This is a genomic window from Geobacillus sp. WSUCF-018B (genome assembly GCF_002809985.1).
GTDB classification, from domain to species: Bacteria; Bacillota; Bacilli; order Bacillales; family Anoxybacillaceae; genus Geobacillus; species Geobacillus thermophilus.
The window spans coordinates 492-44061 of the sequence record NZ_PIJF01000022.1 but is presented as its reverse complement, the minus strand read 5'-3'; the positions used below and the strand labels follow the sequence as shown (position 1 = coordinate 44061).

The following is a 43570-nucleotide window of genomic DNA, read 5'->3' as shown; positions in this document are numbered from 1 at the left end:
TTCCTCTCGATTGGAAATCCGGGATGGCCGCTGCTTTGTTTGAGTATGCCCAAATTTATGGAAGGCGTATGTATAATTTTGGATAATCAACACTCGTGAATATAACTATGTGTTATAATATGATAAACATCTGTTTTGGGGGGAAGATTGTGAAAGTATCTTTGGGGTTACTAATATTTTGGTGTCTTCTTTCAGGGTTAATTTTATATGTAATAATTGAAACAGCAGTTAGAAGAGCTATAGATAGCTCTAGATTAACTGAAAAAATAGATAAAATTTTAAATGAAAAGAACAAAAGAGATTAAAGTTCTGATTGATAATTCCCTACGTATCTGTACTTGAGCAAATTTACTAACATAAAACCCGTGGTGCTATATAAATCAAACTTGGTTTTTCAACTAATTAATATTACATTACGACAACGATAATCATTCACCTATATACCCGTGGTGCTGGTTGAGCGTTAGAACTCAACTAGCCCTAGTGTGACCAGCGAATAGGCTAACAATATGCCGTCGAGCGCTACTTCAAATCCGATCATGGAATTCGCTCGAATCTCTGTGATCCGGTATTGGTCAACCAGAACCGAGAACACCGTCTCGATCACTTTGCGTTTTTGTTGGATCCACTTCTCCCATGCCTCGGACGGGCGATGTTTCTGGTTTTTTCGAGACGGAGTCCAAAGCGCCATTTGGTATTCTTCGTACAGCCTTTTTTGCAAGTCACGGCTAATGAACCCTTTGTCCCCGAGGTTATAGGGATGAGGAATTTGGGTCATCACGCTTTCGGCTGCGATTCGATCGTGGCAGGATGCTTCCGTCACCACATATCCCATTGGCAAACCTTGATCGGTCACTTGAAGGTGCAGTTTCAACCCGTAGTACCATTGCTTTTTTGAAGCGCAATACCCGATGTCGGCGATCCCTTGAAACCGTTTGACACGATGCATTCTCGCAGCATGGCACAACGGGAGCGGCAAGCTATCGACCACGGCATAGGCATGATGTTGGCCGCGTTTCGCCAGTTCATGGCGGATCCATTTCATCGCCCAGCGCAGCGCCCGGCAACGGCGATTGTATCGGGAACGTTCGAGAAACTGCCCGTTTGTGAACAAATTTCCGGTGACAAAGCAATGCCATGCACGTTCGGAAGAGAAGCCAAGCAGCTTTCCTAAAAGATGAATAGCAATGATCACCGTATCTTCTTGTTTCACCAAATGACGATTGCGACGTTGAAGATAGAATTGAATTTGTGACAGCTGGGCAGAAACAAAAAAGAAAATGACTGCATATTGTTTTTGAATCTTTGCTTGATCTGTAGTAAAATGAAAGTGCTCTTGCATGGGGATTCTCCTTTCGAATGTTGGATAACACTTTCATTCTACAGGAGATCCACAAGCAAGGGCTATTTTTATGCTTACTCGATTTTATCTAGCACCACGGGTTTTTGATGAACTCCTGTCATATAAAGGATGTCCGGTTGGGCGCAAAGAAGGAAAACCAATGCACGTTGACGAATATGTCAATGCTATAGTAGTAGTATAAAGTTTTTTGATGATAGAAAAAAGGAGGATGTAAGGGATTTTGTCGAAAAATATTTTTTGGACACCCCTGAGAGGCCGAAAAGCCTTGATAGATCAACATTTCTAGAGGGAGGAGAATGGATTGTCGTTAAGCGTTTATATCATTCGCACGATGTTCGTTGTCATTCCCGGCACGGCGGCGATCGGCCTTGCGATATGCCTGGCCAATGGCATTCGCGGGGCGGCATTTTGGTGGACGCTTGTTGCTACGGTGCTGTTTGGCGCGATGCTCGGCTTCGTTTCGGCAACGCTCAACTATCGACGGTTTGTTGCCCCGATTGCCGTTATTAACGAACATTTAGGCAAGATGACAGGCGGAGATTTGACGGTGCGCATACCGCTTGATCGCGTGCAGCAGCTGCGGCCGATTGCGGCGTCGTTAAACGATATGGCAGACGCTTGGCAAAGTGTGATGGGGCAAATCCAACATCATGCCGAAGAAGTAGCGCAATATTCTCAGCAGCTTGCCGCTGTCGCTGAGCAGACGACGAAAGCGACAGAGCAAATTGCGACAACGATGGAAACGCTTGCGGCAAGTGCGGAGGAGCAGGCCGATGCTGTCCGCACCACCGCCGCGTCCGTGCATGATATTTCCCAAACATTGAGCGACGTCGCTTGCCATACGAAAGAAGTGGCGCACCGGGCTGAGAAAACATCGGCGAAAGCAGAGGACGGCAAGCAGTCCATCGGACAAATGTCCGAGCAAATGCAGTTCATTTACGACCACGTTCAAGCGCTTGGCCAGGTCGTTCAAAGGCTCGGGGAGCGCTCGAATGAGATTGGACAGATTACGGAAGCGATCACCGGCATTGCGTCGCAGACGAATTTGTTGGCGCTCAATGCCGCGATCGAAGCAGCGCGCGCCGGCGAGCAAGGGAAAGGGTTTGCGGTTGTCGCGGATGAAGTGCGCAAGCTAGCAGAACAATCAGCGCGCTCCGCGCAACAAATTTCCGAGCTGATCGGTTACATTCAAGAAGAAACGAAGCGGGCAGTTTCGTCTGCCGAACAGGTGATCTCCGAAGTAGCGAAAGGATTGAACGTTGCGGCGGCATGCGGCCAATCATTTGCCCATATCCGCGAGGAGGTCGGCCAAGTGAGTCAACAAATTGGACAAGTCTCATCCGCCATCGAGCAAATGACGGAGCATGCTCGTCAAGTGAACGACGCACTCCAACAGATGACCAATATTGTCGAACAGTCAGCGTCTGGTGCGGCCAACGTATCGGCAGCGACCCAGGAACAAATGGCTTCCGTCGAGGAAATCGCCTCTTCGTCGACATCGCTCGGTCAGATGGCGGACGAGATGCGGGCAATGCTGAAGAAATTTTCTGTGTGAGTGAGGAAAAGGACGCTTTCTTCGAGAAAGAGGGGCTTTCAAACGACGTGTGGGAGTCAACGTTTGGAATAAAATGGTTTGCATCTTTGCCAATTGCCTGATAAAATAAAAAAGTCAGTCATCATTGTTATACGCTCATCTGCTAGGGGAGTCCGGGAGCCGGGCTGAGAAAAGAACGCGATGAAGTTCTTTGACCCTTTGAACCTGATCTGGGTCATGCCAGCGTAGGGAAGCAGGCAGCGGGAACAGATGGACGCACAGGCTGTTCATTTGGCCTTTTTGCCTTGATCGGGTTCCGTTCGTTTTGCGGAACCCGTTTTTGCGTAAATATCCCCCGTCTTTGCCTCTCTTTTGCTGGTGCGGCTGCAGGTCTCAACCACCATTTCAAAGGAGGAAAGCCGCATGGAAAACATCCGCTCGTTCATGTCATTTCCAGCTAGCCGCAAGGTGTACATTGAAGGATCGCGCAAGGATGTGCGCGTGCCGATGAGAGAGATCGTGTTGTCGCCGACGAAAACGCCGCAAGGAACGGTGGAAAACGAGCCGGTGCGCGTCTATGACACAACCGGTCCATACACCGATCCTCATTTTGAGCCGGACGTCGAAAAAGGATTGCCGCCTCTTCGACGCAACTGGATTGTTGAGCGCGGCGATGTCGAAGAAGTGAAGCCATCAGCGACCGCCGGCGTCCGCCCGCTGCCGTTCGTGCGCCGTCCATTGAGGGCAAAGCCCGGAAAAACAGTGACACAAATGCATTACGCCAAACGGGGAATCATCACACCAGAGATGGAGTTCGTCGCCATCCGTGAACGAATCGACCCCGAAATCGTTCGCCAGGAAGTAGCGGCCGGACGGGCGATCATTCCGGCGAACATTAATCACCCCGAGAGTGAGCCGATGATCATCGGCCGTCGTTTCCATGTGAAAATTAATGCCAATATCGGCAACTCGGCCGTTTCATCCTCGATTGAAGATGAAGTGGAAAAGCTGCTTTGGGCGGTGCGTTGGGGCGCCGATACGGTCATGGATTTGTCGACCGGCAAACACATTCATGAAACGCGCGAGTACATCATCCGCAATTCGCCGGTCCCCGTGGGAACGGTGCCGATTTATCAGGCGCTCGAAAAGGTAGGAGGGGTGCCGGAGAAGCTGACATGGGACGTGTACCGCGAGACGCTCATCGAGCAGGCGGAGCAAGGAGTCGACTACATGACGATCCACGCCGGTGTGCGGCTTCATTACATTCCGCTCACCGCCAACCGGACGACCGGCATCGTCTCGCGCGGCGGCTCGATCATCGCCCAATGGTGTTTGGCCCATCATGAAGAAAACTTTTTGTATACGCATTTTGAAGAAATCTGCGAGATTTTGAAACAATACGATGTCGCGATCTCCCTTGGCGACGGCTTGCGCCCCGGCTCCATCGCCGATGCGAACGATGAGGCGCAGTTTGCGGAACTGGAAACGCTTGGCGAGCTGACGAAAATCGCCTGGAAGCATGATGTGCAGGTGATGATCGAAGGGCCGGGGCACATTCCGATGCATAAAATTCGCGAAAATGTCGAGCGGGAACAGGAAATTTGTCATGGAGCGCCGTTTTATACGTTAGGGCCGCTTGTCACCGACATCGCGCCCGGGTATGACCATATTACGTCAGCGATTGGCGCCGCCATCATTGGCGCTTATGGAACGGCGATGCTTTGTTACGTAACGCCCAAAGAACATTTAGGGCTGCCGAATAAAGAGGACGTACGCGCCGGGGTCGTGGCCTATAAAATCGCCGCCCATGCGGCTGATCTGGCAAAAGGGCATCCAGCCGCTCAGCAGCGTGACGACGCGCTCTCGAAAGCGCGCTTTGAATTTCGTTGGAACGATCAGTTCAATTTATCCCTCGATCCGGAACGGGCCCGCGAGTATCATGATGAAACATTGCCGGCTGAGGCGGCGAAAACGGCCCATTTTTGTTCGATGTGCGGGCCGAAATTTTGTTCCATGAACATTTCACATGAACTGCAACGGAAAATCAAAGAGGAGGGGATGAAAGAAAAAGCGCAACAATTTATTCGGCAAGGGTCGTCGCTGTATCAATGACAAGAAGCGGGCTGCGATGCTCGGCATGGTGGAGAGGATATGGAAGTTCGATCAACGGAAAAAGCATGAGCTGGAAAACGCTCGGTGCTGATCGAAGCAGCGGAGGGGGGCGAACGTTCATCGCCCCTCTTGTTTGTTCTGCAAATTGGTGCGGTTCCTTATTATTTTAAAAATATATAATTTTTAAAAAATATATTTACAAATCGTTTCAGATGGATTATGATAATGGCATAAGGTGCAAATTTTGAATCATAGAATGATCATGAGGGGAAAACTGCGCAGTCTATCGCGGCGCCTTCGCCGGCGCTTCGCTTCCATAGACAGCGGCCAGTTGCGTCATCGAACCGTGGATGATGCCGGCCGCTTTTTTTTATGGCGAAAGGGCCGGGTTTCAGAAGGTGGATCGCGTTTTTCTAGCAGCTTAGTGAAAAAAAATAACCCCTTCTCCTGCATCGACCGCTTTTCGAGAAAAAAGATTTTGATGATGTCTTGATGTGCGCAAGCCATTGGTATGATAGGCTGCTTCTGGAACGTGAGACGGGCATGAGGGGGATGGGCGTGCGCATAAACTGAAACGAAGGGCCATGAGGAGGGATGGGATTGAACACATTTTCCGATATTGTGCAGACGATGCCGCCATATTTGTTCTCCCGATTTCAAAAGAAAAAAGAAGAACTGCTAAAGCTCGGGGTCGATGTCATTGATTTAGGGATCGGCGCCCCCGATTTGCCGCCCCCTTCCTTTATCATCGAAGCGTTGAAAGAAGCGCTCGATGCGCCAGAACACTATACGTATTCGCCGTATGGCGGCTGTAGGGAGTATCGGGAAGCGGTCGCGCGTTTTTATGAACGGGAATATGGCGTCAAGCTCGATCCGGAGACCGAGGTGTTGGCGTTAATCGGCTCGAAAGAAGGAATCGTCCATTTGCTGCAAGCCGTTCTCAATCCCGGCGAGCTCGCCTTAGTGCCTGATCCAGGCTATCCTGTCTACCGGACGGCCGTCCATTTTGCCCGCGGCCAGAGCCGATCGCTGCCGCTCGATGCGCAACATGGTTATATTCCTCGGTTTGATGCGCTTCCCTCGTCCGTTTATGACCAAGCGAAAATCATGTTTCTCAATTATCCGAGCAATCCGACGGCCGCCGCTGTCGATTTGGATGTATTGGCCGAAGCCGTTTCACTTGCCCGTCGGCACCGGATGTTCATTGCTCATGATGCGGCCTACTCGTTCGTGACGTTTGCCGGTTTTCAAGCGCCGAGCATTTTGCAGGTGGACGGGGCAAAGGAAGTGGCGGTGGAATTTGGATCGTTGTCCAAAAGCTATAACATGGCCGGCTGCCGCATCGGATACGTGGTCGGAAACCGGGACATGATTCGAGCGCTTTCGGTGATCAAGAGCAACACGGATACGTGCCAGTTTATTCCGATCCAGAAGGCGGCGGTGGCCGCTTTGATGAACGGACAGACGTTTATTCGAGAAAATAGCCGCATTTATGAACAACGCATGAATAGGATGGTCGAGAAACTCCGAGAACTGGGCATCGACGTGCAGCGGCCGAAAGCGACCTTTTTCTTGTGGATCCCGGTCTATGACGGATACTCATCCGAACGATTTGCCGCCAAACTGCTCGAAGAAGCGGGAGTCATCGTCACACCGGGAACAGCGTTTGGACCCGCAGGGGAAGGATATGTCCGCGTATCGCTGTCAGCGCCGCTCGAGCGTCTAGAGCAAGCCGTTGAACGATGGAAGCAAGTGGATTGGGAGGAATCGGCGCGATGAAGAGAACGATGCGTCACATCACGGTGGCTCAAGCCATCGTCGAATGTTTCAAACAGGAACAAATCCGTTATGTGTTTGGTGTGCCGGGGGAAAGTTATTTGCCCCTCCTTGATGCCATCTATGATGAGCCATCCATCGAGTTCATCTCCGCCCGCCATGAAGGGGGTGCTTCCTTTATGGCGGAAGGGTATGCGAAAGCGTCGCAAAAGTGCGGCGTCGTGCTGGCTACAAGGGCGGTTGGCGGAGCGAATTTGGCGATTGGCGTCCATACCGCCAGGCAAGATTCCACTCCGATGGTCGTGTTTTTGGGGCAAGTGAACAGCCGCTTCCTAGGGCGTGAAGGATTTCAGGAAGTCGATATGGAAGCGTTTTTTCGTCCGATCGCCAAATGGGCGGTCGAAATTCGCGAAGCCGAGCGGGTGCCAGAGCTGGTGCAAAGGGCGTTTCGCACCGCGAAAACAGGGCGGCCCGGCCCCGTCGTCGTTTCACTGCCAGAAGATGTCTTTTCCAAAACGATAGCGGAAGCAGTGATAGCCGAGACCGATGTGCCGAAGCCGGCCCCAAGGCAAGAAGATATACAGCACATTGAAGAGATTCTGAAGCGCGCCAAACGGCCGCTCGTGATTGCTGGCGGCGGCGTCAAATGGTCGGGAGCGGAGCAGTTGCTGCGCTTATGGGCGGAAAAGTATGCACTTCCGGTCATGGCGGCGTTCCGGAGGCATGATGTGTTTCCCCACAACCATCCGTGCTATGTCGGACACCTAGGCCTAGGGACGCCGAAAGAGGTCATGGAAACGGCTGAGCAGGCCGATGTGGTGATGGCGTTGGGGACGCGGCTGTCGGAAGTGACGACGCAAGATTACCGTTTGCTATCTCCAACGCAGACGCTGATTCACATCGATATTGACAGCGATGGATTCGGAAAAGTGTATGCACCGGATCTCGCGGTTTGGGCTGACTGTCAGGAAGTGCTGTCCCGTTTGCTCGATCTCGCGGTGCGGCCGTCTTGGCAAGAATGGGCGGCTGAACGGAGGAAACGGTACGAACAAACAGCCAGGCTGCCGGTGGAACATCGCAATCTCTATGAAGCTGTGATGGCAAGTTTGGCGCGCCATTTGCCAAAAAATGCGGTCATTACGAACGATGCGGGGAATTTCGCCGGTTGGCTCCATGCTTTTTTCCCGTTTGGGGATGGGCACACGTACATCGGCCCGACGTCAGGAGCGATGGGATATGGCATGCCGGCTGCCATTGGCGCGAAACTGGCCTTTCCCGACCGGACCGTCGTTTCTTTATCCGGGGATGGCGGCTTTATGATGACGGTGCAGGAGTTGGAAACGGCCGCTCGATACGATATTCCGATCATTAGCATTGTGTTTAACAATCATATGTACGGCACCATCCGCATGCATCAAGAATTGCAGTTTCCGGGGCGGGTCATCGGCACCGATTTAGGCCGCGTGTCGTTTGCCCGTTTGGCAGAATGCTTGAACAGCTGCGGATTCCAAGTGCAGACGGAACAACAGTTCACGGAAGCGCTTCTGTTGGCGCTTGAAGCCAAGAAGCCGACGGTGATTGAAGTGTTGACCGATCCGAACCACATTTCGGTGGCGGCAACGATCCAAGACTTGCGGGCCAAGAGGAAGTCCTGACGATCATCGCTCGGCGTTCAATGTATAAATTATCTCAATAAATCATCTAGAAAAATGGGGGGAGTATACAGTGAAAATCCAAAACTATATCAATGGAGAATGGAAGGAGCCAAGCACCGGGCAATTTGCGCCGGTGATCAATCCGGCGACGGGGGAAACGATTGCCGAGGTGGCGATGTCCGGGCCAAACGATATCGATGAAGCGGTTCAGGCAGCCAAAGAAGCGCAAAAACAGTGGGCCCTCGTGCCGGCGCCGAAACGCGCGGAAATCTTGTATAAAGTTGGGATGCTGCTAAAGGAGCGGAAAGAACAGTTGGCCCGGCTGTTGACGATGGAAATGGGCAAGGTGATCGAGGAAGCGCGCGGCGAAGTGCAGGAAGGCATTGATATGGCGTTTTACATGGCGGGGGAAGGGCGGCGGTTGTTCGGCGATACGACGCCGTCTGAACTGAAAGACAAGTTTGCGATGAGCGTCCGCGTGCCGGTGGGGGTTGTCGGCATCATCACTCCTTGGAACTTTCCGATTGCCATCGCAACGTGGAAGTCGTTCCCCGCGATTGTGGCCGGCAATGCGGTCGTATGGAAGCCCGCGCCCGAGACACCGATCATGGCGCAGGAATTAGCTCGCATTTTTGAAGAAGCGGGCTTGCCTCCGGGAGTGTTTCATGTGGTCCACGGTGACGGACCGACAGTCGGCAATGCGCTCGTCGAGCATCCGGATGTCAAGGTCATCTCATTTACCGGATCGAATGAAGTCGGGCGGATGATTGCGGAAAAATGCGGACGGCTGTTGAAAAAGGTGTCGCTTGAAATGGGAGGAAAAAACGCCGTCATTGTGATGGATGATGCGGATTTGACATTGGCGGTTGACGGCATCATCTGGAGTGCGTTCGGCACATCAGGCCAGCGGTGCACGGCGTGCAGCCGGGTCATCGTCCATGAGCGGGTGAAACAGGAGCTTGAGCGGCGTCTGCTTGAAGCCGTGAAAACATTGAAAATCGGCAACGGGTTGGATGAAACGGTCAAAGTCGGACCCGTCATCCATGAAGAGGCGCTGCAAAAAATCGACCGCTACGTGCGCATTGGTGTAGAAGAAGGGGCGAAATTGCTGATTGGCGGTCATCGACTGCGCGAGGGCGACTATGCGCGCGGCTTTTATTACGCGCCGACGATTTTCACCGATGTCACGCCGAATATGCGCATCGCCCGCGAAGAAATTTTCGGCCCGGTTGTATCGATCATGTCCGTCCGCAGTTTGGACGAAGCGATCGCCGTCAACAACAGCGTCGATTATGGGCTGTCAAGCGCCATTTTCACCCGCGATGTCAACAATGTATTCCGAGCGATGCGCGATTTGGACACCGGCATCGTGTATGTCAACGCCGGCACGACAGGGGCGGAAATTCATTTGCCGTTTGGCGGCACGAAAGGGACGGGCAACGGCCACCGCGACTCCGGCGTCGCTGCGCTTGACGTCTTCACCGAATGGCGGAGCATTTATGTCGATTTCAGCGGCAAGCTGCAACGGGCGCAAATCGATACCGATGATTGAATCGGGCTGTCGCTTGCAACATGGCCGGCAAAAGAGAAGCGAAGATCAACGTGGAACCTATATCGTGAATCGAAGCGGCGGCCGCGGCAACGATGTGAAAAAAGCGGCTGTCATGTAAGCGTATGGCAAACAATCGGTGACAGAGGGGGAGAGAACGATGAAAGTGCTCGTGCTTGGAGCGGGGCTGATGGGCAAAGAAGCGGCGCGCGATTTAGTACAAAGCCAAGATGTTGAGGCGGTGACGCTGGCGGATGTCGATTTGGCTAAAGTGGAGCAGACGGTGCGGCAGCTTCATTCCGAAAAGCTTGCCGCTGTGCGGGTGGATGCCGGCGATCCGCAACAACTGGCAGCGGCCATGCAAGGGCATGATGTCGTCGTCAATGCCTTGTTTTACCGCTTCAATGAAACGGTGGCGAAAACAGCTATTGCAGCTGGCGTCCATTCTGTCGATTTAGGCGGCCATATCGGCCATATCACCGACCGGGTGCTTGAGCTGCATGAACAAGCCCAAGCCGCTGGGGTGACGATCATTCCGGATCTTGGCGTCGCGCCGGGGATGATCAACATTTTATCCGGCTATGGGGCGAGTCAACTCGATGAGGTGGAATCCATCTTGCTGTATGTTGGCGGCATCCCCGTCCGCCCTGAGCCGCCGCTCGAGTACAACCATGTGTTTTCGCTCGAGGGGCTGCTTGACCATTACACCGATCCGTCTCTCATTATCCGCGACGGCCAAAAGCAGGAAGTGCCGTCGCTTTCGGAAGTCGAGCCGATTTATTTCGACCGGTTCGGGCCGCTTGAAGCGTTTCACACCTCAGGCGGGACGTCGACGCTCTCGCGCTCGTTTCCGAACTTGAAGCGGCTCGAGTACAAAACGATCCGCTACCGCGGCCATGCAGAAAAATTTAAGCTGCTCGTCGATTTGAACTTGACGCGCCACGATGTGGAAGTGGAGGTCAATGGATGCAAAGTCAAACCGCGCGATGTGCTGCTTTCCGTCCTGAAGCCGCTGCTTGATTTGAAAGGGAAAGATGATGTGGTGTTGCTTCGGGTCATCGTCGGCGGCCGAAAAGGCGGGAAGGAAACGGTATTGGAATACGAGACCGTCACGTTTAATGACCGCGAAAATAAGGTGACGGCGATGGCGCGCACGACGGCCTACACCATTTCCGCTGTCGCCCAGCTCATCGGCCGCGGGGTGATCACAAAGCGCGGCGTCTATCCGCCGGAGCAAGCCGTGCCAGGAGAGGTGTATATTGAGGAAATGAAAAGGCGCGGGGTCGTGATTAGCGAGAAACAAACGATTCGCCCTTGCTAAAAGGAGAGGGAGCGAATGAACAGGCAGCCGATGGGAAGCCGCGCGAAACCCGAACAGGCTGCCGATAAAGAAGCGCCCGTTTTCAGGTGAAAACGGGCGCTGATCCATGCCAGCCAGCGGGTCTTCCAGCTTGCGTCAAGTTGTGCTGTTTTGGCCTTGTCGTTGGTCAGACTGTTTTCGTCGCCGACGGTTCGTGTTTGTGCCAGACGAGAAAGAGAAAAGCGACAAGCTCGATCCGCGCCCGGATGCCGCTCGATGAGTGCGTGGGCGTTCATAATGAATCCAGGAGTGCAATAGCCGCACTGAAAGGCGAAGTGGCGGACGAAGGCGTGCTGGATGGGGGCATCATCAAGCCCTTCGATCGTGGTGATTTCTTTGCCGACCGTTTCGATAGCCAGCATCATGCATGATTTGATCGGCGTGCCGTCGACTAAGACGGTGCAGGCGCCGCAGTCGCCGTTCAAACAGCCTGGCTTGGCTCCGGTCAGCCCCAGCCCATCGCGCAAAACAAACAGCAGCGTTTCGGCTTGGCGAGTGACGATCGATCTTCGTTCTCTATTAACGTGCAGCACAAGCTCCCGCTTTGTCGTTTCCTCCATGTCCGCATGCTCACCTCCTGTTTAGACGGTTTCTCCGTCTCCGAGCTCACGAAGCATATCTTCAAGCAGCTGGGCGGCGATGATTTGCGCAAGCACTGTTTTCGTGCCCGTGCCGATTTCGACGACGCCGGAGATGACGTTGACGCTGCCGTCGGAGTTGAACGTTAAGATGACGCCCGAGCTAGCATCTGTGTCGATCGTCGATGTTTTCCAGCCGCCGCTGATGCCTTTGGCCCGTACGGTATAGGCGTCAAGCTCAACGCACTGCCATTCGTCCCAGCGCATCAGCTCGCGCAGGCGGTCAAGGCAGGCTGGCATGTTGCCGACGTTGCTTTTCGTGAGCCGCACTTGTGTGGGCGTCGTGTGGCCCGGGCGAATGGCGTTTTTGCGCCGCACCTCCCATGGGTCAAGTTGAAGCGTCTTCGCCAACTCATCAATGGCCCGTTCGACGGCAAATGCCTGCTCGCAATGGCCAAAACTGCGAAACGGTGTCGCGTACGGGCGATTCGTATAGACGCACAAAGAATCACAAAAGACGTTTTCGACATGGTATGGGCCGGTGCAATCGACGGCTGCGGCGCGGCTGACATCGATCGCCTTGTCGGAATAAGCCCCGCCGTCAAATAGAAATAAGATTTCCATGGCCTTGAACAAGCCCTCTTTTGTCGCGCCGATTTTGACGGTTGCCTCCAACCCGATATGAACGGGGGAGGTGACCATGTCGCATTCCCGGTTGTTCCAGACGCTCACTTTTCGGCCGCCGACCGCTTTGGAGGCAAGGTAGGCAAGCAACTCAAGCTGGACGGGCGCTTTTCCTCCGTAGGCGCCGCCGACAAGCGGCGTATGGACGATGACTTTGCCGGTTTCTTCGCCAAAGTACGTATGGAGCAGTTTTTTGATCATAAACGGCGACTGCGAAGAGGCAGAGATATGGATCATGCCGTCCGGCCAAATTTCTGCCGTGGCGCAGCGTGTTTCCATCGCGATATGATCGGAAGGGGCGAACGATACGCTTGTTTCGACGATGACGTCGCTTTCCGCAAACCCTTGTTCAATGTTGCCTTTTCGGATTTTCGTCCGGTGGGCGACGTTTGTCCCTGGCTCAGGATGAGTCGTTTTGTTTTTTTCATAGCGGTCGAGATGTTCATGCAATAATGGAGCGCCTTCTTTCAACGCCTCGCGCGGCGAGCCGACGGCTGGAAGCGGTTCGTAAACGACGCGGACGAGGCGGGCCGCTTGTTCGGCTTGCGCGAGCGTATCGGCTACGACGACGGCGACGACTTCGCCATAGTAGCGCACTTTGTCGACGGCGATCGGCGGACGATCGCGCATGTCTTCACCGGTAAGCGGCAGCCCCTCGCCGGTCACAACAGCATGGACGCCGTGGACGGCGAGCGCGCGGCGTGCATCCAGCGAGAGGATGCGCGCATGGGCGTATGGGCTTGTCACCAAGGCAGCGTGAAGCATTCCTTGTTCTTTGAAATCGTTCGTATACTTCGCCCGGCCGGTCACTTTATCCCACGCTTCTTTGCGGATGATGCTTTTACCGATGGCCATGGGGGCGTCCCTCCTTTTCTTCTCGATAGATGGTGGCGCGTTCATAATCGTCTTTTGTGTCGATGTCAATACCGGTTGACGCATCACCTTCGTACAAAAGGCCATGCCAGTGGGGATCGCGAAAGAGCGTGCGCCCACCGGCATCGCCGTCCAGCGCCAAGAGAGCGGGAAACATTGGGCTTCCAAAAATAACTGGGGGCATCGGCACACCGGAGCAGGAGAAGGCGGCGTAATCGGGACGATGGCGTCGATAAAGGCCGGCCAGCGCATTGATCGTGTCGGATGTGACGAACGGCTGGTCGGCCAATAAGACAGCAGCGGCGTCCGCTCTTTCCTCCATCGCTCGGCGCAACCCGCAGGCCAGCGAATGAGCCAGGCCGCGGTGACAGGCGGCGCAACGGACAAGGCGGCATTTGCCTAGCAGCGCGTCAGGAAGCCAGGCGAGCGTATCGGACGGGGGGATGACGACGATGACAGGCGCTAGACAGGAACGAAGCGCCGCTTTCAGGCCGGCGGTGCCAAGCGTCCCATCCCCCCCATGGCAGGGCGCGTTTATCGGCCCCCATCCGCCGGCTTTGTCCGGCCGCTAAATAAATGGCGGCGATCGTGATGTCCTTCATTGGGCAGCCTCCGCTCCATGCCTGCGCAACACGCTGATCAGCTCGGCGGTGATGCTGATGGCGATTTCATGTGGGCTGCGCGCGCCGATGGACAGCCCAACCGGCGAACGGACAAACGGCGGGGCGGAGCCGGAAGGAAAGAGGCGGTCGGTGCGCCGCCGCGGGCCGAGCACGCCAAGGTAGGCGAGCGGTTTGTCAGCCAGCAGCGAGACGAGTTCGCGGTCGCGTTCAAATTGGTGGGTCATCACGATGACAAAATCGCGTTCATTCAAATGGAGCATTGGCACCGTTTCATGCGGAAAGCCAACCACCCATTCATCAGCGTCGGACACATGGGATGGATGGCAAAACGCTGGACGCCAATCGCTTACGGTGACGGAGAACCCGGCGGCTTTGGCGGCTGAGACGAGCGGCGGGGCGTCCGGACCGGCGCCGAATACGACAAGGCGAGGTTTTGGCCAAAAGTGCTGAACGTAAAATGTTTCCCCGTCCACTTCGTACAAACCGCTTCGCCCTTGATAAAACGGCGTTTTGTGAAGCCATTCGCGCCATTCCCGATGCGGCGTCCGACGGCAACCGCCGAATTGTTCGCCTGTTTCGCTTTGGAAAAACGGCCGCTCGTCTGGATACATGATGCTTCGGACCATCAGTACATGTTCGCCGCGGTCAAGGCAACGCTTGAGCGCCAGCCAATCGAGTTTTGCGTCGCTTGTGACCGGCTCGAGCCAAATGTGGACGAGGCCGTTGCAGCCGGCGCCCTGCCCCCACGACCAATCATCCTCAGTCCGCAAGTCAAACGAAACAGCGGCTGCCTGGCGGTTCGCCAATACCTCACGCGCGTAAGCTGCCGCTGCTTCTTCCAGGCAGCCGCCGCTCAGCAGCCCGACTGTTTCTCCGTTGGCGCCAATCCACATGCACGTCCCTTCTTTTTGGTAGGCTGAGCCTTCCACACTGATGATGATGGCTAACACACCGTCGACCGGCGCGGCGGCGATCGCCTCGAGCACAGCATGGTAACTCTCCATGGCTCATCCTCCTTTCGCATTGCGCCAAAGGCGGCCGAGCTGTTGAAAGCGCGGTGGGATGATGCATCAACTTTCGCAATGGCCGTAAGCGGCGGCAGCGGATGCGGCATCGGTTCGCCCCCTTTCAAAAAAGGCTCTGCTATCGTTATATTTCTGTAACAAATGCCCATGACTGAAAAACAAAAGAAGCCAGCCGTCATCGGCTAGCTTCCTTGTTGTTGATCTGTTTTTCCTTTTCCGAGCCGTCCGGCCCGCTTTGCCGCCTCCCGCAGCAAATACTCGATCTGGGCGTTGACGCTGCGAAACTCGTCCTGCGCCCATTGTTCGAGCGCGGCATATAATTCATGGTCAATGCGCAGGGGAAATTGTTTTTTCTTTGTCATCGCACTCCACAACCGTTAATATAGACTGCCGGTATTGATCACCGGCTGGGTGGCGCGCTCGGAGACGATCGCGACCATTAAGTTGTTCACCATTGCGGCTTTTCGTTCATCATCTAACTCTAAAATGTTTTCTTTGTCAAGTTGTTCAATCGCCATTTGCGCCATCGAGACAGCGCCTTCGACGATTTTTTTCCGGGCGGCCAAAATGGCGGCTGCTTGTTGACGCTGCAACATGGCGCTCGCAATTTCCGGGGAGTACGCCAAGTGAGTGAGGCGCGCTTCCATCACCTCGACTCCGGCGACACGCAATCGCTCCTGCAGCTCAGCGGCGAGAACATCGGAAATAATATCGGCGTTGCCGCGCAACGTAATCTCGTTGTCGTCTTCAAACGTGTCGTATGGATATTTCGTTGCGACATGGCGGATGGCCGCTTCGCTTTGAATCTCAACAAATTGTTCATAATCATCAACGTCAAACACCGCCTTGGCTGAATCGATGACGCGAAAGACGACGACGGCGGCGATTTCAATTGGATTGCCTTGAACATCGTTCACTTTTAGCTTCTTGCTCGTGAAGTTGCGCACGCGCAGCGATACTTTCTTGCGAACGGTGAGCGGCACGGTGAAAAACAGCCCGCTGTCGCGAATCGTGCCAAAGTAGCGGCCGAAAAAAATGATCACTTTTGCTTGATTCGGCTGAACGATCGTGATGCCAGTCGCCAAGAAGGCGGCAAGGGCGAAGCAGAAAACGGCCAATAAGAGCTGCGCTTGAATGAGGCTGACAAAACCAGCCAGAACGAAAAGGGCGACGCATCCGATGCCGATAAATCCATCTATGCGCCATGCTTCTTGTTCTCTCATCCCTATCCCCCTTATAATGTCGATTTGATATTTATATGATATCATATAATCAAAAAAATGGAAAGCTGAAGATGAGAAGGTGGAGTGGTTGATGGCTCGCCGCGAAGCACATGTTTCCCCTAATTTTTCATCCAGAGGCATCAACGGCGATCATTCATCCTGTTACTGTTTTAATGAACTAAAAAATGGAAATTCATCATTGACATCGCTTTCATTGTCATCATACAATAGAAAAAAAGACCAATAGGTGTGTAGAAGCAATGGAACCAAGACAAGCGCGCATCGGCCGGCAGGCGTTGCTGCTGGCGATGCTGGATGAGGGGGAGGAAGGCCCGGTCTTGAGCCAGCTTGAGGCGCTTTCGTGGCGCTATTGCCAAGGGCGGGTCGGGGCGATGGAGCCGCAAAAAATCGTCGCGGCGATTGAGACGGCGGCAAAGCGGCATGGAGTGGTGGACGGCGGCTTGTACCGCGAGATGCACGCCTTATACCATGCGATTTTAGAGGCGGTGCATGGCGTGACGAGGGGGCAGGTAGAGCTGGGAGATTTGTTGAGAACCGCTGGCCTTCGTTTCGCCGTCGTGCGCGGCATGCCGTATGAACAGCCGAACGAAGGGGAATGGCTCGCCGTTGCCTTGTACGGGACGATCGGCGCCCCGGTGCGCGGGCTTGAGCACGAGGCGGCGGGGCTTGGAATCAATCATATATAAGCACGCTCCATGCCTAGAGCGATGAGTCATGAGGAGGCGAACACTGCCATATGGCAGGCCGCCTCCTTTTTTGTTTGCCCAGGCGTTCGATTGAGAAAACAAACGAAGGGAGATGGAATGATGATCGTATTGACCGGGCATACATTGACGATCGATGAGGTAAGACGTGTTGTCTATGAACGGGAGCGGGTGGCGGCCGATGAGGAAAGCATGAGGGCTGTCGAGAAAAGCCGCGCGGCAGTGGAACAAGCGATCTCCAATGGACGGACGATCTATGGCGTGAATACGGGTTTTGGCAAACTCGCCGATGTGCGCATTGAAGGAAGCGACCTTGAACAGCTGCAAATCAATCTTCTTCGCTCGCACGCTTGTGCCGTCGGCGAGCCATTTGCCGAAGATGTCGTGAGGGCGATGCTTCTTTTGCGGGCGAATGCGTTGTTGAAAGGGTATTCCGGCGTGCGTCCGGCGGTCATTGAGCAGTTGCTCGCATTTTTGAACACCGGCATCCATCCGATCGTGCCGCAGCAAGGTTCCCTCGGCGCCAGCGGCGATTTAGCGCCGCTCGCCCATTTGGCGCTGGCGCTTGCCGGCGAGGGAGAGACGATGTACCAAGGGCGGCGGATGCCTGCCGCCCAAGCGCTTTCACAAGCGGAGATTTCACCGCTTTCCCTTCAGGAAAAAGAAGGGCTGGCGCTTATTAACGGCACGCAGGTGATGACAGCCGTCGGAGCCCTTGCTTACTTAGAGGCGGAACAACTGGCGTATGACAGTGAATGGATCGCGGCGCTGACGATTGAGGCGCTTTATGGCATTGTGGACGCGTTTGACGCCCGCATCCATGCAGCCCGCGGGTTTCAGGAGCAGGCGGAGGTGGCGGAACGGCTGCGCCGCTATTTAGCGGGCAGCCAACTCACAACAAGGCAAGGGGAGCGGCGCGTGCAAGACGCGTATTCGATCCGCTGCCTCCCGCAAGTGCACGGAGCGTCGCTTAGGGCGCTTCGTTATGTGAAGGAAACGCTTGAAATCGAAATGAACGCTGCTACGGACAATCCGCTTATTTTTGCGGACGGGACGGTGCTCTCTGGCGGCAACTTTCATGGCCAACCCGTTGCGATCGCCATGGATTTGTTGAAAATCGCGGTGGCGGAGCTGGCCAACATCAGCGAACGCCGCATCGAACGGCTTGTCAATCCGCAGCTTAGCGAAGGCTTGCCGCCATTTTTAAGCCCACAGCCCGGCTTGCAGTCTGGGGCAATGATTATGCAATATGTCGCCGCTTCGCTCGTGTCGGAAAACAAGACGCTCGCCCACCCAGCCAGCGTCGATTCGATTCCGTCTTCAGCGAACCAAGAGGATCACGTCAGCATGGGAACGACCGCCGCCCGCCATGCGTACATGATCGTGCAAAACGCTCGAAAAGTGTTGGCGATTGAGCTCATTTGCGCTTTGCAGGCTGTCGAAGCGCGCGGCATCGAGCGAATGGCCCCGTCAACGAGGCAGTTTTACCATAAGGCGCGCCGCATTGTTTCCTCCATTACAGCTGACCGCGTCTTTTCTGATGACATTGAAGCGGTGGCTAAGTGGCTTGAGGAAAGAGCCAAACATGGCGTTGTTTGCCAGGAAGTGCGGGTGTAAAAGAGAAATGGTGGGGAATGAGGAGGGGAAGTGAAGTGGACAAATGGGAAAGAGCTTCGATCTCGCCAAAGGATAGGTGTTTGGAAGGAGATGGCCAAAGAACGGTGAGGAGATCGTAGAACGCTCAATAGGATCAGAGTGAAACGAGCATGGATTCGTGCTCTGTCTCAGGAAAGATAAGGAAGACGCATTCGTGAAAGCTGGCTTCCTTTTTTTAGAGACGACTTCATGGGCCTTGGACCGTCCATTCACGTCTCTTTAGAAAACGGAAGACGAATGTTGGCTAAGCGCAGCCAAAAAGGTTGGTGAAAGATGACCGATTTCGCCAAACCCACTGCTTTCGGCTGAAAGAGAAGTCCGTTTGAGAAGAGAGTCCGTTTTCTGCGACTTTTCACGAGATGGACTCGGGAAGCTTCTGCTTTCAGTGTCAGAGTAGGCAGCGGGATCATCGCCCATTGTGTATCATCTCATCCGAGATTTTCGGTTGATTTCCAGTGAGGCAGTGGATGGGTTGATAGTTGTCCCCCACTGAAATTTGCAGTATGATGAAGAAGAAAAGCAAAGGGGAGAGGGGGGCTTTTGTTGACTATTTCTGCCGCGGCGCTGTTGGCGTTGTGGAAGATTATTGCAATTGATATCATTTTGTCGGGGGATAATGCGGTCGTCATTGCGATGGCGACGCGCCGGCTGCCGAATGACCAGCGGAACAAAGCGATCGTATGGGGAACGGCGGGGGCGGTGCTGCTCCGCATTTTGTTTGCGGCGGTCATCGTCTTTTTGCTCAACATCCCGTTCGTTCACTTTGTGGGCGGTTTGCTGCTTGTCTGGATCGCCTATAAAGTGCTTGTTGAGCGGGAGGAGGAGGCCAAAGTGCAAGCGGCAGACCGGTTGCTGAAAGCCATCATGACGATCATCATCGCCGATGCGGTCATGAGCTTGGACAATGTCGTCGCCGTCGCCGGGGCGGCGGAAGGGCATCTAGGCATGCTAGCGCTTGGGGTCGCCATCAGCATCCCGATCATGATTTTCGGCTCCAAAGCGATCGTCCATGTGATGGAAAAACATCGTTGGATCGCATACGTCGGCTCGGGCATTTTGGCGTGGACGGCCGGAAAGATGATGGCAGGGGATGAAGGGGTATTGCATTGGTTTCACCTTTCTTACGGCCCGTTCGTCTACGCGGTGGCCGCTGGCGTGACGATTTTGGTCGTGTCTGCCGGCTACATCACGAATAAAAGAGCCGAGCGTGAAGAAGGGACGTTGATTTGAGCGGTTGGAGGTGGTGTGATGCCATGAACATCCGACGCATTCTCGTGACGGGAAGGCTTTATGCCGAGCTTGCCGCCCTTCTTCCGGACAAGCGGCCCGATAAAGCGTTTCGCTTTGTGGCGGAGGAAGAACTGACGGACGATGATTTCGTCTGGGCGGATGCGTACGTCGGCTTTCGGCCGGCCGGGCCGTTTTCGCTTGCCAACTTGCGCTGGGTGCATTCGCTTGGCGCGGGCGTTGACGCGTTTTTATGGAAGCGGGAATGGAAGAAGGACGTGCTGCTGACGCGGACGGTCGGCTCGTTCGGCGAGCAGATCGCCGAATATTGTCTCAGCTACTTGCTGCGCGACGCCCAATGCCATGACGTTTATGCATGGCATCAAGAGCAGCGGCAGTGGAAGCCGTTCGCACCGAAGCGGCTTGGCGAACAGCGGGTTGTCATTTATGGCACGGGCGAAATCGGCCGGCGCATCGCGGAAACGCTTCGTTTATTTGAGGTTTCCCCGATCGGCGTCTCGCGAAGCGGCCGAGACACGCCGCCGTTTTCGGCTGTTTACCGCCATGAAGAGGCGGGGGAAGCGCTTGCCTGCGCTGATTGGGTGATCGCGGCCCTTCCGCTCACCGAGGAAACGCATCATCTCTTTGACGAGACGTTTTTTGCCTGCCTGCACAATGCAGGCTTTATCAATGTCGGCCGCGGCGCGACGGTCGAGGAGACGGCGCTTGTCGGCGCGCTCGAAAATCGAAACGTCCGCCTCGCGGTGCTTGATGTGTTTGAAGAAGAGCCGCTTCCGCCGCACTCGCCGCTTTGGGTTCATCCGAACGTCATCATCACTCCGCATATCGCGGCGCTCACGTCAGCCGAAGACGCCGCCCAAAGCATTTTAGACACGCTCCGTTGCATCGAAACCGGCGAACCGCTTGCCAATGCGGTCGATGTCAGCCGGCAATATTGAAGGAAAAAAGGTGCCCCATGATATCAAGAAGGGGCACCGTTTCGTTTTGGTCAACGGTCGGTGACGACGATATACGCCGCTTTCATCGGCCCGTGGACGCCGACGACCAAGTTCATTTCAATGTCGGCCGAGTTGCTCGGGCCGGTGATGAAGTTGATGCACGACGGGACGAGCCCGCCTTTTTCGATTTGCTCGTGAATGACCGCCGCCGCTTGCGTCATGCGCGGCACGACCGTGCTTTTCGGGACGATGGCGATATATGTTTTCGGCAAAAAGTGAATGGCCCGCCCTTGTTCATTGCGCGAAAACAACACGACTGTCCCTGATTCCGCGAGCGTGATGTCGCTGAAGACGATGCCGACGTTCGCCTGCTCGGCGGCGTCAATGTTTTGGCGTCCAAGCGCCGGATTCCAAATATGGACGGTCGTTTGTTCCGCGGGCCATTCGTCGCGAAGCAAGGCGGACAGCCCGTACTCGGCAAAGCGCGGGTCATCCGGCACGATGACCGGACCGCCGCCATAGGCGGCCACTTGCCGCCTCAGCGCGCCGGCAAGTTCGGCGCTTGTCGTCTCGATGTAATCGGTATGGATCAATCCGCATTGTTTTTGCAGCACGTTCAGCAAGTCGTCTTGGCTATAGCCGGCAAACACCGTCCATTGCGGCGCATAATCCCATTGCGGCCGGGAGACGCCGGACAGGCGCGGGCTTCTCCCAAGGCGCTCGGCGATGGTTTGCAAAAACGCATCGCGGTTTTGAATGGTGCCACGCGTCATGATGGATTCCCTCCTTTTTGGCGTGTTTGGAACCAGTCACGGAACCGTTCTTTGCTCGGCGCCGGAAATTCGCGGCTTTCCGTCCATGCTTTCAGCGGCCCGGGTCCTTTTGTGACGCGCCCGTCCTCTACAAACGGAGCGAAGGCGCTCGGTGCGAATTTCGTGCCGAAGCGGTAGAGCGACGATGAGGCTGTCCCGAGGCGGAACGCTTTCATCGCCAGTTTTTCTGCGACCGGCGCTTTTCCTTCCCGCTCGACGATGATTTGGCGATGCTTGATGAGCAGCTCGTGAAGCGGGATTTTCACCGGGCACGCCTCGGTACAGGCGGCGCACAGCGAGGAGGCGTACGGAAGCTCCTTGTAGTCGTCGTAGCCGCCCAACAGCGGCGACAATACCGCGCCGATCGGGCCGGAGTAAATGGAACCGTACGAATGGCCGCCGATATGGCGGTAGACCGGGCAGACGTTGATGCAAGCCGCGCAGCGGATGCACTGCAGCACCGGTTGAAACTCCGTGCCTAAAATTGATGAACGCCCGTTGTCGACGATGACGAGATGGAATTCTTCAGGACCGTCGACGTCGCCTTCATCGCGCGGACCGGTGAGAACGGTGATGTAGCTCGTCAGTTTTTGCCCGACAGAGCTTCGTGTGAGCATGCTCACCAGCACTTCCATCTCCTCAAACGTCGGCACGATCCGCTCCATCCCCATGACGGTAATTTGCGTTTTCGGCAATGCGGTCACCAAATCGGCGTTACCTTCGTTCGTAACGAGCGTAATCGATCCCGATTCAGCGATGGCGAAATTGCAGCCGGTGATGCCGATGTCAGCCGTCAAATAGTCGCGCCGCAGCATTTCACGGGCGTGGCGCGCAAGCTCAACGGGGTCGGACGATTTCGTATAGCCCAGCTTCCGTTGAAAGACATCGCGGATTTGCTCTTTGTTTTTATGGAGCGCCGGACCGACGATATGCGACGGCGGGTCATGGTCGTCAATCTGCAAAATGTACTCACCGAGGTCGGTTTCGACCACTTGACAGCCGATGGCCTCAAGCACCGGATTTAAGTTGATTTCTTCTGTCACCATTGATTTCGATTTGACGATTTTTTTCGCTTGCTTTTCCAAAGCGACGCGGCGGATGTAGTCGTTCGCCTCTTCGGCTGTTTGGGCGAAAAAGACGTGGCCGCCCCGTTTGGCAACGTTTTCACTGAGTTGCATTAAATAAAAGTCCAAGTTTTCGAGCGTATGCTTGCGGATTTGTTCAGCAAGCGACCGCCACTCTTCCCAATGGCCGAGCTCTTCGATGACGCCAAGCCGCCGCACATAGCCGCGGTCTTGCATGCCGGCGACCGCCCCGCGCATAAAATCGTTGTGCAAGTTTTCTTCGACCCGCTTCCAAAACGGACCGTTTTCAATTTTCATCGGCATGTCCGGGATCCTCCTCTCTTACTTTCGTTGATTGAGCACTTCGGCGATATGCATGACGCGAATCGGCTTGCCGAGCCGCTCGATGCGCCCGCCGATGTTCATTAAACAGCCGCAGTCGGCGCCGATTAAATAGTCGGCGTCCACTTCTTCGATATGCGCGATTTTTTCATCGACCATTTGTTCGGAAATCGGCCCCATTTTGACGGAAAATGTGCCGCCAAACCCGCAGCACTGGTGGGCGTTCGGCAGCGGAACGAGCTCAAGCCCTTTGACGTTTTTCAATAGGCAAAGCGGCGCTTCTTTGACGCCAAGAAGGCGGGTCATATGGCAAGACGTATGGTACGTCGCCCGTCCGTGGAGCGAGGCGCCGACATCTTCGACTTTTAGGACATCAACGAGAAATTGCGTCAATTCGTACGTTTTCGCCGCAAGCTGTTTCGCTTCCTCTTCCCATTCCGGGTCGCCGTGGAAAAGGTGTGGATATTCTTTTACCATCGCCGCGCACGAGCCGGATGGGGTGACGACGTAATCAGCGTGGGCGAACGCGCGCATCATCTGTTTCATGGCTTCTTTCGCCTCTTTGACGTAACCGCTGTTATACGCCGGCTGGCCGCAGCATGTTTGCGCTTCTGGAAAATCTACTTCGCAGCCGAGCCGCTCGAGCAGTTCGACGGTCGCCTTGCCGGCGTTCGTATAAAAAAGATCGATGAGGCAAGTGACGAACAAGGACACTTTCATTCGTTTCCCTCCTGTTTTTTGAGGATTCAGTGAACTGGTCATCTGATGACTATATGTCTATTATAAACCATTTTTTCAGATTCGTAGCTCTTTTTTGCAAAAAACGCACTCAGTTTGGCTGCTGAGTGCGAACGTAGCGGCGCAACACGTTTTCGACGTTTGTCAAATGGTCGAGCATGCGCGCCCGGGCGGCGTCTGGATTTTGTTTGCGAATGGCTTCAAAAATGGCCTGGTGTTCCGCAAGCAGTTTTTCGGTCGTCGTGTGTTTCGAAAACAGCCAAATGCGGCGCGTTTCCCGCATCGTTTCAACGATCATCCCGGAAACGCTGTTCATGATGCTTGTGAGCATCGGATTTTGCGATGCTTCGGCGATGGCCATATGAAACGCCCAATCGGCTTTTTCGCCAAGCTCATCGCTGCCGATGCCTTCTTTCATTTGTCGGAGCGCTTCCGCCATGGCTTCAAGATCGCGCTCTGTCCGTTTGGCAGCAGCGAGCGAGGCGGCGCCTGCTTCGAGCAGTTTGCGCACCTCAAGCAAGTGCCAAATATCTTCTTTGTTCATTAAGACGGCGATCGAAAGCGGAAATGTCATCATCGTCGGATCGAACTCACGCACGTACGTCCCTTCGCCTTGCTTCAATTCAATCAGCCCCATCGCTTTTAACGCGGTGAGCGCTTCGCGGATGGCGGCCCGCCCGACTTGGAACTGCTCGGCGAGCTGCTGGACGGAATCGAGCTTATCACCGGGCTTCAACTCGCCGTTTTTGATCATATCAAAAATCGCTTCGGCCACTTCTTCGTAAATTTTTTTCGTTTTGATCCGTTTAAATGCCAATGGATCCACCTCAATACGATAAAGTAGATTTCCGATTGTAGGGGAAATCTCCTGCAATGTCTATTATGATACAGCATCATGGGAAGAGACAAGCGCTTTTTGCAGCTGGGGAGAGGAAGCAGTGAAAGGAACAAACGGTTTGCTCAAGCTTGTCAATGCCATCGGAGCCCATTTGACGTTTATGCCGCCTGTGCCGGGGCTCAATAACCAAATTTTGAACCCAAGCGGTCAGCCGATTGCGGCGGTGTATAAGCTTGAGCTGCTCGGCACGGCTGGGACGGCGATTTTGTTGGCGGCGGTCGTCACCAAGTTCATCATCGGCATCTCGTGGAAAGATTGGGGACGCACGTTTGTAGAAACGCTTAACGAGCTGAAATATCCGATTGTGACGATCGCTTCGGTCGTCGGCTTTGCCTACATCGCCAACTCGTCAGGCATGAGCACGACGCTTGGGATGGCGTTAGCCAAAACAGGCCCGTTGTTCCCGTTCTTCTCGCCGATTTTAGGCTGGCTCGGCGTGTTTATCACCGGTTCGGATACGTCGTCGAACTTATTGTTTGGCAATTTGCAAAAAGTGACGGCAACATCGATCGGCATGGATCCGGTGCTGGCGTTGGCGGCCAACTCATCGGGCGGCGTCGTCGGGAAAATGATGTCGCCGCAGTCGATCGCGGTCGCCTGCGCGGCCGTCGGCTTGACCGGCAAAGAGTCCGACTTGTTCCGCTTTACGGTCAAACATAGCATATTCTTAATTATCTTGATTGGTATTCTCGTGTACCTGCAATCGACGGTATTATCGTGGATGATTCCGTAACGGCAGCGAAGGGGGACGAGGCTTGGCCTGGATGGAAACAGACGCCAAGACCGGCCCCTTTTCCACTGTCGGCGAATGCAAATGGATGTGGAAAGGGTGAGACCATTGATTCCAAATGAAGCGAAAAAACGGTTGATTCAAGTCGTGGGAGCTGAAAACTACGATGACACGAAAACGGGGCGGCTCGTCTATTCGTATGATGCGACTCCGCAGTTTCAGTCGCTCCCCGATGCAGTCATTGCGCCGCGAAATACGAAAGAGGTCGCGGAAATTGCGAAAATTTGCAACGAGTATCGCATCCCGATCGTGCCGCGCGGGTCAGGAACGAACCTTTGCGCCGGCACGTGTCCGGTCGAAGGCGGGATCGTTCTTCTGTTTAACCATATGAACCGCATTTTGGAAATTGATGAGGAAAACTTAACCGCGACCGTTCAGCCGGGAGTGGTGACGCTTGATTTGGCGAAAGCCGTTGAAGAAAAAGGATTGTTTTATCCGCCGGATCCGGGGTCGATGAACATTTCAACGATTGGCGGCAACATCAGCGAAAACTCAGGCGGCTTGCGCGGCCTGAAATACGGGGTGACACGCGACTATGTGCTCGGGTTGGAAGTCGTCCTAGCGAACGGCGATGTCATCCGCACCGGTGGCAAGCTGGCAAAAGATGTAGCTGGCTATGACTTAACCCGTCTGTTTGTCGGATCGGAAGGAACGCTTGGCATTGTCACCGAAGCGACGTTAAAACTTATTCCGATGCCAGAGACGAAGCAGACGATGCTCGCTCTTTATCAAGATTTGGAGGCGGCCGCCCGTTCGGTGTCGAAAATCATCGCCAACAAGATCATTCCAGCGACGCTCGAGTTTTTGGACCAGCCGACATTGGAAGTGGTCGAAGATTTTGCCCGCATCGGCTTGCCGACCGATGTGAAAGCCGTTTTGCTCATTGAGCAGGATGGGCCGAAGGAAGTGGTAGAGCGCGATATGAAAAAGATGGCCGATATTTGCCGGGCCGAGCAGGCGGTGTCCGTTCAACTCGCCCGTTCGGAGGAAGAAGCAGAGGCGCTGCGGACGGCGCGGAGGGCGGCGCTGTCGGCGTTGGCGCGCTTAAAGCCAACGACGATTTTAGAGGACGCAACCGTGCCGCGTTCGGAAATCGCCAAAATGGTCAAAGCAATCAATGAAATTGCCGAGAAGTACCAGTTGAAGATCTGTACGTTCGGCCATGCCGGCGATGGCAACTTGCACCCGACCTGTCCGACCGACGCCCGCAATCGTGAAGAAATGGAGCGGGTGGAACGAGCGTTTGAAGAAATTTTCGCCAAAGCGATTGAATTGGGTGGCACGATTACCGGCGAACACGGCGTCGGGGTGATGAAAGCGCCGTATTTGGAATGGAAGCTCGGTCCGGCCGGCATCGCTGCCATGAAAGCGGTCAAGCAGGCGCTCGACCCGAACAATATTATGAATCCGGGCAAAGTGTTCGCCAAAAGCACGAGAAAACGGGTGGTGGTGACACGATGACAACGAAGATAGAACGAGCGCTCATTCAGAAAGCGTTTCAAGAACGGATGGATGAGGATGAACTGATGAACTGTATGCGCTGTGGCTTTTGCCTGCCATCATGTCCGACGTACATCGAATCGGGGCAGCAAGAAGCCCAGTCGCCGCGCGGACGGATTGCCTTAATGAAGGCGGTCGTCGATGGACTGATTGAGCCGGACGAAGAGGTGGAGCGGGCGCTCAACTTATGTTTAGGCTGCCGGGCATGCGAGTCGGTCTGTCCGTCCGGGGTCCGCTACGGCCATCTGCTGGAAGAGGCGCGCGACATTATCGCCCAGCATAAAAAAATGCCGCTTCCGGTTCGCCTCATCCGTAAGCTTGTGTTTGCCGGACTGTTTCCGCATCAAGAACGGATACGGAAGGCGACGGCGCTTCTCGGTTGGTATCAGCGCTCCGGCTTGCGGACGCTTGCCCGCAAAACGGGGCTGCTTCGCCTGCTTCCGGCCTCGTTCCGGCAAATGGAGCGCGTGCTGCCGGACGTGCCGACGGCAAAAGAGATGAAAAACCGGCCGCATCGTTTGAATCCGGACGGTACGGTGAAAAAACGGGTCGCCTTTTTCGCTGGCTGTTTGATGGATACGATGTTTATGGAAACAAACGATGCGACGCTGCGTCTATTGCAGCTCGCCGGCTGCGAAGTCATCATCCCGCCGTCCCAAGGGTGCTGCGGGGCGCTGCACGGCCATGGCGGGGAAAAAGAGATGGCGAAAGAGTTGGCCAAGCGAAACATTTCCGCTTTTGAGCAGCTTGATGTCGACTGCATTGTGACGAACGCCGGCGGCTGCGGTGCGTTTTTGCTTGAATATGACCACCTGTTAAAGGATGATCCCGAATGGCGCGACCGGGCGGAGGCGTTTGCGGCGAAAATCAAAGACATTTCTGAAGTGTTGGTTGAACTCGGGTTTCACCAACTACCGCTTCGCGTGGCGCCGCAAACGATCACCTACCAAGATTCGTGCCATTTGCGCAACGTCATGAAAACGGCGGCCGCCCCGCGCCGTTTGTTGCGGGCGATTGACGGCGTCGAGTTCCGCGAGATGAACGATGCTGACCGCTGCTGCGGATCGGCCGGCATTTACAACCTTGTGGAACCGGAGATGTCAATGCAAATTTTAGACCACAAAATGGAAATGGCGAAACAAACGAAAGCGACGACGATCGTCACCGCCAACCCGGGGTGTTTGCTACAAATGAAGCTTGGCATTGAACGGGCCGGGCTGTCAGGAAGCGTCCGCGCCGTCCATATTGTGGATTTGCTGCTTGAGGCCGCCGAGGGAGCACAAGCAACGCAAGGGGAGGAGCGCATTCGGCAGACGTCCTAACACCACAGTGGGCGGCCTCTCCGTGCCAGGAATGCCCATAGCTGGTCTAACAAGAACCCCCGCGATGGCGCGGGGGTTTTGAGTTGATTCAATGATCGGGAGTTGGAAATGAGCTACAGCGCTGCATCGAGGCGCTTTGGCATCGCCTGGAGCGCCTTCCCCGTGCCGATGGCGACCGCTTCAGCCGGATTGGGCGCGACATGCACCGGCACGTGCAGTTCCGTGCTCAGCCATTGCTCGATGCCATGCAGCAAGGCGCCTCCGCCGGTGAGCACGATGCCGCGGTCGATGATGTCGCCGCTCAGTTCGGCCGGGCATTCTTCAAGAACAGCGCGAACGGCTTCGGCAATTTGCCAAAGCGATTCTTTGAGGGCGGTTTGCACTTCGGTTGGGTCCAAGGAAACCGCTTTGAGGAAGCCGGTGACAAAATCGCGGCCATGGATCGTTACCGACTGATCCACGATCGTTCCTGGGGCGCTGCCGATTTCGAGTTTGACGTGCTCGGCTGTCTGTTCCCCGATTAACATGTTGTAGCGCTGGCGGACGTATTGCCTAATATCTTCGTCAAGCCGATTGCCGCCGATGCGAAGCGAGCGGCAGGCGACGACGCCGCCAAACGAGATGATCGCCGCTTCCGTTTTGCCGGCCCCTAAATGGACGACGACATTCGCGACCGGCTCGCCGACCGGCAAATCCGCGCCAATGGCGGCTGCGACGGGTTCCTCAATAAAATGAATATGCTTTGCTCCGCAATGTTTGGCGATTTCGTAAAAAGAGCGGCGCTCGACGGAGGTGGCGTGGAATGGGACGCTCATGACGATGTCTGGTTTTTTGAAAGCGAGGCCGAACTGTTTGCCCGACTGTTTGAAGACTTGCTGCAACAGCGCCTTGGCGCGGTCAAAATCAGCGATCACGCCGTTTCGCAATGGATACGTCACTTCAACATGGGGCGGAGTCTTGCCGATCATTTGTTTTGCCTTTTGGCCGATTGCCATGAGCTTGTCCGCCTGGCGGTTATAGGCGACCGTTGCTGGTTCGTCAAACAGAAGCCCTTTCGTCTGGCTGAACAGCCTGACATTCATCGTCCCTAAATCAACGCCCAGCTGTGAGGAAGCGAACAACGGAAACACCTGCCTTTGTCAAAAATCGATGAACGGACAACCAGTCATCATCTATACCATTCGACAAGAGCCGCGGCTTTATGTCCATATTGTCGAAACGGGAGGGGGCAGCCGTTGCGGCTGGGGATCATAAAAAATTTTTTTGTTTTCATGTATAAAAGACGAAAAGGGAGGAAATGAATAATAGCGTAACGTTTCCAGGTATTCCCCCGATCCCCTATGAATATATATTAGGCCCTCCGGTTTCGGAGGGCCGCTTTTTTGGCATAATAAAAACCCCCTGCCTATTAAGCGCGCTTAATATGACAGAGAGCTTTTGCAATGAACCGCTACAGACGCTTGGCTCCGACATATCTTGTTTTCCAATAGCTGCTGTTTAAGCTGTCGATTTTGACACCACGGGAAACGGCATGGATGACTTGATTGTTCCCAATATAGATGGCAACATGGGAGACGCCTTTTGTCTGTTTCGAAGTGTCAAAAAACACCAAATCCCCTGGCTGCAATTTCGATTTATGTACGTATTTTCCTTTTTTATACATTTCTTTGGACGCGCGCGGCAACGTGACGCCGACTTTTTTATGGGTATAGTAAACAAATCCGGAGCAGTCAAATCCTTTTGGCGTTGTGCCGCCATACCGATACGGAGTGCCGACCAGTTTTTTGGCCTCGGCGATCAGCCTCGTCTTGTTGGCGGCTGCGTCAGAACTGGGAGTGCTTACAAAGAAGCAGGAAAAAAGAACGATGAATGCTACAGAAACAAGAGTGAGCCATTTTTTCATTTTCCCGAACCCCCGACAAAATCATTTTCCATTCGACGTTGTTTGATTACAGTATAACAGAGGAAAACAGTCTTGTTTTTTACAGTTGAATTAAATAATGTTACAGTGTGATTACAAATATATATAAGTTGCAATAAAGATTTTCCGATTGTTCGATTCTGTTTTCCTTCATAACAAGTCATTTTGATAGAATGCAGCGGGCGCTCTACTGGATGTAAAACAAAGTTCCAACTTATATATATTTCGTGGCAGCGCCAGCGACTGACTACAATCGGAACGGCCGCATCGACGGCGAAAAGGAACAAGCGGTTCCACCTGGGACAGTTTACCGCCGCCATTTTCCAGAGATCGAAGAGGCGTTCCACGGCCGGTTTGCGATGGAACAGCATCCGACAACGGATGAATGGGGAAGGAGCATTCAAAGAAAAAAAGATGTCATCTTGCCGGCGATCATCCGCCTCGGGCATAATATAGGTGTCAAAGTGTTGGCCGAAGGGGTCGAAACGGAGACCGAAGCGGCCTATTTGCAAGGAAAACGGTGCGATGAGGCGCAAGGCTACTACTTTTCCCCACCGCTTCCGTATGATGAGTTTGTTCGCTTTTTGAAAGAGCAGCATGCGAGGCGGCGGGCGCAGGAGTTGACGTGAAATGGACGGATTTTGGCGCATCGCCGAGGAGAAAATTCGCGAGGCGATGAAAAACGGCGAGTTTGACAACTTGCCCGGCTTCGGCAAACCGCTTGAGATTGAAGACCTTTCCCGCATTCCAGAGGAGCTGCGGCTCGGGTATTTGTTGCTGAAAAACGCCGGCTATGTGAGGGAAGAAGCGGAGTTGCGCAAAGAGCTTTTGACGCTCGAGGACTTGCTTCGTTGCTGCGAGGATGACGAGAAAAAGCAGGAACTTACGAAAAAATGGACGGAAAAACAGCTTCGTTTTTCCGAACTGATGAAAAAACGGCAACCGGCAAACTCGAAGGCGCTGCGCGACTATGGGCGGCGTATTGAAGAGAAATTTCGCTAAACGTTTTTTTTCAACTCACATTTCGCACCTTGAATAAAAATTCAAAATAAACCTGATTTCATCGAATAAAAATTAGTTATTTTACAATATCTGTATAAAAGTTTATTTTTATGCGAATATTTTGGTCATTTTTTGTATATTATGCAAAGGTTGCGAAATATGAGTTTCAACATGAAGGGGAGGACCTCGTTTTTGTAGGTCTTCCCATTTTTTATGCAAGGATATCCAAAAAACGGGGAAAATAGGGGAGGAGTCAATGGTTGGAAAGGAGGCGGCGCGAAGAAGAGCAAAAGCGGATGATGAATCCCAGCTGTCTAGTCGTGGGTGAATGGTGAGTGAAAGGAAAAGGAGTGAACATCGTGAGAAACGTATGGATTGCCTTTTTTGCTTCACTCATGCTGGCGATACCGTCATGGGTGGCTGCCGGCAGCCATAAAGGAGAGGCAGCCGATGTGCATCTGCCGGTCGGCCATATGTGGGAGCACGACAGATTGGATGAGCAAAAGTGGATGGAGATGGTTCAAACGTATACGCCTGAACAGGCAGATGAATGGAAAAAAGTGCTCGACGAGCGGAACGCGTTGCGTCAGCAGTTGAACGATGAGAACGTGAAACAGGCCATTAAAGAAAAGTGCAAAAAGATGAAAAAAGAGCGTGAAGCGGCGCTTGACCGGCTCATCGATCAGCTGGCCAATAAAAAAATCACCAAAGAACAGTTTAAACAAGAGCTGAAACAGTTGCATAAAATGAAACGGTGGATGACGAAAGAAGAAAAACAACAGCTTCATCAGCTTCATGAACAAACGAGGCAAGCGATGGAGAACAATGATCAGGAGGCCATGAAAAAACTGCTCCCGCAATGGCTTGAGCATATGAAAAAGAAAAATGAACGGTTGGCGAAATGGCTTCAAGAAGTGAAACAAGGATGATATAATGAAGAAAAAGGCCGTGTTTGATGCACGGCTTCTTTTTTTACTTTTTGTTGTCAGCCAAGGCAGGCGGTCGGGGAAGATTGCGCCTGTTTGTGCGCAGAAACCGACTCAGTCTGCCTGATGGATGCCGGAATGGAGGGTTGCGCCGTGGGGTATCCGATTGTTCTTCATGTGCGCGGCCGCCGCGCGGTCGTCGTTGGCGGCGGGAAGGTGGCGGCGCGGAAAGTTTACGGTTTGCTCGAAGCAGAAGCGGACGTTGTGGTAATCGCCCCGGAGGCGGTGCCGGACATTGAAGCGCTCGCGGCCAAAGGAGAGATCGTTTGGCGTAAGAAAACGTTCGCTGAAGACGACTTGGCAGGAGCGTTTCTTGTCATTGCGGCGACAAACGACCGGAATGTGAACGAAGCGGTGGCGCAAGCAGCAGCGCCCGGCCAACTCGTAAATGTCGTGGATGACCCGAAACGGTGTGATTTTCACGTTCCCGCTGTCATCCGCCGCGGTCCGCTCACCATTGCCGTGTCGACCGGGGGGGCAAGTCCGGCGCTTGCCCGCCGCATCCGCCGCGAGCTTGAGGAGAAGTATGGTGAAGAGTATGAGCCGTATCTTCAGTTTTTGCAGAAGGCCCGCGATATCATTTTGCGTGAGGTGGCGGACGATGCCGCACGAAAGCGGCTGTTTCGGGCGCTCGCTGCTGAGTCTTTCCGGCAGCGGGGCCGATGGGATGAAGAGTTGGCCCAGCTATTGGTGAACGAAAAAGAACGAAACGGGGAAAGAGGGAAAGAGCCATGAACATTCCGATGTATATTGTCGATGCGTTCACTGACCGGCCGCTTTTTAGTTGTACAACGGAAGTTGATAGCTGGTTCAGCGGCTCGGCGGGGTTTCGGTGAACGCGGAAACAAGGTGTCCTCATCGGGATGGACACCTTGTTCAAGGCGGGTTAGGCAGGTCAATCATCCCAACGGTACGTCCAAAACCGCTCCGTTTTGAGCCAGGCAAGCGCATCGCCGCGTTTGGAGGCTGCCTGCATCAGCCCTTCGGTTTGCGAACGGTGGGCGCGGATGGCGGCCAGCTTCGTCTCGATCACCGGGCTGACATCGCGGATGACGTCTGGCTGGCCAAGATCTTGTTCACAGTTTTTCGCAAACGCCACACAATGGACGGTCGGCCGTTCTTCTTTCGGCCAGCGCGTCAAGGCGCTGATGACTGCAGCGCCGCATGCATCGTGGTCAGGGTGAACGCTGTAGCCGGGGTAAAACGTGATGACGAGCGACGGGTTTGTTTCTGCCACGATGGCGGCAATCCGGTCAGCGAGTTCGTTTTCATCCTCAAATTCGACCGTTTTGTCGCGATACCCGAGCAGGCGCAAATCGCGAATGCCGAGAACGCGGCACGCTTCTTCCAGCTCCTGCTTGCGGATGAGCGGAAGCGTTTCGCGGTTGGCAAACGGGGGCACGCCCATGTTTCGCCCCATTTCCCCAAGGGTCAGGCAGGCGTACGTCACCGGTGTGCCGCTTTGCACATGCTGGGCGATGGTGCCCGAAACGCCAAACGCCTCATCATCCGGGTGGGGAAACACAACAAGTACGTGTCGTTCCTTCATCGCAAGCCCCTCCTTATGCGAACGGCGTGTCGCTCAGCTCAAGAGCGACAGCCAGTTTCCCTTCGTAATCGTGTCCGGCCAACAACAATTGTCCTTCGTTCGTCCATTCCCAATGGGTCAGCCCTTCGGCGTACACCCAGCCGATTTGAAGCTTCAGCCCGACGCGGTACGGACCCGGGCCGGTGATTTTGCCGCGGGTGAAGCGGATGCGGGCGTTGCGGATGTAAGCGCCGGCGGAAAAGAATCGTTCGTTATGATGAGAGGCGTACGCCCCGTTCGTCGTTTCCAAATGGATGTATACGTCGCGATTGGCGAAGCGATCCAACGCCTCTTGAACAGCGGCGGCGTCAATCGGCTGCACGCGGGGTCCCTCCTTTAGCTGTTTTCTATTATTGTACATGACCAAGGCATAGGAACGGAAATATTTCGTCTTTCATTGTATAATGAAGAACGGACACAGCTTGGACTCATCCGCACCTGAGAGGCGTTGAACAACGATTCAGCGAAAGGAAGGGTGAGGAGAAATGGGGTTTCAAGGCAATGGTGTCACGATGCTCAATTTTGACGGCACTTACCGGCCGCAAAAGCGATTGTTCCGCTTTCCGCACGAATGGATCGATCTGTCGGATGTGCCGGAGACGAATTTGTATTGCAGCGGGGAGGCTCTCGCCGAAATCGAACGGCGGCTGCGCCGTCGGCGGATGCGCGGAGCGGTTTTAATCGGGAACGGCAACTTCCATTATGTGAGCTATTTGCTCATAAAGGAGATGAAAGAGCCGTTTACGCTCGTCTTGTTTGACCATCATACCGATGCCGAAGGGGGGAGCGACCGCCTCATTTCATGCGGCTCGTGGGTCGCTTACGCACTCGGACATCCGCAGCTGCAAAAAGTCATCATTGTTGGTCCGTCATGTTCTCCAAGCCATCTTCGTTTATCTCCAAAGATTACAGTTCTTCCTTTCGATGATCACGATGAATGGCCGACGGCGCTTTTGAACGCTATTCCGACCGGGAGCGTCTATATCAGCATTGATAAAGATGCGCTGCGCCGCGAAGACGCCGTGACGAACTGGGATCAGGGGATGATGCCGCTTTCCCGGCTGCTCGCTTGTTTGCGCCTTCTGCTATTCTATAAAAAAGTGCTCGGCGTGGACATATGCGGGGAGTACCCGCAAGCGGCTGTCGATGTATTCCATCCGTTTTGCCGTGAAGCGCAGCAAAAAAATGAGCGTGCGAATACGGCCATTTTGGAGACGTGTTTTCAATATGCGGCGCCGCATTTGCGGCCGGCTTAAGCAGGACGGATGGTGATCCCGCTTTTTCATTGGTGGAAAGAGCGCTTGGCGGCAGACGGACAACGTCTGCGCTGGGAATAGATCCAAGCGGTGCAACAGTCAAATGCCGCTTCCGTACACAATGCGGAACTTAGTTTCGTCAGGGCGGACGGGGCGCGGCTCAACGTGCATGCGGGAAACTTTGGCAAACATCGTGCCGGCTTCAATCGTATCCAAAAACAGTTGGAGCGCGCTTTCATGCCCTTGGGCTTCCATCTCCACCGTCCCGTCATCGTTGTTTTTCACCCAGCCGGTCAGCTGGCGTTTGAGCGCTTCGTGTTGGACGAAATAGCGAAACCCGACGCCTTGCACGCGCCCTTCGACCATGACATGAACCCGTTTCATCATGATGAAGCCCTCCTTCGCTGCGGTCGCTTCGCTTCCATCATACCATGAAAAAAGGAGCTTGTCTGCTCAAGCTCCTTTTTTCGCTGCCGACAGCGCCTGCACCTGTTGTTGAATGAGCGTTACAAGCCGCGGATGATACCCTAAGTACGAGCATAAATGCCACTGTTGATCGGAAACAGGCATCGCTTGCAGCTTCCGTTCGACTGTTTTCATTAAAACGCCGGTAAACAGCAAATACGGCACGATAAAGACGCGCCGGTATATGGATGCCTGCGCCCGCTTGAACCCTTCGTCAAGCGTCGGGCGGATGGCGGCGAGAAAACAAACGTCAACGTGCGGCACGCTCGTTTTTTCTTGCAAGCGCCGGGCGATGGCGGCGATGTCGCGCTTCGTATCCGGGTCGCTGCTGCCTCGGCCAATCAGCAGAACCATTGATTCATGATCAAGCGGCGCCGGCTGCTCGCCGATGCGGTCGATGATGATGTCAATCATTGCATCGTGGACGCCAAACGGCGCTCCGCAGACGATCTCCAAAGACGGATGGCGCTGTTTCGCTGCTTTAAGCGCAGCCGGAATGTCCTGTTTGGCATGTCCGGCGGATAGAAGCAGCAACGGGATGACGATCACACGGGTTGCCCCTTGGGCGGCGCAACGGTCAACGCCGGTCGCAATATCCGGCTCAGCCAGCTCAACGAAGCACAGTTCTTGAATCGGGATGTCGATGGCCGCCTTGCATTGTTCAACGAAGCGGGCTGCTTCTCGGCGCGCAGCCGGAACCCGGCTGCCGTGGCTGACGTACAAAATGGCTTCCATCGCCATTGCCTCACGAGGTGGCGCCGGCGGCTGCCGATGATGACAGCAACCGCTCAAACCATTGAATGTTGGCGCGCAGCCGGACGACATCCCCGATGATGACCATGCTTGGATTTTCGATGCGTTCTTTGGCGGCAATAGCGGCGATTGTCGCCAGCGTGCCGGTGACCGTGCGCTGGATGGGGGTCGTTCCCCACTGAATGATCGCCGTCGGCGTATCCGGCGCCTTGCCGTATTTCATCAGCTGGCCGCAAATGTATGGCAAATTGTGGACGCCCATGTAAATGGCGATCGTATCAATGCCTTTGGCGAGGCTTTCCCACTTAATGTCTTCGCGGGTTCCGTCGCGGCGATGCCCCGTGACAAAGGCGACGCTGGAGCTGAACTCGCGATGGGTGACAGGAATACCGGCGTAAGCGGCCGCCGCGATGGCCGATGTGACGCCAGGGACGATCTCAAACTCGATCCCGTGCTGAACGAGCGCTTCCGCCTCTTCACCGCCGCGCCCGAACACAAACGGATCGCCGCCTTTTAAACGGACAACTGTTTTTCCTTTTTTTGCATGCAGAACGAGTGAACGGTTGATCGTTTCCTGCTGCATAGCATGGTAGCCGGGCAGCTTGCCGCAAAAAATGAGTTCAGCGTCTGGCTTGGCATACGCCAGCAAGTCTTCATTAATGAGGCGGTCGTACAAAATGACGTCGGCTTGTTGAATGCATTTCAACCCTTTGACGGTAATGAGTTCCGGATCGCCGGGGCCGGCCCCGACCAAATATACTTTCCCCATCGTTGTTTCAGCCCTTTCTGTCGTGATCCCGTCAGCTGCCGGCAGCAGCGCAAACGTTCCGTTGACGGGCGTATTGATTAACCATTAAAAACCAGTTGATATCGCTCTATTCCTAGCTTTTCTGCCGTAGTCGGCAAGCAGTTCGCTTGCCGTGCCGACTGGGCATGCGTACAGCATGCCCTCCTCGAACAATGAACGCTTTGCAGGCAAATGACATTTGCCCGCCGGCGTTCTTGTTCGTGGGAAGAGGCAGAAAAGCTTGTGTTCAGCCATATGATTCTGTGTTTTTAAGTAAAGTAATGGATAATCAACACTCGTGTTCCGTTGAATTTCATTGTAAACGGCCTGGCCGTGGCATGAAAACGACTTTGTAAAATCGTCTCCCACTCTTTTTTCGAGTGGGAGACACGGTATCGTTAATGGGTTTCCGATGCGGGGATGAATCCGCGCTCCCGCAAATACGCGAGCACTTGCTCGACACATTCGTCCACCGAATAACGATGCGTTTCGATGGTCAGCTCCGGCGCTTCCGGCGCTTCATACGGAGAATCGATGCCGGTGAATTCGCGGATTTCCCCGCGGCGCGCTTTTTGATACAGCCCTTTCGGATCGCGCTTTTCGCATTCTTCAAGCGGGCAATTGACGTAAATTTCGATAAACTCGTCTTCTTCGACTAAGCGGCGGACGAGCGCCCGGTCTTCGGCAAACGGCGAAATGAATGCCGTTAACACGAACTGGCCGCTGTCGACAAACAGTTTGGCGACTTCGCCGATGCGGCGGATGTTTTCTGTCCGATCGGCGGCGGAAAAGCCGAGGTCTTTATTGAGCCCGTGGCGGATATTGTCGCCATCGAGAACGTAATTTTGAATGCCAAGCTCAAACAGCCGTCTGGAGACGGCGTTCGCCACCGTCGATTTGCCGGAGCCGGACAGCCCCGTGAACCAAAGGACGGCGCTATGATGGCCGTTGCGTTGGCGGCGATCTTCTTTTGTCACCGATGTATGATGCCAAACGATATTCGTGCTCATCTCGCTCCTCCTTTAGCGTGTCGACGGGGTGACCGTTTCGCGTTCTTGCAGCCCTTTGATCAAAACGGCGGCCACTTCCGGACGGCTGAATGTGCTCGGCGGCACTTGGCCGTTGCGCAACATTTCACGGACTTTCGTGCCAGAAAGGACAACGTGATATTGCGCGTCGTGCGGGCATGTTTTCGTCGATGCCATGCCTTCGCATTTCGTGCAATAAAAGCTGTGTTCGAAAAAGAGCGGTGTAATGCCAAGCTCTTCGGCCGTAAAGTTCGAGAAGATTTTTTGCGCATCATACGTGCCGTAATAGTTGCCGACGCCCGCATGGTCGCGGCCGACGATGAAGTGCGTGCAGCCGAAGTTTTTCCGCACCATGGCATGGAAAATCGCTTCGCGCGGACCGGCATAGCGCATCGCAGCTTGGAAGACGCCCAAGAAAACGCGGTCTTTCGGATAATAGTTTTCCAGCAGCACTTGATAGCTTTCCATCCGGATGTCGGCCGGAATATCGTCCGCTTTCGTTTCGCCGACGAGCGGGTTTAAAAACAAGCCGTCCACGATTTCAAGCGCGCATTTTTGAATGTATTCATGGGCGCGGTGAACCGGGTTGCGCGTTTGGAAGCCGACGACGGTATTCCAGCCGAGTTCGGCAAATCGTTTCCGCGTTTCGGCCGGATCGAAATAAAACGGAGCAAACTGGCCTTTGTCGGTCCGTTTGACGAGCGTAACCGCTCCGCCGACGTACACATCTGGTTTTTCAAACAGCTTGCGCACGCCCGGGTGAGCGAGTTCATCGGTTTTATAGACGAGCTTGGCTTCTTTCGTTTTATCCGGGCGGTAAATATCGGCGATTTCAATGACGCCGTAGACGTCGCCGCCATAAACGAGTTTCGCTTTATCGCCGACAGCGAGTTCACTCGCTTTTTCTTCCGTCACCGCCAGCGTGATCGGAATGCTCCAGACAGTGCCATCAGCGAGGCGCATCGTTTCTACGACCGCATCGTAATCGGCTTTCGTTAAAAACCCGGTGAGCGGGCTGTAGGCGCCTGTGCCGATCAGCTCAAGGTCGCTTAGTTCGGCTTTGGACAGCTCGATCGTTTTCGTTGCTTCATCGATTGGGTAATCCGGATTCCAACGGTTGATCAATGTGCCGCCATGCGGAATGCTCAAACTCATGTTCATAACCTCCTAGATTGATAGATGTTCATTAAATGCCGCCGCCATGTTCATGAAGCGAACGCTCTTCTTCGGCGACTGTTTTTTTTAAGCTGATGACGCCAAGCGTCGCCAGGCAGACGCTGAAGATGGCAATCACCGTGTAAACATCGCTGTCAAGCAACAGTTTCACAAGGCTGTACGAAATGACAAGGGAAAATATTGGCGAAACAAACCACACTTTCAACAGTTGCACGACAATCCGCTTTTGCCAAATCGACATCCCGCTTTTCGCCGTGCCGATGCCGATGATCGCCGATGTCGTAATCTGCGTAAGCGGAACAGGCAAACCAAACAGCGACGAAATGATGACGAGCACGGCTCCCGTGCCGGAAATGGCGCTTCCTTCAAACGGGGAGAAGTTTGTAATTTTCTTTCCGTTTGTTTCTAACACGCGATGCCCAAGCAACAGGGCGCCGGCAGCGACAAACAAGCCGCCGAAGATAGTTGCCGGCCCGACCGCCATCAGCCCGGCGCCGACGAGCGGCCCGACGGCATTGGCCACATTGTTCATGCCGGCGGAAAACGCCTCGAGAAAGCCGGTGACAACGAGCAAGGCCATGAATGTTTTTTGCCAGCGCCCTTGTTCAAGCTGCGGATATTTTCGCTTGAGCGCCAAAAACCATTTGCCGACAGCCAGCGTAAACGAAAAGGCGACGATCGGGATCACGATCCATACCGACACGATAAACAGCAGCTTATGAAAGTACAACGCCTGATAGGCGATGCCAACGCCGACGACTGATCCGACGGTGATCTCGCTCGTCGAGAGCGGAATGCCCATGATGTTCGCCGCAAAAAGTGAAATGGCCGCCGCCGTTAAAATGATGACGACGATTTTGACGGTGAGGATCGAAGACGGAATAATGCCCGACCCGATCGTTTTCACTACTTCTCCGCCGCCGAGGCTGCCGAGAAACACGCCGATGCCGCAAAGAAGGAGGGCCATCGACTTTTTCGGAATGGCGCCCGACCCGTACGCGACACCCATCGAGGCGGCCGCGCCGTTCGCCCCGATGTTCATGGCGAAGAAAAAGGACACAATAAAGGCAATGGCAAGGAGCATATCGTTGTTCTCCCCTTATGTGAGATGGAGCCCGCACTCCGTTTTCCCCTGGCCGGCCCAGCGCCCGGAGCGCAAATCGTTCGGATCCGATGCCGGCGCTGTGCACGGGGCGCAGCCGATGCTCGGGTAGCCCCGGTCATGGAGCACGTTGTACGGAAGACCGTGTTTATATACGTAATTCCAAACGTCTTTCCACGTCCAATGAATGAGCGGGCACACTTTAATGGAGCGGAATTTGTCGTCTTTATTGATGTACTCGACATGGCGCCGCGTCGGCGACTGTTCGCGGCGCAAGCCGGAAATCCAGGCGGTGACTCCGGTCAAGACTTCCCGCAGCGGAATGACTTTGCGCAACTCACAGCATTTGTTCGGATCGCGTTTCCATAGTTCATCGCCGAACTGTGCAGCCTGCTCCTCCAGCGTCAAGTGCGGCTGTTTCATCACGATGCGGAGCGACGGGTATTTTTCCTGTACGTTCGCGATCGTGTCGTACGTCTCTTGGAAATGCAGCCCTGTATCCAAAAAGACGATTTCCGCATCCGGCTTGACTTGGGAAATCAAATCAATGAGCACAATCCCTTCAATGCCGAAACTGCACGCATAGACAATGTCATCGCCGTATTCGCGGTACGCCCAAGCAAGGACAGCCAACGCCCCTTTCGTTTCATCATCGGACGGAAAAGACGGTTTTTCGGCCGTTTCCCATTGGTCATATGTGAGCATCGTTTCCCCCTCCTTAAAAACAAAGAAAATCAACATAATTAGTCGGATATTCATCCGGCAACGGGCAGCCTGGCGATAAAAACGCCCCTTCCATTTCGGAAAGAGCGGAAGAACGAGGGACGCCTTATCTTCCAAAATGGATCCCATTTTGCTGGAATTAGCACCTTGCCAAACGCGGCAGGTTGCCGGAGTTCATCGGGCCAGTCCCTCCCCCGCTCTTGATAAGCGTATGTAATTTATATTGATTAAAATTTTAACACAATTGGCGCTAATGTCAATCCTAGTTTTTCGATAGGAATTTTTTTATATACATAGGCAGCTTCGCGATGCTTCCATCCGGTGACGGAAGGAGAGGATTACCGCTTGCGCAGGCTTCCGAGCTCCTCAACAATGGCCTGTATTTCGCTTGGACTGAACGTTTCACGCTTCATGACCATGTCGTAAATGTCTTTCAGTTCGTCATACCATGCCTCGGAAAAATGGGCCGGCTTAATCGCATCAAAATTGAGCACTTTTAATTTTTTCTTCAGCTGTTCAACGATATATTCGACGTTTTCTGCGGACGGTTTCGATAAATCCATGGTTTCGCTCCTTTCGTGGCAGGTTATCATGTATTGTACCACACCGGCGGTGAAAAAGGGGAGAGGCAATATAGTCCGCGCCAGCGTTAGGTGGTAAAATATAGGTGCATGTGCACGAGCTGCTAGAAAGCGGCTATCAAGCGCTTGGATGAAAAGGGAAAACTAATGCCAAGAAGACGGGATGGAAAGGAGTGGCTGCTTCGATGGTCAAAGTGTTGTTTGTTTGCCTCGGCAACATTTGCCGTTCGCCGATGGCGGAAGCGGTATTCCGTCATTTGGTGAACGAACGGGGGCTTGACGGACAGATTGTCGTTGATTCAGCGGGAACGGGCAGCTGGCATGTCGGGGAGCCGCCGCATGAGGGGACAAGGCGGATTTTGAGTGAAAACGACATTGACTATTCCGGCATCCGCGCCCGGCAAGTCGGGCGCCGCGACTTGGAGGAATTTGATTACATCATCGCCATGGACGCCGCCAATTTGAGCGATTTGCGCCGGCTCGCCGGGCCGAATTCGCCGGCGGTGATCGCCCGGCTGCTTGATTTTGTCCCGGATCGGGAAAAAGACGATGTGCCGGATCCGTATTATACCGGGAATTTTGCCGAAGTGTACCGCCTGATTCGTTCCGGCTGCGAGCATTTGCTTGACGCGATCGTCCGCGATCATCGGCTGGCCCCTAGGGAAAGAAAATGATGAAAAAACGGAAAAGGAGGGCGACCCGTGTTGGTGGATATGACGTTCATCCGCGAGTTGGCCCGGCGCTTTACAGAGGATGAAGTTCCGCGGCTGTCGGCGGAATTGGCGTATTACTTTCTGTTGTCGTTGTTTCCGTTTTTATTGTTTTTAATGACGCTGCTGGCTTACTTGCCGATCCCGCACGAAGATGTGCTTATGCTTGTGCGGCAGTATGCGCCGAAAGAAGCGCTTCATCTGATCGAGACGAATGTCCACCGTCTGATGGATGAGCAAAACGGAAAGCTGCTGTCGTTAAGCATTATCGGCGCCATTTGGTCGGCATCGAACGGCATGAGCGCCATTATGCGGGCGTTCAACCGCGCATATGACGTACAAGAGGACCGTCCGTTTTGGGTTGTGCGGGGCCTGTCGATTGTGCTGACGCTCGGGATGATCGCGGTCATTATCGTTATGCTTGTATTGCCGGTATTCGGGCGGATGATCGGGTTGTTTTTGTTTTCCACCCTCGGGTTGTCGCAGCCGTTTTTGACGATATGGAACACATTTCGCTGGGTGACGAGCGTGATCATCTTGTTTGTTGTTTTTACCGCCCTTTATTATTTTGCCCCGAACAAACAGCTGCGTTGCGTCAATGTCGTGCGCGGCGCTTTGTTCGCCACCGCCGGCTGGATTGCGACATCATGGGCGTTTGCCTATTATGTCAACCATTTTGCTGACTATACAGCCATGTACGGAAGTCTCGGCGGGATGATTGTGCTGATGATTTGGTTTTATTTATCGGGCATGATTCTCGTGTTAGGAGGGGAAATGAACGCCATTTTCGATTGTGAACGTGAAGGAAGAAAGCGGCTCCGTTGATGTGCATAAATGCTCCGCAAACCGGATAACGTAACGATGCGGGGGATTTTGATACAGGGGGGATTGCGATGACGAAGCACACGAAAAAAGACGGGGGTACGAAGCAAAAAGGGAAAAACAGGCCGAAACATAAAACGAGCGGCAGCGCCAACGGCCAAAACGGCTATCATTAGAAAGAGGCTGACCCAAAACGCGAATGCGTTTTGGGATCAGCCCCCACTTTTTTGCCTCAAATATAGAAGAATCGCCCTTTTTTCTGGTAGAATAGAGTCACCAAAA

At 54.2% G+C, this 43570-nt stretch carries 40 protein-coding genes, 5 pseudogenes and 2 riboswitches; of the genes and pseudogenes, 21 read left to right on the top strand and 24 right to left on the bottom strand.

What is annotated here, in order from left to right:
* Window positions 1-149 precede the first annotated feature (149 nt).
* Complete coding sequence (locus CV944_RS17285; RefSeq protein WP_155116435.1) at window positions 150-305, top strand: hypothetical protein; 156 nt, start codon at window positions 150-152, stop codon at window positions 303-305.
* 158 nt (window positions 306-463) lie between these two features.
* Here CV944_RS17285 and CV944_RS08560 read toward each other — a convergent pair whose 3' ends face one another.
* Window positions 464-1342, bottom strand: a complete 879-nt coding sequence (locus CV944_RS08560; protein ID WP_100664071.1) for an IS982 family transposase — start codon at window positions 1340-1342, stop codon at window positions 464-466.
* Window positions 1343-1664: 322 nt separating this feature from the next.
* Between CV944_RS08560 and CV944_RS08555 the strand changes: the two genes are divergently transcribed.
* A complete protein-coding gene (locus CV944_RS08555; protein ID WP_063329887.1) occupies window positions 1665-2918 on the top strand; it encodes a methyl-accepting chemotaxis protein in 1254 nt (417 codons plus the stop codon).
* Window positions 2919-3052: 134 nt separating this feature from the next.
* Window positions 3053-3166: riboswitch (TPP riboswitch) on the top strand.
* A gap of 18 nt (window positions 3167-3184) precedes the next feature.
* On the opposite strand, the gene CV944_RS17280 is transcribed toward CV944_RS08555, so the two are convergent.
* On the bottom strand, window positions 3185-3343 hold the full coding sequence (locus tag CV944_RS17280; RefSeq protein WP_155266780.1) for a hypothetical protein: 159 nt from the start codon (window positions 3341-3343) through the stop codon (window positions 3185-3187).
* Here CV944_RS17280 and thiC point away from each other — a divergent pair.
* The 5 genes from thiC (at window position 3321) to CV944_RS08530 (ending at window position 11310) form a co-directional block, all read left to right on the top strand.
* Window positions 3321-5009, top strand: a complete 1689-nt coding sequence (thiC, locus tag CV944_RS08550) for a phosphomethylpyrimidine synthase ThiC (protein WP_100664070.1) — start codon at window positions 3321-3323, stop codon at window positions 5007-5009. The two genes, CV944_RS17280 and thiC, sit on opposite strands and share 23 nt — an antisense overlap.
* A gap of 600 nt (window positions 5010-5609) precedes the next feature.
* The gene (locus CV944_RS08545) at window positions 5610-6788 is read left to right on the top strand and encodes an aminotransferase class I/II-fold pyridoxal phosphate-dependent enzyme (protein WP_145994821.1); all 1179 of its coding nucleotides are present in this window, start codon (window positions 5610-5612) and stop codon (window positions 6786-6788) included.
* Window positions 6785-8440, top strand: coding sequence for a thiamine pyrophosphate-binding protein (locus CV944_RS08540; RefSeq protein WP_100664068.1), 1656 nt, complete (start codon window positions 6785-6787; stop codon window positions 8438-8440). The genes CV944_RS08545 and CV944_RS08540 overlap by 4 nt, the downstream gene beginning before the upstream one ends.
* Before the next feature lie 70 nt (window positions 8441-8510).
* A complete protein-coding gene (locus tag CV944_RS08535) occupies window positions 8511-9992 on the top strand; it encodes an aldehyde dehydrogenase family protein (protein ID WP_100659719.1) in 1482 nt (493 codons plus the stop codon).
* Window positions 9993-10149: 157 nt separating this feature from the next.
* Entirely contained in the window at window positions 10150-11310 is a 1161-nt protein-coding gene (locus tag CV944_RS08530) for a saccharopine dehydrogenase family protein (RefSeq protein WP_033009544.1), read from the top strand.
* A gap of 227 nt (window positions 11311-11537) precedes the next feature.
* Here CV944_RS08530 and CV944_RS08525 read toward each other — a convergent pair.
* The 6 genes and pseudogenes from CV944_RS08525 to CV944_RS08500 form a co-directional block, all read right to left on the bottom strand.
* Window positions 11538-11909, bottom strand: a pseudogene (locus CV944_RS08525) ((2Fe-2S)-binding protein); the annotation flags it as partial.
* Window positions 11910-11963: 54 nt separating this feature from the next.
* A pseudogene (locus CV944_RS08520) lies at window positions 11964-13466 on the bottom strand (xanthine dehydrogenase family protein molybdopterin-binding subunit); the annotation flags it as partial.
* A pseudogene (locus CV944_RS08515) lies at window positions 13453-14086 on the bottom strand (NTP transferase domain-containing protein). The pseudogenes CV944_RS08515 and CV944_RS08520, both read right to left, overlap by 14 nt.
* The gene (locus CV944_RS08510) at window positions 14083-15111 is read right to left on the bottom strand and encodes an XdhC family protein (protein ID WP_063329893.1); all 1029 of its coding nucleotides are present in this window, start codon (window positions 15109-15111) and stop codon (window positions 14083-14085) included. Before CV944_RS08510 ends, CV944_RS08515 begins: the two are co-directional and overlap by 4 nt.
* A gap of 203 nt (window positions 15112-15314) precedes the next feature.
* Window positions 15315-15494 carry a type II toxin-antitoxin system antitoxin gene (locus tag CV944_RS08505; RefSeq protein ID WP_050368189.1) on the bottom strand — a complete coding sequence of 60 codons (180 nt, stop codon included), beginning with the start codon at window positions 15492-15494 and terminating at the stop codon, window positions 15315-15317.
* 15 nt (window positions 15495-15509) lie between these two features.
* Complete coding sequence (locus CV944_RS08500; RefSeq protein WP_100659720.1) at window positions 15510-16355, bottom strand: SPFH domain-containing protein; 846 nt, start codon at window positions 16353-16355, stop codon at window positions 15510-15512.
* A 260-nt stretch (window positions 16356-16615) separates the two neighbouring features.
* Here CV944_RS08500 and hutP point away from each other — a divergent pair, with 260 nt between their 5' ends.
* From hutP to CV944_RS08480, 4 genes are all read left to right on the top strand, one after another.
* Complete coding sequence (gene hutP / locus CV944_RS08495) at window positions 16616-17062, top strand: histidine utilization transcription antiterminator HutP (protein ID WP_021321347.1); 447 nt, start codon at window positions 16616-16618, stop codon at window positions 17060-17062.
* Window positions 17063-17182: 120 nt separating this feature from the next.
* Window positions 17183-18697, top strand: a complete 1515-nt coding sequence (gene hutH, locus CV944_RS08490; RefSeq protein ID WP_100664067.1) for a histidine ammonia-lyase — start codon at window positions 17183-17185, stop codon at window positions 18695-18697.
* 582 nt (window positions 18698-19279) lie between these two features.
* Window positions 19280-19966 carry a TerC family protein gene (locus CV944_RS08485; RefSeq protein ID WP_100664072.1) on the top strand — a complete coding sequence of 229 codons (687 nt, stop codon included), beginning with the start codon at window positions 19280-19282 and terminating at the stop codon, window positions 19964-19966.
* A 23-nt stretch (window positions 19967-19989) separates the two neighbouring features.
* Window positions 19990-20922, top strand: coding sequence for a D-2-hydroxyacid dehydrogenase (locus tag CV944_RS08480; RefSeq protein ID WP_100664066.1), 933 nt, complete (start codon window positions 19990-19992; stop codon window positions 20920-20922).
* A 50-nt stretch (window positions 20923-20972) separates the two neighbouring features.
* On the opposite strand, the gene CV944_RS08475 is transcribed toward CV944_RS08480, so the two are convergent.
* The 4 genes from CV944_RS08475 to CV944_RS08460 form a co-directional block, all read right to left on the bottom strand.
* Window positions 20973-21695: a LutC/YkgG family protein gene (locus CV944_RS08475; protein WP_055358365.1), complete on the bottom strand. Its 723-nt coding sequence runs from the start codon at window positions 21693-21695 to the stop codon at window positions 20973-20975.
* Window positions 21692-23122, bottom strand: a complete 1431-nt coding sequence (locus CV944_RS08470; protein WP_100664065.1) for a LutB/LldF family L-lactate oxidation iron-sulfur protein — start codon at window positions 23120-23122, stop codon at window positions 21692-21694. Before CV944_RS08470 ends, CV944_RS08475 begins: the two co-directional genes overlap by 4 nt.
* An 18-nt stretch (window positions 23123-23140) precedes the next feature.
* Window positions 23141-23860: a (Fe-S)-binding protein gene (locus CV944_RS08465; RefSeq protein ID WP_023633721.1), complete on the bottom strand. Its 720-nt coding sequence runs from the start codon at window positions 23858-23860 to the stop codon at window positions 23141-23143.
* Window positions 23861-23969: 109 nt separating this feature from the next.
* Window positions 23970-24695 (bottom strand): FadR/GntR family transcriptional regulator, encoded by a 726-nt coding sequence (locus CV944_RS08460; protein ID WP_033009565.1) that lies wholly within the window; start codon window positions 24693-24695, stop codon window positions 23970-23972.
* 88 nt (window positions 24696-24783) lie between these two features.
* On the opposite strand from CV944_RS08460, the pseudogene CV944_RS08455 reads away from it, so the two are divergent.
* From CV944_RS08455 to CV944_RS08445, 3 genes and pseudogenes are all read left to right on the top strand, one after another.
* Window positions 24784-25509: pseudogene (locus tag CV944_RS08455) on the top strand (L-lactate permease); the annotation flags it as partial.
* Between the two features lie 105 nt (window positions 25510-25614).
* Window positions 25615-27027 carry a glycolate oxidase subunit GlcD gene (glcD, locus tag CV944_RS08450; RefSeq protein WP_095858851.1) on the top strand — a complete coding sequence of 471 codons (1413 nt, stop codon included), beginning with the start codon at window positions 25615-25617 and terminating at the stop codon, window positions 27025-27027.
* Complete coding sequence (locus CV944_RS08445) at window positions 27024-28388, top strand: (Fe-S)-binding protein (protein WP_063329904.1); 1365 nt, start codon at window positions 27024-27026, stop codon at window positions 28386-28388. The genes glcD and CV944_RS08445 overlap by 4 nt, the downstream gene beginning before the upstream one ends.
* A 113-nt stretch (window positions 28389-28501) precedes the next feature.
* Here the strand turns inward: CV944_RS08445 and mreBH are convergent, their stop codons facing one another.
* Window positions 28502-29509 (bottom strand): rod-share determining protein MreBH, encoded by a 1008-nt coding sequence (mreBH, locus tag CV944_RS08440; protein WP_095858853.1) that lies wholly within the window; start codon window positions 29507-29509, stop codon window positions 28502-28504.
* A gap of 329 nt (window positions 29510-29838) precedes the next feature.
* The gene (locus tag CV944_RS08435; RefSeq protein ID WP_049626124.1) at window positions 29839-30291 is read right to left on the bottom strand and encodes a C40 family peptidase; all 453 of its coding nucleotides are present in this window, start codon (window positions 30289-30291) and stop codon (window positions 29839-29841) included.
* Window positions 30292-30707: 416 nt separating this feature from the next.
* Between CV944_RS08435 and CV944_RS08430 the strand changes: the two are divergent.
* From CV944_RS08430 to CV944_RS08415, 4 genes and pseudogenes are all read left to right on the top strand, one after another.
* Window positions 30708-30938: pseudogene (locus CV944_RS08430) on the top strand (EAL domain-containing protein); the annotation flags it as partial.
* A 1-nt stretch (window position 30939) separates the two neighbouring features.
* On the top strand, window positions 30940-31311 hold the full coding sequence (locus tag CV944_RS08425) for a DnaJ family domain-containing protein (RefSeq protein WP_033013933.1): 372 nt from the start codon (window positions 30940-30942) through the stop codon (window positions 31309-31311).
* Window positions 31312-31670: 359 nt separating this feature from the next.
* Window positions 31671-32240 (top strand): PX domain-containing protein, encoded by a 570-nt coding sequence (locus CV944_RS08420; RefSeq protein WP_100664064.1) that lies wholly within the window; start codon window positions 31671-31673, stop codon window positions 32238-32240.
* A 150-nt stretch (window positions 32241-32390) separates the two neighbouring features.
* A complete protein-coding gene (locus CV944_RS08415; protein WP_033013936.1) occupies window positions 32391-33032 on the top strand; it encodes a precorrin-2 dehydrogenase/sirohydrochlorin ferrochelatase family protein in 642 nt (213 codons plus the stop codon).
* A 160-nt stretch (window positions 33033-33192) separates the two neighbouring features.
* Here the strand turns inward: CV944_RS08415 and bshB2 are convergent, their stop codons facing one another.
* Window positions 33193-33846 (bottom strand): bacillithiol biosynthesis deacetylase BshB2, encoded by a 654-nt coding sequence (bshB2, locus tag CV944_RS08410; RefSeq protein ID WP_033009572.1) that lies wholly within the window; start codon window positions 33844-33846, stop codon window positions 33193-33195.
* Between the two features lie 13 nt (window positions 33847-33859).
* Window positions 33860-34207, bottom strand: coding sequence for a YojF family protein (locus CV944_RS08405; RefSeq protein ID WP_025949074.1), 348 nt, complete (start codon window positions 34205-34207; stop codon window positions 33860-33862).
* Between the two features lie 163 nt (window positions 34208-34370).
* On the opposite strand from CV944_RS08405, the gene CV944_RS08400 reads away from it, so the two are divergent.
* Window positions 34371-35141, top strand: coding sequence for an arginase family protein (locus CV944_RS08400; protein WP_095858856.1), 771 nt, complete (start codon window positions 34371-34373; stop codon window positions 35139-35141).
* A gap of 99 nt (window positions 35142-35240) precedes the next feature.
* Here the strand turns inward: CV944_RS08400 and CV944_RS08395 are convergent, their stop codons facing one another.
* From CV944_RS08395 to CV944_RS08360, 8 genes are all read right to left on the bottom strand, one after another.
* Entirely contained in the window at window positions 35241-35525 is a 285-nt protein-coding gene (locus CV944_RS08395) for an acylphosphatase (RefSeq protein ID WP_033009595.1), read from the bottom strand.
* Between the two features lie 69 nt (window positions 35526-35594).
* The gene (locus CV944_RS08390; RefSeq protein WP_033009575.1) at window positions 35595-36341 is read right to left on the bottom strand and encodes a sirohydrochlorin chelatase; all 747 of its coding nucleotides are present in this window, start codon (window positions 36339-36341) and stop codon (window positions 35595-35597) included.
* A 10-nt stretch (window positions 36342-36351) separates the two neighbouring features.
* On the bottom strand, window positions 36352-37128 hold the full coding sequence (gene cobA, locus CV944_RS08385; protein ID WP_050368201.1) for a uroporphyrinogen-III C-methyltransferase: 777 nt from the start codon (window positions 37126-37128) through the stop codon (window positions 36352-36354).
* Between the two features lie 416 nt (window positions 37129-37544).
* Window positions 37545-38156: an adenylyl-sulfate kinase gene (gene cysC / locus CV944_RS08380; RefSeq protein WP_047817773.1), complete on the bottom strand. Its 612-nt coding sequence runs from the start codon at window positions 38154-38156 to the stop codon at window positions 37545-37547.
* 12 nt (window positions 38157-38168) lie between these two features.
* Window positions 38169-39329, bottom strand: coding sequence for a sulfate adenylyltransferase (gene sat, locus CV944_RS08375; protein ID WP_033009578.1), 1161 nt, complete (start codon window positions 39327-39329; stop codon window positions 38169-38171).
* Window positions 39330-39360: 31 nt separating this feature from the next.
* Window positions 39361-40434 (bottom strand): sulfate permease, encoded by a 1074-nt coding sequence (locus tag CV944_RS08370; protein WP_100664063.1) that lies wholly within the window; start codon window positions 40432-40434, stop codon window positions 39361-39363.
* Between the two features lie 15 nt (window positions 40435-40449).
* Window positions 40450-41157 (bottom strand): phosphoadenylyl-sulfate reductase, encoded by a 708-nt coding sequence (locus CV944_RS08365; RefSeq protein ID WP_033009598.1) that lies wholly within the window; start codon window positions 41155-41157, stop codon window positions 40450-40452.
* A 121-nt stretch (window positions 41158-41278) separates the two neighbouring features.
* A riboswitch (SAM riboswitch) is annotated at window positions 41279-41385 on the bottom strand.
* Window positions 41386-41513: 128 nt separating this feature from the next.
* On the bottom strand, window positions 41514-41738 hold the full coding sequence (locus CV944_RS08360; protein ID WP_033013939.1) for a DUF1128 domain-containing protein: 225 nt from the start codon (window positions 41736-41738) through the stop codon (window positions 41514-41516).
* A gap of 203 nt (window positions 41739-41941) precedes the next feature.
* Between CV944_RS08360 and CV944_RS08355 the strand changes: the two genes are divergently transcribed.
* The gene (locus tag CV944_RS08355; protein WP_033009583.1) at window positions 41942-42430 is read left to right on the top strand and encodes a low molecular weight protein-tyrosine-phosphatase; all 489 of its coding nucleotides are present in this window, start codon (window positions 41942-41944) and stop codon (window positions 42428-42430) included.
* A gap of 39 nt (window positions 42431-42469) precedes the next feature.
* Entirely contained in the window at window positions 42470-43291 is an 822-nt protein-coding gene (locus CV944_RS08350) for a YihY/virulence factor BrkB family protein (RefSeq protein ID WP_276521832.1), read from the top strand.
* Window positions 43292-43570 lie beyond the last annotated feature (279 nt).

What these genes read in the sequence shown, in the direction of transcription:
- CV944_RS08560 (WP_100664071.1), bottom strand. Translation starts at nt 1,342, where the DNA reads ATGCAAGAGCACTTTCATTTTACTACAGATCAAGCAAAGATTCAAAAA.
- CV944_RS08370 (WP_100664063.1), bottom strand. Translation starts at nt 40,434, where the DNA reads ATGCTCCTTGCCATTGCCTTTATTGTGTCCTTTTTCTTCGCCATGAAC.
- CV944_RS08365 (WP_033009598.1), bottom strand. Translation starts at nt 41,157, where the DNA reads ATGCTCACATATGACCAATGGGAAACGGCCGAAAAACCGTCTTTTCCG.
- hutP (WP_021321347.1), top strand. Translation starts at nt 16,616, where the DNA reads ATGGAACCAAGACAAGCGCGCATCGGCCGGCAGGCGTTGCTGCTGGCG.
- CV944_RS08500 (WP_100659720.1), bottom strand. Translation starts at nt 16,355, where the DNA reads ATGAGAGAACAAGAAGCATGGCGCATAGATGGATTTATCGGCATCGGA.
- CV944_RS08470 (WP_100664065.1), bottom strand. Translation starts at nt 23,122, where the DNA reads ATGCCGATGAAAATTGAAAACGGTCCGTTTTGGAAGCGGGTCGAAGAA.
- CV944_RS08350 (WP_276521832.1), top strand. Translation starts at nt 42,470, where the DNA reads ATGACGTTCATCCGCGAGTTGGCCCGGCGCTTTACAGAGGATGAAGTT.
- thiC (WP_100664070.1), top strand. Translation starts at nt 3,321, where the DNA reads ATGGAAAACATCCGCTCGTTCATGTCATTTCCAGCTAGCCGCAAGGTG.
- CV944_RS08355 (WP_033009583.1), top strand. Translation starts at nt 41,942, where the DNA reads ATGGTCAAAGTGTTGTTTGTTTGCCTCGGCAACATTTGCCGTTCGCCG.
- CV944_RS17280 (WP_155266780.1), bottom strand. Translation starts at nt 3,343, where the DNA reads ATGAACGAGCGGATGTTTTCCATGCGGCTTTCCTCCTTTGAAATGGTG.
- CV944_RS08425 (WP_033013933.1), top strand. Translation starts at nt 30,940, where the DNA reads ATGGACGGATTTTGGCGCATCGCCGAGGAGAAAATTCGCGAGGCGATG.
- CV944_RS08435 (WP_049626124.1), bottom strand. Translation starts at nt 30,291, where the DNA reads ATGAAAAAATGGCTCACTCTTGTTTCTGTAGCATTCATCGTTCTTTTT.
- CV944_RS08465 (WP_023633721.1), bottom strand. Translation starts at nt 23,860, where the DNA reads ATGAAAGTGTCCTTGTTCGTCACTTGCCTCATCGATCTTTTTTATACG.
- CV944_RS08390 (WP_033009575.1), bottom strand. Translation starts at nt 36,341, where the DNA reads ATGGAAGCCATTTTGTACGTCAGCCACGGCAGCCGGGTTCCGGCTGCG.
- cysC (WP_047817773.1), bottom strand. Translation starts at nt 38,156, where the DNA reads ATGAGCACGAATATCGTTTGGCATCATACATCGGTGACAAAAGAAGAT.
- CV944_RS08395 (WP_033009595.1), bottom strand. Translation starts at nt 35,525, where the DNA reads ATGAAACGGGTTCATGTCATGGTCGAAGGGCGCGTGCAAGGCGTCGGG.
- hutH (WP_100664067.1), top strand. Translation starts at nt 17,183, where the DNA reads ATGATCGTATTGACCGGGCATACATTGACGATCGATGAGGTAAGACGT.
- sat (WP_033009578.1), bottom strand. Translation starts at nt 39,329, where the DNA reads ATGAGTTTGAGCATTCCGCATGGCGGCACATTGATCAACCGTTGGAAT.
- cobA (WP_050368201.1), bottom strand. Translation starts at nt 37,128, where the DNA reads ATGGGGAAAGTATATTTGGTCGGGGCCGGCCCCGGCGATCCGGAACTC.
- CV944_RS08400 (WP_095858856.1), top strand. Translation starts at nt 34,371, where the DNA reads ATGGGGTTTCAAGGCAATGGTGTCACGATGCTCAATTTTGACGGCACT.
- CV944_RS08530 (WP_033009544.1), top strand. Translation starts at nt 10,150, where the DNA reads ATGAAAGTGCTCGTGCTTGGAGCGGGGCTGATGGGCAAAGAAGCGGCG.
- CV944_RS08505 (WP_050368189.1), bottom strand. Translation starts at nt 15,494, where the DNA reads ATGACAAAGAAAAAACAATTTCCCCTGCGCATTGACCATGAATTATAT.
- CV944_RS08475 (WP_055358365.1), bottom strand. Translation starts at nt 21,695, where the DNA reads ATGACGCGTGGCACCATTCAAAACCGCGATGCGTTTTTGCAAACCATC.
- CV944_RS08510 (WP_063329893.1), bottom strand. Translation starts at nt 15,111, where the DNA reads ATGGAGAGTTACCATGCTGTGCTCGAGGCGATCGCCGCCGCGCCGGTC.
- bshB2 (WP_033009572.1), bottom strand. Translation starts at nt 33,846, where the DNA reads ATGAAGGAACGACACGTACTTGTTGTGTTTCCCCACCCGGATGATGAG.
- CV944_RS08480 (WP_100664066.1), top strand. Translation starts at nt 19,990, where the DNA reads ATGAACATCCGACGCATTCTCGTGACGGGAAGGCTTTATGCCGAGCTT.
- CV944_RS08540 (WP_100664068.1), top strand. Translation starts at nt 6,785, where the DNA reads ATGAAGAGAACGATGCGTCACATCACGGTGGCTCAAGCCATCGTCGAA.
- CV944_RS08445 (WP_063329904.1), top strand. Translation starts at nt 27,024, where the DNA reads ATGACAACGAAGATAGAACGAGCGCTCATTCAGAAAGCGTTTCAAGAA.
- CV944_RS08360 (WP_033013939.1), bottom strand. Translation starts at nt 41,738, where the DNA reads ATGGATTTATCGAAACCGTCCGCAGAAAACGTCGAATATATCGTTGAA.